49 protein-coding genes and 1 pseudogene (1 of these 50 running past the window's edge) are annotated in these 57,671 nt (G+C 42.9%); 26 read left to right on the forward strand and 24 right to left on the reverse strand.

Annotated elements, in window-relative coordinates:
- Positions 1-169: 169 nt before the first annotated feature.
- Positions 170-532 carry an Hpt domain-containing protein gene (locus F0261_RS12365; RefSeq protein WP_171338095.1) on the reverse strand — a complete coding sequence of 121 codons (363 nt, stop codon included), beginning with the start codon at positions 530-532 and terminating at the stop codon, positions 170-172.
- A gap of 170 nt (positions 533-702) precedes the next feature.
- Here F0261_RS12365 and F0261_RS12370 point away from each other — a divergent pair, with 170 nt between their 5' ends.
- From F0261_RS12370 to F0261_RS12380, 3 genes are all read left to right on the forward strand, one after another.
- Complete coding sequence (locus tag F0261_RS12370; protein ID WP_171338094.1) at positions 703-954, forward strand: hypothetical protein; 252 nt, start codon at positions 703-705, stop codon at positions 952-954.
- 238 nt (positions 955-1,192) lie between these two features.
- On the forward strand, positions 1,193-2,113 hold the full coding sequence (locus tag F0261_RS12375; RefSeq protein ID WP_171338096.1) for a diguanylate cyclase: 921 nt from the start codon (positions 1,193-1,195) through the stop codon (positions 2,111-2,113).
- Between the two features lie 161 nt (positions 2,114-2,274).
- Positions 2,275-4,278 carry an ATP-binding protein gene (locus F0261_RS12380; protein WP_171338097.1) on the forward strand — a complete coding sequence of 668 codons (2,004 nt, stop codon included), beginning with the start codon at positions 2,275-2,277 and terminating at the stop codon, positions 4,276-4,278.
- A gap of 14 nt (positions 4,279-4,292) precedes the next feature.
- Here F0261_RS12380 and F0261_RS12385 read toward each other — a convergent pair whose 3' ends face one another.
- From F0261_RS12385 to F0261_RS12440, 12 genes are all read right to left on the reverse strand, one after another.
- A complete protein-coding gene (locus F0261_RS12385; protein ID WP_171338098.1) occupies positions 4,293-5,429 on the reverse strand; it encodes a purine nucleoside permease in 1,137 nt (378 codons plus the stop codon).
- Between the two features lie 131 nt (positions 5,430-5,560).
- On the reverse strand, positions 5,561-7,996 hold the full coding sequence (locus F0261_RS12390) for a TonB-dependent siderophore receptor (protein WP_171338099.1): 2,436 nt from the start codon (positions 7,994-7,996) through the stop codon (positions 5,561-5,563).
- 241 nt (positions 7,997-8,237) lie between these two features.
- Complete coding sequence (locus F0261_RS12395; RefSeq protein WP_171338100.1) at positions 8,238-9,815, reverse strand: uracil-xanthine permease family protein; 1,578 nt, start codon at positions 9,813-9,815, stop codon at positions 8,238-8,240.
- 2 nt (positions 9,816-9,817) lie between these two features.
- Complete coding sequence (locus F0261_RS12400; protein WP_171338101.1) at positions 9,818-11,296, reverse strand: adenosine deaminase; 1,479 nt, start codon at positions 11,294-11,296, stop codon at positions 9,818-9,820.
- Between the two features lie 216 nt (positions 11,297-11,512).
- Complete coding sequence (locus F0261_RS12405; RefSeq protein WP_171338102.1) at positions 11,513-11,878, reverse strand: AraC family ligand binding domain-containing protein; 366 nt, start codon at positions 11,876-11,878, stop codon at positions 11,513-11,515.
- Positions 11,879-11,914: 36 nt separating this feature from the next.
- Positions 11,915-13,159 carry an allantoate amidohydrolase gene (locus F0261_RS12410; protein WP_014949087.1) on the reverse strand — a complete coding sequence of 415 codons (1,245 nt, stop codon included), beginning with the start codon at positions 13,157-13,159 and terminating at the stop codon, positions 11,915-11,917.
- Complete coding sequence (locus tag F0261_RS12415) at positions 13,152-14,420, reverse strand: alanine--glyoxylate aminotransferase family protein (protein ID WP_171338103.1); 1,269 nt, start codon at positions 14,418-14,420, stop codon at positions 13,152-13,154. The genes F0261_RS12410 and F0261_RS12415 overlap by 8 nt, the downstream gene beginning before the upstream one ends.
- 10 nt (positions 14,421-14,430) lie before the next feature.
- Positions 14,431-15,249, reverse strand: a complete 819-nt coding sequence (locus F0261_RS12420) for a sulfite exporter TauE/SafE family protein (RefSeq protein ID WP_171338104.1) — start codon at positions 15,247-15,249, stop codon at positions 14,431-14,433.
- Between the two features lie 72 nt (positions 15,250-15,321).
- The gene (locus F0261_RS12425) at positions 15,322-16,899 is read right to left on the reverse strand and encodes a gamma-glutamyltransferase family protein (RefSeq protein ID WP_171338105.1); all 1,578 of its coding nucleotides are present in this window, start codon (positions 16,897-16,899) and stop codon (positions 15,322-15,324) included.
- 169 nt (positions 16,900-17,068) lie between these two features.
- Positions 17,069-18,334 carry an amidase gene (locus tag F0261_RS12430; protein WP_171338106.1) on the reverse strand — a complete coding sequence of 422 codons (1,266 nt, stop codon included), beginning with the start codon at positions 18,332-18,334 and terminating at the stop codon, positions 17,069-17,071.
- 170 nt (positions 18,335-18,504) lie between these two features.
- A complete protein-coding gene (locus F0261_RS12435) occupies positions 18,505-19,068 on the reverse strand; it encodes a DUF924 family protein (protein ID WP_171338107.1) in 564 nt (187 codons plus the stop codon).
- 200 nt (positions 19,069-19,268) lie between these two features.
- On the reverse strand, positions 19,269-20,102 hold the full coding sequence (locus F0261_RS12440) for a MurR/RpiR family transcriptional regulator (RefSeq protein WP_171338108.1): 834 nt from the start codon (positions 20,100-20,102) through the stop codon (positions 19,269-19,271).
- A 426-nt stretch (positions 20,103-20,528) separates the two neighbouring features.
- Here F0261_RS12440 and F0261_RS12445 point away from each other — a divergent pair, with 426 nt between their 5' ends.
- Together F0261_RS12445 and F0261_RS12450 are read left to right on the forward strand one after the other, a co-directional pair.
- Entirely contained in the window at positions 20,529-21,155 is a 627-nt protein-coding gene (locus F0261_RS12445) for a CPBP family intramembrane glutamic endopeptidase (RefSeq protein ID WP_014976215.1), read from the forward strand.
- Between the two features lie 47 nt (positions 21,156-21,202).
- A complete protein-coding gene (locus F0261_RS12450) occupies positions 21,203-22,453 on the forward strand; it encodes a mechanosensitive ion channel family protein (protein WP_171338109.1) in 1,251 nt (416 codons plus the stop codon).
- Between the two features lie 153 nt (positions 22,454-22,606).
- Here the strand turns inward: F0261_RS12450 and F0261_RS12455 are convergent, their stop codons facing one another.
- The 3 genes from F0261_RS12455 to F0261_RS12465 all read right to left on the reverse strand — a co-directional run bounded on the left by F0261_RS12455 (position 22,607) and on the right by F0261_RS12465 (position 25,541).
- Positions 22,607-23,788 (reverse strand): DUF3080 family protein, encoded by a 1,182-nt coding sequence (locus tag F0261_RS12455; protein ID WP_171338110.1) that lies wholly within the window; start codon positions 23,786-23,788, stop codon positions 22,607-22,609.
- A complete protein-coding gene (locus F0261_RS12460) occupies positions 23,785-24,534 on the reverse strand; it encodes a pteridine reductase (RefSeq protein ID WP_171338111.1) in 750 nt (249 codons plus the stop codon). The genes F0261_RS12455 and F0261_RS12460 overlap by 4 nt, the downstream gene beginning before the upstream one ends.
- A gap of 122 nt (positions 24,535-24,656) precedes the next feature.
- Complete coding sequence (locus tag F0261_RS12465) at positions 24,657-25,541, reverse strand: fructosamine kinase family protein (RefSeq protein ID WP_171338112.1); 885 nt, start codon at positions 25,539-25,541, stop codon at positions 24,657-24,659.
- Positions 25,542-25,988: 447 nt separating this feature from the next.
- On the opposite strand from F0261_RS12465, the gene thrS reads away from it, so the two are divergent.
- From thrS to rplT, 4 genes are all read left to right on the forward strand, one after another.
- Positions 25,989-27,905 carry a threonine--tRNA ligase gene (thrS, locus tag F0261_RS12470; RefSeq protein WP_171338113.1) on the forward strand — a complete coding sequence of 639 codons (1,917 nt, stop codon included), beginning with the start codon at positions 25,989-25,991 and terminating at the stop codon, positions 27,903-27,905.
- A gap of 112 nt (positions 27,906-28,017) precedes the next feature.
- Positions 28,018-28,557 carry a translation initiation factor IF-3 gene (gene infC, locus F0261_RS12475; protein ID WP_171338159.1) on the forward strand — a complete coding sequence of 180 codons (540 nt, stop codon included), beginning with the start codon at positions 28,018-28,020 and terminating at the stop codon, positions 28,555-28,557.
- Positions 28,558-28,675: 118 nt separating this feature from the next.
- On the forward strand, positions 28,676-28,873 hold the full coding sequence (gene rpmI / locus F0261_RS12480) for a 50S ribosomal protein L35 (protein ID WP_012518091.1): 198 nt from the start codon (positions 28,676-28,678) through the stop codon (positions 28,871-28,873).
- An 18-nt stretch (positions 28,874-28,891) separates the two neighbouring features.
- Entirely contained in the window at positions 28,892-29,248 is a 357-nt protein-coding gene (gene rplT / locus F0261_RS12485; RefSeq protein ID WP_012518092.1) for a 50S ribosomal protein L20, read from the forward strand.
- Between the two features lie 290 nt (positions 29,249-29,538).
- Here rplT and F0261_RS12490 read toward each other — a convergent pair.
- Both F0261_RS12490 and F0261_RS12495 read right to left on the reverse strand, forming a co-directional pair.
- Positions 29,539-29,789: pseudogene (locus F0261_RS12490) on the reverse strand (cupin domain-containing protein); the annotation flags it as partial.
- 65 nt (positions 29,790-29,854) lie between these two features.
- Positions 29,855-31,309 (reverse strand): undecaprenyl-phosphate glucose phosphotransferase, encoded by a 1,455-nt coding sequence (locus tag F0261_RS12495; RefSeq protein ID WP_014949101.1) that lies wholly within the window; start codon positions 31,307-31,309, stop codon positions 29,855-29,857.
- Positions 31,310-31,992: 683 nt separating this feature from the next.
- On the opposite strand from F0261_RS12495, the gene F0261_RS12500 reads away from it, so the two are divergent.
- Genes F0261_RS12500 through F0261_RS12520 form a run of 5 tightly spaced genes read left to right on the forward strand, consistent with a single transcriptional unit; the run spans position 31,993 to position 37,489 of the window.
- Positions 31,993-33,198 (forward strand): outer membrane beta-barrel protein, encoded by a 1,206-nt coding sequence (locus F0261_RS12500; protein WP_171338114.1) that lies wholly within the window; start codon positions 31,993-31,995, stop codon positions 33,196-33,198.
- Positions 33,199-33,206: 8 nt separating this feature from the next.
- Complete coding sequence (locus F0261_RS12505) at positions 33,207-33,743, forward strand: polysaccharide biosynthesis/export family protein (RefSeq protein ID WP_253819412.1); 537 nt, start codon at positions 33,207-33,209, stop codon at positions 33,741-33,743.
- A 24-nt stretch (positions 33,744-33,767) separates the two neighbouring features.
- On the forward strand, positions 33,768-35,984 hold the full coding sequence (locus F0261_RS12510) for a polysaccharide biosynthesis tyrosine autokinase (protein ID WP_171338115.1): 2,217 nt from the start codon (positions 33,768-33,770) through the stop codon (positions 35,982-35,984).
- A gap of 9 nt (positions 35,985-35,993) precedes the next feature.
- On the forward strand, positions 35,994-36,725 hold the full coding sequence (locus F0261_RS12515; RefSeq protein WP_171338116.1) for a tyrosine-protein phosphatase: 732 nt from the start codon (positions 35,994-35,996) through the stop codon (positions 36,723-36,725).
- Complete coding sequence (locus F0261_RS12520; protein ID WP_171338117.1) at positions 36,725-37,489, forward strand: VpsP family polysaccharide biosynthesis protein; 765 nt, start codon at positions 36,725-36,727, stop codon at positions 37,487-37,489. Before F0261_RS12515 ends, F0261_RS12520 begins: the two co-directional genes overlap by 1 nt.
- A 12-nt stretch (positions 37,490-37,501) precedes the next feature.
- Here F0261_RS12520 and F0261_RS12525 read toward each other — a convergent pair whose 3' ends face one another.
- From F0261_RS12525 to F0261_RS12545, 5 genes are all read right to left on the reverse strand, one after another.
- Entirely contained in the window at positions 37,502-37,912 is a 411-nt protein-coding gene (locus tag F0261_RS12525) for a hypothetical protein (RefSeq protein ID WP_014976227.1), read from the reverse strand.
- 50 nt (positions 37,913-37,962) lie between these two features.
- Positions 37,963-39,372 (reverse strand): O-antigen ligase, encoded by a 1,410-nt coding sequence (locus F0261_RS12530; protein WP_171338118.1) that lies wholly within the window; start codon positions 39,370-39,372, stop codon positions 37,963-37,965.
- Positions 39,373-39,419: 47 nt separating this feature from the next.
- Entirely contained in the window at positions 39,420-39,989 is a 570-nt protein-coding gene (locus tag F0261_RS12535) for a hypothetical protein (RefSeq protein WP_171338119.1), read from the reverse strand.
- 119 nt (positions 39,990-40,108) lie between these two features.
- Positions 40,109-42,046, reverse strand: coding sequence for an EAL domain-containing protein (locus tag F0261_RS12540; RefSeq protein WP_171338120.1), 1,938 nt, complete (start codon positions 42,044-42,046; stop codon positions 40,109-40,111).
- Positions 42,046-42,774 (reverse strand): transglutaminase-like cysteine peptidase, encoded by a 729-nt coding sequence (locus F0261_RS12545; protein ID WP_171338121.1) that lies wholly within the window; start codon positions 42,772-42,774, stop codon positions 42,046-42,048. Before F0261_RS12545 ends, F0261_RS12540 begins: the two co-directional genes overlap by 1 nt.
- A gap of 333 nt (positions 42,775-43,107) precedes the next feature.
- Here F0261_RS12545 and F0261_RS12550 point away from each other — a divergent pair, with 333 nt between their 5' ends.
- The 11 genes from F0261_RS12550 to F0261_RS12600 all read left to right on the forward strand — a co-directional run bounded on the left by F0261_RS12550 (position 43,108) and on the right by F0261_RS12600 (position 54,630).
- The gene (locus F0261_RS12550) at positions 43,108-44,247 is read left to right on the forward strand and encodes a glycosyltransferase (protein ID WP_171338122.1); all 1,140 of its coding nucleotides are present in this window, start codon (positions 43,108-43,110) and stop codon (positions 44,245-44,247) included.
- Positions 44,248-44,249: 2 nt separating this feature from the next.
- Positions 44,250-45,569 (forward strand): O-antigen ligase, encoded by a 1,320-nt coding sequence (locus F0261_RS12555; RefSeq protein WP_171338123.1) that lies wholly within the window; start codon positions 44,250-44,252, stop codon positions 45,567-45,569.
- Positions 45,559-46,128 carry a serine O-acetyltransferase gene (locus F0261_RS12560; protein ID WP_039230052.1) on the forward strand — a complete coding sequence of 190 codons (570 nt, stop codon included), beginning with the start codon at positions 45,559-45,561 and terminating at the stop codon, positions 46,126-46,128. Before F0261_RS12555 ends, F0261_RS12560 begins: the two co-directional genes overlap by 11 nt.
- Positions 46,125-47,249 (forward strand): glycosyltransferase family 4 protein, encoded by a 1,125-nt coding sequence (locus tag F0261_RS12565; protein ID WP_171338124.1) that lies wholly within the window; start codon positions 46,125-46,127, stop codon positions 47,247-47,249. The genes F0261_RS12560 and F0261_RS12565 overlap by 4 nt, the downstream gene beginning before the upstream one ends.
- The gene (locus F0261_RS12570; RefSeq protein WP_171338125.1) at positions 47,246-48,133 is read left to right on the forward strand and encodes a sulfotransferase; all 888 of its coding nucleotides are present in this window, start codon (positions 47,246-47,248) and stop codon (positions 48,131-48,133) included. The genes F0261_RS12565 and F0261_RS12570 overlap by 4 nt, the downstream gene beginning before the upstream one ends.
- 2 nt (positions 48,134-48,135) lie before the next feature.
- Positions 48,136-48,996 (forward strand): glycosyltransferase family 2 protein, encoded by an 861-nt coding sequence (locus tag F0261_RS12575; RefSeq protein WP_171338126.1) that lies wholly within the window; start codon positions 48,136-48,138, stop codon positions 48,994-48,996.
- Positions 48,997-49,044: 48 nt separating this feature from the next.
- Entirely contained in the window at positions 49,045-49,926 is an 882-nt protein-coding gene (locus tag F0261_RS12580; RefSeq protein ID WP_171338127.1) for a glycosyltransferase family 2 protein, read from the forward strand.
- 13 nt (positions 49,927-49,939) lie between these two features.
- A complete protein-coding gene (locus F0261_RS12585; RefSeq protein ID WP_171338128.1) occupies positions 49,940-51,364 on the forward strand; it encodes an oligosaccharide flippase family protein in 1,425 nt (474 codons plus the stop codon).
- A complete protein-coding gene (locus tag F0261_RS12590) occupies positions 51,365-52,585 on the forward strand; it encodes a glycosyltransferase (protein ID WP_171338129.1) in 1,221 nt (406 codons plus the stop codon).
- Positions 52,586-52,601: 16 nt separating this feature from the next.
- Positions 52,602-53,837 (forward strand): colanic acid biosynthesis pyruvyl transferase WcaK, encoded by a 1,236-nt coding sequence (gene wcaK / locus F0261_RS12595; protein WP_171338130.1) that lies wholly within the window; start codon positions 52,602-52,604, stop codon positions 53,835-53,837.
- A 145-nt stretch (positions 53,838-53,982) separates the two neighbouring features.
- Positions 53,983-54,630, forward strand: coding sequence for a PEP-CTERM sorting domain-containing protein (locus F0261_RS12600; protein WP_171338131.1), 648 nt, complete (start codon positions 53,983-53,985; stop codon positions 54,628-54,630).
- A 66-nt stretch (positions 54,631-54,696) separates the two neighbouring features.
- Here F0261_RS12600 and F0261_RS12605 read toward each other — a convergent pair whose 3' ends face one another.
- Positions 54,697-57,180 carry a right-handed parallel beta-helix repeat-containing protein gene (locus F0261_RS12605; RefSeq protein WP_171338132.1) on the reverse strand — a complete coding sequence of 828 codons (2,484 nt, stop codon included), beginning with the start codon at positions 57,178-57,180 and terminating at the stop codon, positions 54,697-54,699.
- A 346-nt stretch (positions 57,181-57,526) separates the two neighbouring features.
- Here F0261_RS12605 and F0261_RS12610 point away from each other — a divergent pair, with 346 nt between their 5' ends.
- Positions 57,527-57,671, forward strand: partial view of a glycosyltransferase family 4 protein gene (locus F0261_RS12610; protein ID WP_171338133.1) — the 5' end (the start) only. It continues 968 nt past the right edge of the window; only the first 145 of its 1,113 coding nucleotides appear in the window; the start codon lies at positions 57,527-57,529; its stop codon lies off the right edge, out of view.

A 57,671-nucleotide genomic window follows, 5' to 3' on the forward strand; every position in this document is an offset into this window, starting at 1 on the left:
TTGAATGTTCTCGATTTAGAACCACTAAACCGTCAAACATTCGCCTTGTCTAGATGGCACACAGACCGCTGCAAAAATGTACAACAAAGGTCAACAGGCCCTAGCAAGGCGAGGAGTGGAAGATAGTCGCGTTAGCTTCTGGCGATTAATGCGAGAAGCTAATGTGATTTTACGATTTCATGACTGCAATAGTTTGCTTAATCAAACTGTCTAATTCTGTGATGTCTTGAACGATTTCGCTTAAATCGTCTTGCTTGGCTTTGTTTTCAATAGACGATGCCTTTTCCCGAATGGCATCGGCACCTACATCGCCCGACACACCTTTCATAGCATGAATGTTGAATCTAACGGCTTCAACATCTAATGCGGTCGCTGCACTTTGAAGTGCTTGTTGTTTTTGTTCTATTTGCGCGAGGAACATTTCAACAATACGGTTCAATAACCCCTCATTTCCACCCAACCTGCTTATTGCAGCATCGCGGTTCCATAATTGTTCTCGAGTGGGCGTATCGTTTGGGTTAGATGTGTCCATATGTGCCACCGTAATTGAAGCGTTAAGCCAGTGTACAATAAATGTTCTAAACAAAAAACAGCAAGTTCAGCCGCTTAGCATACAACGGTTCATAAACCGGCAAAACCTAGACGAAAGACTAATATTTTTTTACGTATCTCAGGCGATGAAACTTTTGTTAACCCGGTGCTATGTCTTATAGCGCTACGCTGGCCCGCGTGGGTGGCGATGAGTTTGCCTGCTTACTTACTGAAATTGGTTCGGGTTACAGTGCAGACAGTATTGCTATGGCGTTTTTAAAGGCGGGTAGAGAGCCCATTAATATAGACTATAAGGCCCATCAACTTAGCTGCGCTCAAAGCTCTTGGGTGTCACTTAGGGCAGGGTTATTTTATGTGTCGTCCCATGGCGATGGCGGATTTTTTCACAAAGTTCATCGATGATTGCCAAGTTGCGTAAGGTTCACTGGACGCTGAGTAGAGTGCTAATCGATAGTCTCTTCTTTATAACCTTGTCGTTCAAACCATACTTACTTAGAAGCAAACTAGCTGACTTTTCGATACAAATTTGGATGTAAGGTGGTAGACTTGCGTAAAACGTTGTTATTACTTTGATATTGTAAAAGCAGAAACAACGCAAGCGAGAATGGTCACCTTGATGTAGTAACAATAAATGTACCCGATGAATCAAAAAGAAATAAAACCCTACGCAGAGTGTAACGTACTTATTGTGGACGATGAGCCGATGAGTCGTATGCTGCTTGAATCCATTCTAGAGTCGGTGTTTACCTGTGCTACAGTCGAGTCGGGAGAAGAAGCCATATCTTACTGCGAGGCAAGCCTTCCTGACCTAGTCCTGCTTGACATGAACATGCCAGATATTGATGGTTTAGATGTTTGCACAGCCTTGAAGGCCTCGCCTGAAACGAATCATATCCCTGTGATTTTCGTTACATCTACAATGGATATTGAGAGTGAAAATGCGTGCTGGGAAGTAGGGGCGTCAGACTTTGTCATGAAACCGGTTAACGCTTCTACGTTAACGCATCGCATCAAAACACATCTGCAAAATAAGCTTCGCACCGAATTCCTTGAAATTATGACATTTCACGATCAGCTAACGGGCTTGTACAATCGAATGTATTTAACCAAGGAAATTCCGTTACTCATTAAGCAAGTTGCGAGAGACAAAGGTACAGTTGGAGCAATAATGATCGATATCGATTACTTTAAGCTTTTCAACGATACGTACGGGCATCTTGAAGGCGATATTTGCCTTCAAAAAGTGGCACAAATCATATCGGATACGGTAAAACGGCCGAAAGATGCCGTTATTCGCTTTGGCGGCGAAGAGTTTTTAGTCGTTCTCCCCTATATCGACCATCAGGGCACAAAGTTAGTTGCACATCAGCTTGTTGAGGCTGTTGCCGATGCAAGAATTCCACATGGTAAAGGGATAGAAAACCGCGTATCAATAAGTGCAGGCTTTGCAGTTTGGAAAGCTACGGATGTGGTTGAAGACGATGTAGCGGCGCTTATAGAAGACGCTGACGTTTCACTATTTGAAGCAAAAGAACTAGGGCGAAACCAAGCCAAAGGCTGAGGCCACCGTCCAATATCCCGTCATAAAAATAGAATTTCTAGCCTATTGTTTAATATCTCGTATTCAAATTCCAAGCTATCATTATAAATGCGGGGGGCCGCTGTGCATGAATTGAGCAAGGCGGCAAGAATTTTGTGGTCTTTACGCTTGGGTAGCGAACCATGGTTTATTTTGACGAACAATCGAGTTTGAATGTGAAACTGGAACACCAGTTGAAGGCATCGCTAACCAGTTTGGTGCAGCGAGGCTGCGATTCGTTTGGCGTGTTTCAAGGTTTACTTTTACAGCTGGACGAAGAGACAATTAATGTATTGGTTAAAGCTTCGTCGGCGTATGCACCCAACTTTAAGTCGGTCCCTTCTTTCTCTACCTGTGTACCTGTAGACAACTGTTTCCCTGTGAACAGCGCTAAGTGTTCTACTGCATTTAAACAATGGTTTTCTACTTATTTTAATGCCGAAAAATACATCCGAGGCCGTGTTCATACCCTAGATGGAAACCAAGTGTGCTTGGTCTTTATTAATGCGTGCCCGGAACAGCCGGTTAACCTCGACAAGCTGTCGCTGTTAGACGATTGCCTGAGCGTGATATTGGATAAGTTTCATCTCGAAAAAGCAGAGACCAATCAAAACACGTTGTACGAAAAGTTACAAAGTGTAGCGAACATAGGCACATGGGAAGTTGATTTGACCACTAATGCACTTAGCTGGTCTTCACAAACTCGGCGTATTCACGAAGTCTCAGAGGACTTTGAACCCACATTAGAAACAGCTATCAACTTCTATAAAGAGGGGTTTGATAGGGATGAGATTAACCGCATTGTCTCCCACGCGGTGGCTACGGGTGAACCGTGGAGTGCAACGCTTGAACTTGTCTCCGCCAAAGGTAATTCGGTTTGGATAGAAACCCACGGCATGGCTGAGATGAAGCACGGAAAGTGTGTTCGTTTGTTTGGAACTTGCCAAAACGTTAACAAGTCGGTGCAACTTAGACTCGAATTGGAAGAGAGAAGAAGAGAAGCCGAAGCTGCGTCTAAAGAACGTGGCATATTGTTATCTCGTATAAGCCACGAGTTAAAGACGCCGCTCAATGGCATAACCGGCATGTTGCAGGCGATTAAGTTCGAAAATAAAGAAAATGTACGAATGCGCAAAGCGGATGTGGCGCTTCATAGCGCAGACCGTTTATTGTCTCTTATAAACGATGTTTTGGATTACACCTCCATCATTAACGGCGAATTCTCACTAAAATATAGCGACTTTTGTGCACGTTCGTTAATTGAAGATATCCTGGATGTATTTAAAACAAAATGCGTAGAGAAAGGCGTAAGGCTTTACGCAGTGCTGTCTTTTGACGAAAACACTTATGTTCACGGAGATGCCGCCCGAATCAGTCAAGTCATTACAAATTTACTATCGAACGCGGTTAAATTTACGCCGAAAGGGTATATTTCGGTGCAAGTTACGTTAAAGCATCAAGGCGATGTGCCTATCTTACTTGCGTCAATTGAAGACACTGGGGTGGGCATGAGTGATGAAATATTGTCACGTATTTTTAGACCATTTCAAAACGATACCGCCAGTGCCTCTGAAGAGTTAAATGGAAACGGTTTAGGGTTGTCTATCGTCAATCAACTTGTTGGCAAAATGGATGGCGAGCTTGAAGTGCGGTCAAGCGCAGGGAAAGGCTCCTGTTTCGATATTGCTATACCTGTAGAAATGGCAGTTTTAAATAAAGAAAAGCAGAGTGACGTTGTCCTCTCTTCAGACCTGCTTAGCATTCCTCTTAACGTTTTGGTTGTTGATGACAACGATATAAACCGTTTCGTGCTCGCATCCATGCTAGAGAAGTTTAATTACCTTCCAGATGAAGCCGAAAATGGCGAAGTGGCCGTTCAAATGGCCCGAGCTAAAAAATACGACATTATATTTATGGATTGCGCTATGCCAGTGCTCGATGGGGTAAGTGCGACTAAGATTATTGTTCAAGAAAACTTATTGCCTAAGCACGGCCGCATTGTGGCTGTAACGGCAAATACTACACCTGAAGATAAGACTGATTGTAGCAATGCGGGCATGGCCGATTTTCTTGCCAAGCCCGTGGTACAAAATGACGTTACCCTTCAGGTGCGCCATGCACTAAAGGCCAAATCAGTGACAGCGTAGAGGTTAATGTGTGTTTATTCCGCTGAAGGGGGCGTATCTTTTACGGTTTCCCAATGCGTTACAATATAGTCTGTAACCTGCGAGCCGACATTATAGGCGGCTTCTATAGCGGCTCCCATTGCTGCATATCCATCGCCAGAACTCTCTAACTTTAAGTTCTCCGCAGCGCTCAACGATGGTGGCTGCATGGTAAAATTGCTCGCTGTTCTAAGAATAAGTAAGCGGTCTTTGTTGACTACCCCTGCATTGTCCAAGTAGCTCAAGCTTTGAAGTGTTGCTGAGTCTTCCATGCCCGAGGTAACAAAATTTCCTTTGCCCTGCGTCCAGTATGCTACCCAATCGTTTGCCCACGCATTTAGTTTTTCGCCATGCCAAAAGGTAGAAGCAGATAAATGCGCACCCATCGACACATTTGGAAGTGCTTTAGCACTAGCTGAGTTGGTGTACTTTGCTCTCAGTGCATCCATCGCTTCGTTGTTTAAAAGCTTGGTGTCTTTTGTCAACGAATAGGCCCACTTTGCTAACGGTAAGTTCAGCGCGTACACCTCGCCATTTGGGCTGTTGTTTACGTCTACAGCGTCAGCGTTTTCAAAGGGCGCATGAGTGAAGAGGGGGAAATAACCCGTACTCCACTGAGACGGAATTTCTCTAGCGTCAATTTGATGTGCTAGGTCGCCATCGACTACATAATCGGTCCAAATTGCACTTCCAATGGTGTTATCCGCTGGGTCGACTCCCGCGATCCCAGCGACCAACCAATAGGCTTGGGATAAATCAAAGCGAGGATCAAGACCTAGTGCCATTATTGCTGCTGAAGCGCGCGCAATGCCCATTCCCGTAACCATACCGATTACACCTGTATCAGGATTGGCGTAAATATCGTGAAAGCCATGAGGCAAAGGGTATTGGGTTGTGAGTTTCTGGCGAGCCTTCCACAATTGAAATTCACCAGGCGCGTCGCCTTCGTCGTTGCCAATTTCGAACATACTTACTACAACAACCTTCACTTTCATTGGCGGATTAGCGTCATTGGCTTTAACATTGGCAGAATAACTACTGCTACAGAAACCCAAAAAGATAGCCAAAATAAGCAAAGCGTTGAAAAAGGCAGACCGTTTTTGTTTAAGCAGTGGATAAAAAGAAAGATGCATTTAGTACTCCTAAAAAAGAGCCCAGCATAATCAAACTGGGCTTCTTATCGAAAAAACTTACAGGCCTGAGAGCGTGTGTCGAACGTTCAATCTACACATGAAGCACGACCACGCTCAAAGAGTATGCGAACTTAGAATGAGTAAGTAAATTTAGCATTCCAGTGACGCGGTAGTTCAGGTAGTACAATTTGACTACCAAATAGATCAGGGAAGTTAGAGCGGAAATAACGCTCGTCAGTTAAGTTTTTAACGGTTAAGTTCAACGACCAATCTTCTGCCTGATATGACAAGCCAGCATTGACTAACGTGTAGGCTGGAAGTGTCACTGCAGCTGAGTAGCCAGACGCGACCTCATCCACATCCACAATACTCACGTTGGCAGCATAACCATTTTGGAAGTCATAGGTTGCTGTCAGCGTGTAAATATTTTCAGGAATACCGGCCTTTCGACCGTCAGAGTTTGTTTCTCCTTCACCAACAAGGTTAAGACCTACTACGTTCCCGCCAAAAATTAACGAAGGATCATCAAGAGCAACTAAATCGTCAGCACCTAAGAATCCAAATTGGTTTCCATTGGCAAGTGCAGTTAAGTTAATAACTTCTATATTTGTATAGCCAGCAGAAACAACAAGGTTCTCATTGACTACCCAACGAAGTTCAAATTCGGTGCCTTCGTTATTGGTTGTGTTGTTGGTAACCGTATTCTGAGTATTGAAGTCGGTACGCTCTTGCTCAAAGAATGAAAGGGCAAAATAGAGTGTATCGTCAACGAGAGAACCTTTAATACCGTATTCCATCAGCTCAGACGTGTCGAATGCACCACCACCACCAGGTTGATTGAGTTGGCCAACACCAATCTCGGCGCCCTGGCCTGCAACAAGGGTAGCTTGCTCTGCTGCAGTGATATAAGGAATAAGGCCAAATTCAAATTCATATGAAATACTAGCGTTCCAAGACCATCCATCTACGGTTTCTTCAGCATAAACTGGTGTTTCATCTCCAGTAGCACCCAGAAGTAAATCCGTGCGCGATGTGCTTTCAATATCAATAGTGTCGTATCGTAAACCTAGTACTAAGTTTAAACCCCAGTCCCAAGTTAAATCGGTCATTGCAGCAATGCCTAAGTCTAAGTAATTACCTACGTCATAGTTGTCGTAGTTTTTACCCGAGCGGGTAGACAAAAGGCGGCGATCGAGCGCTGAAGACGGCATGGTTAGGTCGCGACGATTAAAGAACTCGTAAGTGAAGTCATCGCCGTGCTCAAAGTCGGTATAGCGCACAGATGGAGAAAATTGAAATTGCGCTAATAGTCCGTCGTTCTCATATTCTGTCGCAAAAATTAGTTTGTCTTCTATAACCCAGCTGTCATGGAATTGTGAGAAGCCATAAGCATTTTCGTTTATGTTGTCGTATGCATCATAGAAAAGCTGGTTGCGAATTTCCCAATTATCCGTGTAGTAAATGGTGTCGAAGTAGAGCGTTATGGCTTCGTTACCAAGTTGGTCATCAGGTGCTACCAAAGTTTGGCTACCACTTAAGGTCGTAGTACCTGGGTTTTGTAATGCCATTAGAGGATCGAAAAAGTCGCCTGTAACCGAATCTAATGGGACAGCTGGCGTGAAAATAAACGGTGAAATCAAGTCGGCGACTTCAGCATATTCTTCGTGACTGATTTGACCGTCGCCGTCCGTATCTAATGGTTGAGCCGTACCTGTAATATAGGTTCCGTCGTCAACTAACTCCTGAGTTAATCGGTTCCAGCCGGCCACTTGGTTACCATCGTAGTCGTGGTACATACCACCAAATTCGAAACGAAGGTTATCGGTAATATCGATATTAAATGATGCTTGAAGTACGGTTTGATCAGTCTGGGTATTGTCGTAGTAACTGTCAGAGTTTTCTAGCTCACCGTATATGTAATAGCCCATTTCTTTACCGGCAACACTAGTCGGTCCGCCAACTTCTGCGGTTAAAATGCTCTTGTTCCACGACCCCGTTGTGTAAGACAACGCGCCTGTTGGTGCATCTAAATACTGCCCCGATGACGCACGGGCAGACTTGGGACTAAAGTTCAGATAACCACCAATTTTTGATGGGCCGTAAATAGGTGATGCCGGACCACGAACGATGTCGATTCGGCTGGACGCGCCAATAGGCGTAGGGTAGTTACCTGGGTTGTCTAAGCGCTTAACACCGCGGAAGTAAGTTTCCCCGGGCGTGCCCCGCACATCCAGAGAGCCTGCAACACCGAAGAACGACTGTGTGAATGTACCTGGTGCGAACGCGACGAGTTCATCAATGTCTGAAACGTTGAAGCGCTCCATTTGCTCTTGAGAAATCGTGGACGCTGAGCGAGGCGTTTCGAGAATAGATTTGCCAAAGCCAAAAACTGACTCAACGTCTTGGCCAGGAAGGCTCCCAAGGGATCCTGTTACCTGAATTTTTTCAACATCTTTTTCTTTAACCTCTGTCTCTTCTTGAGCAAAAGCTTGCGACGATAGCGCGACCGCGGTAGTCATTGCAAAAGCTTTTGCTAGAGGAGATAAATTGAATGTAGTGTTTTTCATGGTTTCCTCGTTATTTTTAGTTGCCCCTTTTTAGGGCTCTTTTCACGCATTTTTATATGCGTTTTGTTATTGGCAAGAGAGTTAGCAGGATGAGTGCCAACTACTTGTCCAGTTGGTCAACTTTTAACCTTCTCTTAAGTTGCTGAATTATAGGGATAAAAATATATAATGTTGTTCTTATATTGTTATTTTTATGTAAATAAACTCAATCGCATAAATGCATGCACTTATAAGGTGATTTTTAGCGAGCTTTTGCACTAAAAAGAGCAGAGGTTACGCCCGGTTGCCCGTCTATACTTAAAATGGATGTCGAGTGAGCTGAGTGCTTAACAACCTCATGGTTTACAACGGCTTTTTCATTGAGTGCTTTCGGCGCCCTACGGTTACCTTCTGGCTTTGGGTTGTGAATAAGCTCGTAAGCAGGGGTGTCCTGAGCAACGCCAGTGCTGCTTTCAATTTTTTGTGCACTAGCGTGTGGGGAAGCAAGGGGCTTTTTTCCAGGTAAGGTTAAATCAAGGATGACGGCGGTAAGGCCGGCCGAGGTTACTGGGGAAAGTAAGATATTTTCAAGCCATGAAGGCAATTCAGAAAGGGCTTCTGGTACCATCATTACACCAATCGCCATACCTAGCGCACACGCTGTCACCAAACTACTGCGCCTATCAAGCGCGTAGCTGGCTAATAGCTTTAAACCGCCCACGGCCACCATGGCAAACATAACCAGAGTAGCACCGCCAAGAACTGGCTTGGGAATAGCCTGCAGCACACCACCTACAATGGGGAAGAACCCAATAGCAACGAATAGCGCTGCAACAAAAAAGCCGACCTTACGGCTGGCGATGCCGGTTAATTGGATAACCCCGTTATTCTGGCCAAATGTAGTATTTGGAAAGGTGTTGAACATGCCAGCAAGTAACGAATTAACGCCGTCGCCCAAAATCCCGCCTTTCACTCTTGCAAGATAAATCGGACCGCTCACAGGCTGCTTGCAGAAAAGACTATTTGCGGTTAAGTCGCCGGCCGTTTCTATTGCACTAAACAAATAGATGAGCGCGATAGGTAAAAAGAGAGTGATATCAAATGCAATGCCAAAGGCAAAAGGGGTGGGGATCGCTACGACGGAAAGCGAAGCAAGGCCGCTGAAATCTAATCCTTTTGTAATGCCAACATAAGTTGCGCCAATCGCCATACCAATAAAGATGGCGCTTAAACGCAGCCAATGATTTGTTGAGGCGTTCAAGAAAACAATGATGAGCAACACGCCTAGGCCGACGGCTAAGTTTTCTGTGCTGGCGAAGTCAGCGGCGTGAAAGCCTCCCGCAAGATCAGTCATGCCTACGTTTATCAAGCTTAGCCCAATAGCAGTTATTACAATTCCTGTAGTTAATGGTGTAATGATACGTTTGAGCTTATGTACAAATAGACTAAACACCACTTCGACCATGGCACCCGCCATAGTTAATCCAAACAACAAAGACAAGACATCTTCGGATGTTCCTCCATCCGCCTTGACCTGATTTCCTGCCAGTATCAATGCGCTAATAAACGCAAAACTGGTACCTTGGATGGCTACCAATCCACTGCCTACCGGGCCTATACGCTTTGTTTGAATTGCCGTGCCTAAGCCGCTTACAAACAAGGCCATACTGATAAGATAAGGCGTATATTCAGTAAGGCGCAGTGTTGATGTAACGATAAGAGTCGGGGTAATGACACCGACAAAGCTTGCAAGTAAATGTTGAAATGCCGCGGTAAGTGAAGGAAGAAATGCCGGACTATCATGTAAATCGTAAAGTAGTTCGCTGTGATTTGAAGACATGGTTATTTCCTTGTTATTTCCTTGTTATTTCCTTCATTGGCGCAGACCGAGGCGGCAAACTCGCAGATGAAATCACTGTAGCGTTCCACGTTGCTGTTAAGAGGATGTACTTTGCTGTTTGCAGAAGGTATTTGGTTAGCGCTTTCCGCTACTAAGGCTAAAAACTGTGTTAGATCTCGGTTTAGCTCAGTAAGTAGTTGCTCTTTTTTCTCGCCTTGTAAAAAGCTGTACTTGATACTGTTTTGACTTAATGTAACTAGCTCACTCCAGCTTAGATTGAACTGGGTAAATGCCAGGTAATATTCATCTGTGAGTGTGGCATCCCACATCCCTCGGTCGTCGGTTGAAAGTGCAGTGGGTACACCGGTTCTCAAAAGTTGAGGAAAGGGATGAGCGCTCAAATCATCAATGTATTCTAACTTTAGGTTTGAAATTAAATTGGTTTCAATCAAATAGCGGTTATGGCGCATGAGCAAATACGTTGAAGGATCTTTTAGCAGATTAATGCCATGGCCTATTCGCTCTGCGCCTAACAATAAGGTGTCGCGAATATTGGTATCTGCATGCTCAGACTCACCTGCATGGAAGGAGAGGCGAATAGCTGGATATTGAGCTCTAAGTCTCGTTATGGGCGCTAAAAAGCGCGTGGGTTGACCTCGGGGATCATCCTCCCTGCCAACCAAATTTATCCCTACATACCATTTTCTATTGGCGTCTACGAATTTGAAGATCCAGTCTAGTTGAGCTTCAATGTTGTCAGTAAAACGAACCAAGGCATATTGAAAACGAACGGTGACACCAGTAGCTTTTGCTGGTTCGCTATCGAGCATGTCTGTAATAACTTTAAGTGCTTCAGCAGGGGGAAAGCGGCTCCCATCTGCGCGATCCATAAACCTAACGTTCATTTGCGTTTCTAAATAGCGCACATTTTCTTGTTGATACAGCTGCATGTTTCTAAGCAGAACCTGCGCTGTAATATAGGGGTTTTGAGTAAGCTCGCTTAAACGCTGCCAGTGAAACTCAAAAAACTCCTCTCGACCTTCTTCTGGCTTATCAAGTTCAACACTATGGATAAACGCTTCTTGCTCTTTGTTACTTAGGGCATTCAGCGCTTTATATTGCTCTTGCTCACATTTCGTTAGTTTAGAGTGGGTAGTGTTAGAAATAGTATGAAACAACGGCGCCGAGTCACACTCGCTATGATTTATCTTAGTGAAGTACTGATAGCCGCCGTTTAGCGCTTGATTAGTTGCTAGCTCATACCACCATTTGCCGTACGCCGAGCCTGATAAGTGATGGTGCAAGTCACCGCCTTTTGGAAACTGTTTAAGTAGTTGATAGGTCTGTGAGTCGGTCAATGACTGTGTATATTGCTTAAACCAACTGTTTGCGTCTTCTTCAGTAGGAAAGGGGCTTGCGGCGGAATAAAGACCAACAAAGGATAAAGACAAAATGAACAGGGTTCGTACAACAAATGACATGAGCAATTTTTCTTAGCAATAGTTGCTCTATGGTTGCAAGATATTGACCAGTTGGTCTGCTTAGTAATGTGTTTTTAAGTTGTTGTTTTAAAGTGTTTTTTATGTGGATTTGGGTCAGGAGCAAATAATTAGGCAATTCGTAAGCCCCATTTTGGTGCCTAAACAAAAAAATGCGCTAAATTAGCGCATTTTTTCAGAGCAGTGCGAACGGTCGTTTTATAGGACTACGCTTTCATCTAACGTCACAAAAATTGAGTGGCGTACTTCATTGTACATTGCGCGGGAACAATGGCCTTCGCCTTCTGTGTCTTCTAGCAATAGTACGTCACCTGCTCCAAACACGTGGCGTTCACCGTTAGACACCGTAAATTCAGCACGCCCTTTAATAATGAAAAGGAGTTGTCGCGCCGGCGCTGGATGCCACTTAAAATCATAATCTGCAGGCGTTTCGCGAAAAATTATTTTATCGGCTCCAAATTTTTCTGAAAGCATGCCGATAGGACCGCCGTCTTTTAGCGCAATCTCCACTTCGCCAAAGTGACTTTTGCCTGCTTCATCGTTGTAAATCCTTGTTATTTTCATTATTAACCCTTCATTGAAACTTTACTGATTTGACCACTACGTATGCTTGAGCTTGCTAATGGTTTTATAAAGCACTGACAAACTGGCGGCCACGTCATCAATGGTAATAGATTCTGCAGGGTGGTGACTTATTCCGCCCTTACAACGTGTGAATAGCATGGCCACAGGGCAAATATCTGCAATGGCCATAGCGTCATGACCTGCACCCGAGGCAAGTACTCTTGGCTTAATTCCGCTTTCTTCTACGCCTCGAACTAGCGCTTCTTTCAGCTGGCTATCGCAATGCACCGCAGGTGCGCTGTGGGTTTGCTCCCGTGTTAGCGTTATTTGTCTTGCATGCGCAATGGCATCAAACTTTTGCAATATTTCTGCCAATACAGAATCTCGCAATTCATCATCTTCGCTTCTGATATCGAGAGAAAAACGTGTGCGACCAGAAATGACGTTAACGCCGTTTGGCGCATTTTCAATTTTACCTACCGTGGCTACAACGCCCGGACGCTGCAAGCTAATGCTCTCTACAGCCAATAGCATCTCTGCACTTGCGCACAGCGCATCTCGTCGCATAGACATTGGCACAGTGCCAGCGTGACCCGCCATGCCTTCTACTGAAAAATTAAAACGTTTTGCACCTGCAATAGCACTGACAACGCCAACAGGCAGATTTTCTTGCTCTAAAACAGGGCCTTGTTCAATGTGAAGCTCTATGTAGCCCAAAATGTCGGTACGGGAAATAGCGGCACTGTTTACTGCATCGAAATTAAGGCCGAAGTTTGCCATGGCTTGCTCTAAGTTCACGCCATTTTCATCTTTTAAATGACGCCATTGCTCTTGCCACTTACCGGTGAGCGCGCGGCTTCCTAAAAGGGTGGTGCCAAATCGCGTGCCTTCTTCATCACAAAAACCCACAATATCGATATGAAAAGGGAACTTGGTTTGCGTGCCGTCAAACATAGCGACCAGCGAAATAGCGGCGACCACGCCGAGCATGCCGTCGTACTTTCCGCCGTTAGGCACAGTGTCGAGGTGGCTACCCAGAATTAATCGCGGTGCGTTGGGCACGCTTGATGTATAGCGCCCCCATATATTGCCAACGGCGTCTTGCCAGGTGGTCATTCCGGCTTCAATCATCCACCCTGAGGCTAGTTGATTTGCAAGTTTGTGTTGTTCGGTCAAATAGCGCCTGTCTAAACAGGCTGGGTCCTGGCTTAAGGTGCCTAATGTTTCGCACCTTGCCATAACTTGCGTAGCTAATTCAGCAAATTCTGCGAATTCACCCATTCGCGACTCCCGCCGCTTTAGCCTTCGCATAAACGCTAAGCGCAGCATCTACCCCTTTACCGGCAGGTAGCACAAACCCTTGCATACGAAGCACAGTTTCAAGGGACTGGAGGGTATGTAACACGGCATCTTCTCTGGCGTTATAGCCCATAGTGCCAATGCGCCAAATTTTTCCTTTTAGCGGACCAAAACTAGTGCCTATTTCAATGTTAAAACGCAGAAGTAAGGTTTCGCGTACCTCTTCGCCATGAACACCTTCGGGAATATGAACACCTACAACGTTGTACATTTTGTGTTTCAGATCGCCAAAGGGCTCAAGTCCCATGGCCTGAATACCGGCTAGCATGGCGTCGCCCGCTACTTTGTGACGAGCAATCACGTTCTGCTGGCCTTCTTCTAAATGCAGGCGCGCGCATTCACGGGCGCAATAGAGCATACTGGCTGCTTCGGTGTGGTGATTTAGTCGTTCCTCGCCCCAATAATCCATGATCATGGGCAAGTCGAAGTAGTTTGAACGAATTTTAGGGCCACGCGCGGCTTCATGGTGAGCATCGCGAATGCCGGCTTCAACGTGGTGACGGTTACGCACGGTTTTAACAAACTTGTCGCTTAGTGTAATAGGAGCACTGCCTGATGGCCCTCCTAAGCACTTTTGCAGGCCAACTGACACCGCATCTAATTTCCAAGCGTCAACGTCTAGCGGATTCCCACCTATTGACGCTGTTGCATCGCAGTAAAACAACACATCGTTTGCTTCACAAATCGCGCCAATTTCTGCAAGCGGTTGCAGCATGGTAGTGGACGTATCCCCTTGAACAATGGCAAGCAGTTTTGGTTTTACGTCTTTTATCGCTTTTTCAATTTGTTCGGGCGTAAACACTTCGCCCCAAGGCACTTCAATGGTGTGAACTTCAGCGTCGGCGCGCTCTGCAATTTCAGCAAGCAAATGCCCAAAACGCCCGAAGATAGGCACGAGGACTTTATCGCCTGGCTCAATTGCCGATACCAATACAGCTTCAATTCCAGCGCGCGACGTACCGTCAACCAAGAAGGTTTGCTGGTTTTTCGTATTGAAAACATCGCGGTAAAGTTGCATTACCTCGTTCATGTAGCCAGTCATTACAGGGTCATATTGACCCACTAACTGGGTAGACATGGCGCTTAACACACGTGGGTAGCAGTTAATTGGGCCCGGGCCCATTAGCAAGCGAGGCGGCGGCGATAGTGGAGCAAACGTTCTGTTAGAGGCTTCTTTAGACATGTGGGCACTCCTAGATAAGGACTTGCGCTAGCATGCGCAAGCCAGTAATGATGAGAACAACGGCGAAGATTTTCTTAAGTAAGCCAGCGTCTAGCTTATTGGCTATGCTTGCACCGACAGGCGCAAATAACACTGTGAGCGGAACGATGCAGACAAACCCCAGCAAGTTTACATAGCCATACGTAGCGAAGGGCGCATCAACAGGAGTGGTACCAACAAATAGCAGCGTGAGTGCCGCTGGAAGCGAAATAATTAAACCGACTGCAGCAGCGGTGCCCACCGCTTTGTGTGCCGGGTAGTTACAAAATGTGAGAGTCGGCACGGTTAACGTACCGCCACCAATGCCTACCATAGAACTGAATAGCCCAATGCAGGTTGCCATAATCGACTGACCCGCGCGGCCCGGTAGTCCTTTAAATAGCGCGTCTTTCTTGCCAATGAGCATATTAATGGCAGACAAGGTTGCAATAATGCCAAACAGCAAGGTAAGGAACGTCGGGTTAACCGCCGTCACCGCATAGCTTCCGGCAAGCACGCCAATTAGAATGAATACTGCCCACGCTTTTAGCAATGCAAAGTCTACATTGCCTTTACTGTGATGAGCACGAATAGAGCTTACTGAAGTAGGAACGATGGTTGCCAGAGACGTTGCCGTGGCTATAACCATTGCGCTCTCGGGTGACACACCAAGGGCTTGGAACAAGAAGAACAGTACCGGCACGATGACAATACCGCCACCTACGCCAAGCATACCTGCTAATATGCCTGCGAACACGCCTGTTCCTGCTAGCGATAATATAACCGTTAGGTTATTCATTAAAAACTGCATGTGATTTCTTTCTCTTTAACGTTTGTTGGTTTAACTATTTGTCAGTGCTGCGTCTTAGCCACTGCGAATAAACTAGCGATGTCCAAGGTAGGCTTTGCCGTCACTTCTTGGGTCGCTTGCGCCACTCACCGTACCTTCTGTGTCGCGAATGATTGCACCAGCATGACCCATGAGTTCGTTGCAAGGATCAACCGTCACCATATCGTGGCCCCGTGCCAGTAAGCTTTCCCCCACATACTCAACTAAGTCACGCTCTGCTTTTAAGTTGTGACTCTGATCGCCCCATGTTCTACCAAGTAACCAACGGCCTAGGGAAATAGCTTTGGCGATAGGTTGGCCGTGGTAGACATGACGAGCAAACAGCGCCGCTTGGGTTTGAGGCTGACCTTCACCACCCATGGTGCCGTAACTCATGCGTCGACCGTCAACAAGCTCAGCGAAAGCGGGGTTAAGTGTGTGAAATGGTTTCAAGCCTGGGGCCAAATATTGGTTACTGTTTGGATCGAGTGAAAACGAAGTGCCACGGTTGTTCCAAACAATGCCTGTTTGCGGACTCACTACGCCCGAGCCGAACTCCCAGTAAAGTGACTGTATGTAGCTCACCATTCGGCCTTCAGAATCGCAGCAACCCATCCAAATAGTATCGCCGTGCTTGGCTTCGTGCGGCCAAGGAAGTGCTTTATCTAAAGAAATGTTCTTCACCATTTCATCAATCACATCATCACTTAAAAGGCTTTGAAGACTAACAGGCGTACGAGATGGGTCGGTTACGTTCGCGTTACGTGCAATGAAGGCTTGTTTCGTGCATTCAATAAGTAAATGCACCATGTCAGCATCGGTGCAGCCTAAATGCTGAACTTTGTCGTACAAGGCTAAAATAATGAGTGACGCCACACCTTGTGTGGGCGCGGGCAAGTTATAAAGCTTGCCTTTGCTGGTGGATACTGACAATGGCTCAACAATTGTCGCTTTGTAATTATTGAAATCTTCAAGACGAATAGGAGAGCCGGCGGCTTCTAAATCTTCAGCCAGCTGTGAAGCTAACTCACCGTGATAAAAATCATCTAACCCTTTTTCTGCTAAATGCTTCAAAGTTTCAGAGAGCTTTGTTAGCTTTAAAATTTTACCTTTTTTAAGGGCTTTCCCCTTAATCAAAAACTGAGCGAAATTTTCATCCGCACTTAGCTCGTCAAAGGTTTTGTTGCTGGCATCTACCAAGCTCTGGGTAACTTCAATCCCCCAGTTAGCTTGACTAATCGCCGTATCGAACAGTGTGCTCAACGGTAAACCGCTTTGCCATTTGTGACTTATTTCAAGCGCGGCTTGCCAACCAGCAACTGCGCCTGCCATGGTTAATGCTGACTTTCCGCCTCGACTAGGTATGGCATCGCTATCCTCGTAGAAAGAAGGTGTCGCGCCCTTTGCTGCTACGCCAGATGCATCAATGCCAATCGGCTTTTTACCAGGTTCACTGATTAGCCAAAATCCATCACCGCCCATGCCATTCATGTGAGGGTATTCAACCGCGATAGATGCTGCAGCAGCTACCATAGCTTCAATAGCGGTGCCGCCTTTTTCTAATATGTTTAAGCCCACTTGCGATGCCGCAAAGTGAGGGGCAGTAAACGCTATATTTGGTTTTTCACTCATTTTTAATTCCTTCAAAAACTCGGCAACCGCACAGTCAGGTTAAACCCAAATCAGGCAAAATGACGGGCGCTTAGGTCTTACTTCCGCTTTCTAGTTTCAACTTGAATGCGATAGGGCGCTAATGCTTTATTTAAGTGCAACTTAAAAAAAACAGGCGCGCTTTACACGTTTAGCGAGTGGTTAGCTTTTTTGCTAACGCGAGAAGTGCAAGATCGTTGCCTTTTTTGCCCACTAGCGACAATCCGCATGGGGCGTTGTGTAGGGTAAACAACGGCAAATGAAGTTGGGGTAATCCCGCAAGCCCAGCTATCGCCGTGAGTGCGAGCAGAGCATTTCTATCATTTGCCAGCGTTGTTTCATCGGCATCACATCGAGGTGCTACACCAGGTGTCGTGGGAATAATCAATACATCTATTTCTTCAAACAGCGTGTTTAAATGATTGATTACCACAGATTGTTGCGCTTTAGCTTGCTCTACTTCTTGCGTTGGTATGGTTTTACACCAATTCAAGCGCAACATTATATCTTTGGCGATATCGGGTTGAGTGTATTCAATCCATTCGCCATGTTGCTGCCATATTTCATTGCCCTGTAAGGTACGAAAGGTAGCGGCAGTTTGTAAGGTTTTTAAATCTAGCTGTGTCTCTGACAATACAATACAGTCGTTGTTATCAGCCAGCGCTGCAAGCCATGTTTTGCACAGCGATTTGTGAGCGGCCTGCTCAAATAAATGCGCTGCTATGCCAAATCGAGGCGAACCTGATATTTCACTTTGTGTTGCGCTATCTATGCAGACATTGGCAACCTTAGTCAGCGTGTTTAAGTCGCGTGTCATCCAGCCCACGGTATCAAACGACGGGGCAAGTGCCACCATATTGTCGCAGGCCACAACGCCGTGCGTGGTGCGAAGCCCCCATAACCCTTGATAGCTAGACGGTACGCGAATAGACCCGCCGGTGTCGGTGCCTAGCCCTATGTCGGCAAGGTGCGCGCTAACGGCCACCGCTGAACCTGACGAAGAACCACCAGGTATATGAGCTGGTGCCACTGGATTTACCAGTGTTTCGTAGTGCTTATTCTGCCCGTGTAAGCTGTAGGCAAGTTCATCAGTGATGGTTTTGCCTTTGAACGCGGCACCCGCTTGAAGCATCTTTGCTACGCAGCGATTTGTGTTTTTCGGAATCGAGTGTGTGGCTAACCAATCAGGATTTCCTGCTGCGGTTGGCAACCCTTCAATGTGAAACAAATCTTTTACTGCCAGACCTAGTCCGCTAAGCGGCAATTTACTTTGACTTTTTGCCTGATTCAGCGCTTTTCCTGACGCCGAAAATGCGTAATCTTTAACACTACCGTCAAGACTGAATGCGATTTCTAGGTTTTTAATTGCCTGTGTGAACTTGGCATCACAGGGCTTCAGTACAAAAGGAGAGCTCACAGCGCGTTACTTATTCGTTATTGTTTCTTTATTCGTCTTTAGATTAATGAAACAACTGTTTCATTAAAAAGTCAAGAGAAACGAACGTTACTTCATTGGACACTTTAGTAAGTACGTTATGCATAATTGGAAAAGCGCTGAGTAAATCGATAAAAAAACTAAGTAAGTTGCTAGAAACCTTGGGGATTTTTCTTCAGGAATGCAACTTCTTCTGGTGTCGACTCGCGCCCTAAAATTCGGTTGCGGTGAGGGTAGCGGCCAAACATTTCAATTATCTGTTGATGGCGCTTTTCAAAGGTGAATTCTCTTTCAAGGCCTTCTTGTGAAAATAGTTCCAATGCGACGTCGTGGATTGCGAGTGATTCACTATGCATAAACGGCATATACAGAAACGCGCGCTGCTGCGGTGTTAGTACCTTATCGGCTTCAACACTTACCGCTTCTTGCGCAAGAACCAAAGCCATGCTGTCTGCACTGTATGCATCTTTGTCATTGCGATGAATATTTCGCGAGAATTGATCGAGAAGAATTATTTCGGCAAGACGACCGGTAGCCGTCGCTCGCCAAGGCCACAACTCGCCCTTTATGGCTGCTGCACGCAACTTTGAAAATCGCGAAGTGATCGTTTTATCTAGTGCTGCATCTTCCTTAAACCATTGCTCTGGGGAGAGTTCTCCAAACCAAAAGTCGAGCACACCGTTAGCTTCTTCCATGACTACTTGCGTTTTATCCATATCAACTCCAACTACACGCTTTTAGCAGTGAAATTAAATTAACAGGTACGTTTTTATGCATTAAAACCCAAATTAAGCGTTGTGAATTAATACTTATACCCATTTTTAAGCGCTTTAGTTCCCTTTACGCTTGCAAAATAACAATTATCTGCTATCCGCTCTCTTTATAGTATTGCTTAAAAAGTGTTCTGTGGGAAGGGTTAACGCTTTGGACTTTCTAGCTCATCCATTTGAATGTAGATGTCAGTAATCGCGTCGACGCGGTCTGCGGCCTGGCTTCCTAATAATTCGTAGGTAAGGTTACACAGTGATGCAACTAGGCTCATTGGAGCCGCGTAACTATCAAAAGGCGAGTCACTGCCAATGTGGGTTACCAGCAGGTGGTCGACATCGTGACGATATCCTTGGCCCGTTGGATCGGTAATTAATACGGTTTTACAGTGTTTAATGCTATTTAAAACAAACTTGAATTGTCGGGTTCTACGACGAAAACCAAAAAGTACGACAAGATCATTTTCGGTTAAATCGATAATATCTTCACTAAGTGTTTGACCGGGCTGAGGAAGCACACGGACCGACGCACGAATTTGTTTGAGTTGCTGCCTAAAATGAAGTGCAATGGGGTAGGCGTTTCTAAAACCAATCAAGGTGACCTGGCCAGCTGATGCCAGCAATTTAGCAATATCTGTTAACGCCTCTGAGGAAGTGCTTTCAAATGTATTGGCCAAATTCTTACTATCATTCTCATGCTGAAGTACACCACTTGAAGGGCTTACAACAGGCACGCCTTGCTCACGTAGCTGAACAAGCGCCTCTTTAGCTTGCTGGTGCGAGTCAAAACCCAGCTGGCGAAAGAAGCGACTGACTGTGGCCTTTGACGTCCCCGTTTTTTCTGCAATTAAAGATGTAGATTGACTTAATACTGCGATAGGATTCTGCTGAATATAATGCGCAATAGCCTTGCCCGAAGGGGACAAAGAGGCATAGTGGTTTTCAATTTGCTGTAAAACGTCGCTAGGGCTATTTTTTGTCATTGGTATCGCCTTATACATCTTATGCAATTATTTCACGACTTTTGTGCGATATACAAACACTACCTGAATTCAACGCGTTCACGTACTTCAAAATAGGTTTTTCGAAGCCGACTATTGAAGTAGAACACTATAATAAGCGTTGTTGCTTATTACTAAAAAACGCTCACAAGTTTCCACTGCTCTTAAAAAATCTTATCTATATAGAGAGTTACGAATGCGCAGCAAAGCATAGGGCTAAAGTAGCACTTAATTAATCACTCATGCTTTGCAAATTGGCACTACACTTTCATAGACATAAACTGTAAAAATTCACAAAAGTGTCATCGGTTGGTAATTATCTTGTTGGTTTAGCATCGATTCTAGTTAGTAAAGACATTTGGGGAATCGATCAGCGAACCTAGCATGATTGAGAGAAAGAGGTGAGTTGTGGCAAAGCTGTGGTCTGAATTGATCTTGCTCTTTGTGGTGATTCCCTTTGCCGTTCTCTACTGGATAAAGCATTTTGCAAATTATCTCATGCCTATTTTAGGTGTTATGGGACTTTGTTGTTTAGCTATCTTGTTAGCAGATAAGCAATTTAAACGCATTAAATTGTGGCATTGGGAAGACTATCGCACGCATTTAAAAAGTACGCTAAGGTTATTTTTGCCTTGGGCGAGTTTACTGGCGCTGGTAGTTTACTTTTTTAAACCGGAATTGTTCCTACATTGGCCTATGAACCAGCCATGGATGTGGGTAGCTACATTATTGATTTATCCGTTAGTGTCGGTCATCCCGCAAGAGATCATTTTTCGAACGTACTTTTTTCACCGTTACAAGCGAATACTGCCTTCGAAATATGCAAGGTGGGCCTTAAGTACTTTTTTATTTGGTTTAGCCCACTTAGTGTACGGTAACTGGATTGCTGTAGTCATTTCTTGGATTGGTGGTGGCATTTTCGGTTATCGGTATATGCAAACTAATTCGACGCCCGTGGTGGTTATAGAACACGCTATATGGGGCAGTTTTTTATTTACCATCGGGCTGGGATCTTATTTAGTTATCGCGTCGTAGTTATTTGTATTAAAAATCGAAACACATGAACGCCAAGGAGTGAGGTGATGTTCAGTGCGCAACAAATATTACAACCCTCTATTTTAAATAAGCGAGCGGGGCTTTCTTTCCCGCAAACCGACAGCGAACTTTTTATACAAACTTTGCTTCAACAAAGTGACGAAGGTGGCGCAATAAGCAGTTTATCAAGTGCACAGTCGCTACTCTCTCAGCTTTGGGAGAACTTTGTTTATCGATTACCGGGGTTGGCGCTAGGTTTAGTTATCATGGCGGCGTTTATCCTTTTAGCGCCGCATATTGCAAAGGTTTTAGTTAAACCGTTAACCCGTACGACCACATCTCCACTGCTGCGCTCAGTCATTCAAAGAAGTGTCAGCTTAGTCTTAATTTTACTCGGTATTTATCTATTTTTGTTCTTAGCTGGCCTCACCGGATTTGCAATCGCGGTGGTGAGTGGTACAGGTGTGGTAGGGCTTATTCTTGGTTTCGCCTTTCGCGACATCGCCGAGAACTTTATTTCAAGCCTACTGCTTACTATTCAACGCCCCTTTAGAATAGGCGATATCGTACAAATCAACGATTTCACCGGCATCATTCAGAAAGTTACGGCACGTGCGACTACACTGGTGGATTTTGACGGCAACCATATTCAAATACCTAACGCGACTATTTACAAAGGGGTAATCAAAAACCTTACGGCCAACCCGCTAATGCGTGGTCAGTTTGTTATTGGCGTTGGCTACGATGCTGACATACAACAGGCGCAGCAAATTGCACAGGAAATTACGTCAGCACAAGACAACGTGTTAACCGACCCTGAACCGCAAATTCTCATCGACGAATTAGGCCCCTCGACCTACAACATCAAGGTTTATTTTTGGGTGGATGTAGAGAAAACGAGTGTACTAAAAATGGCATCGGTGCTGATGCGTAAAATCACCCAAGCCTTCTTAGAGGCGAATATCAGTATGCCTGATGATGCGAGAGAGCGCATTTTCCCTGAGGGTATGCATATTTACCACGCTTCCGAGAAAGACGCTTCAAGCGCTAGTCCTTCTGAAAATGAAGCAAATGAGTTAAGTGAAATAACTACAGGCCAAAAGAAAGTAAAAAGCTTGGATAGCGAAAAGAATAGTGGAGCCACAGAAAATCGAAACGAAAGGTCAAGTGCTAAAGGGGCTGGAAATTCGCGCCCACAAGAATCGAAAATCAATGATGATGTGTCTTCCGAAGCCCATGAGATACGAGAGCAGGCCCGGAATTCGAGAGATCCGGAAGCAGGAGAAAATATTCTTTAACATTTGTTATGTGAAGGATTACTGGAATCTGTAATTTGCCCTCTTTTCAAATCTAGAAGGGAACCGAACATATTGAACGTGCTGCAGCACAGCTAGCCAGAGGTGAGGAGATGTTAAGTAAAAGCTGGGCTGGTGGATTTGCTCGTCGCGCTATTAAACCGGCGCGACGGGCGATAGATTACATCTACCAAGGAACCCTTGCCATAAGTTGACATGCGCTTTCATGGCGCTGCTGTATTGATTGAATCCGTCTTGTGACTGTTGCCTGATGTAGCGTTTGAACTCCTCGTGCAGCGACGGCTGCGCAAGCCAGTCTTCCCATAATGGCGCTAGTTTGTAATGGTATTGATTTACCAAACTTCCTACAGGTTGTATTTCCTCAATAAAAAAAAGATAGAATACATTACGCAATATTTTTGCTTTGTCACTGGCGCGGCCTTCTGGGCAGCTTACAGCATCAAGCTCGGTTTCAAGCATATTCGTAAGCAATGACAGGTTTTGCGTTAAGGTTTGTTGTGTATGCCAAAGTGTAGCGGGTAACCTGGCTGAGCGTATAATTTTTAACTGTTGTTCAAGCTCGCTGCTCTCAACAATACTCTCACTATTATTTTCATTCGTAGCCTCTGTTTCTGTATCGCTCGATGCTGTATTGGAAGAATACATATCGCTCAAGAGCAATTCTTTGTTACTTAAGCTGTTGATGTAATAAAGCGCGTTTACGCTAGAAAGTGCGTCTTTATTATTCTCAACTGAGAAAAGACGTTCAGGTGTGTTAAGCGCCAGACGCAACTCTTGGCTCCCTTGGACTAGGTTTGCCCACGTTTTACTGTAGTCTTGTGTCTTTTGTTCACGCCACGATGCGATGGTTGCTGCCAGTGCCGCGTTTCTCTGGTTAGACTCGTTTTCTTTCGTGAGCGCTGCTTCACAGCTTTTGAGTACATTAAGCAGCTTGCTCTCATAAACAAGCCGCTGTGATGGCAGCTGACTTTTTCCTAGCGACGTATTGCGTTCGGCAACCACTGTGCCTAACTCACAATCTTGCAACGCATAAAACTCACGCAAGTTTATACTCACGCCCTCAATAGTGTGTTTAAGCGTGGCGGAGTCAGCAAGTTTGGGAAGCGGGGTGGTAATCTTATCGTTAAACGAATCGGGGAGGGGCGTATCGAGTACACGCGAGAGTCGTGCGGCGTAATCGTCAATGCTTTGCTTTACGGTGCTTCCGCCAAAACAGCCTAGCAAAGCAAACATGGCAACGCTGATGACACCAGCGCGGCAAGCGTTTCTTAGTTGCGAAACTTTTGGGAGCCATGGTTTCACTTCAGAAACATTCACGCGGAGGCACCAGTATGAAGTCCGCGCCCGCCATCGACATAAATGATTTGTCCAGTGATGTAAGGGGCCGATGCCAAGAACGACAATGTTTTAGCAATATCATTTGGTGTACCTAGTTCACCCAGTGGAATACTCGATATCAGTTTGTCTTTTTCGTTCTCGTCCATTTCCCGTTCTGGCCACAAAATTGCCCCTGGCGCAATACCATTTACGCGAACGTTGGGGGCTAAGTCTATAGCTAACGATTGGGTTAGTGAGGCAAGACCGGATTTAGCAATGAGGTAAACACTGTGTTTGGGGAGTGGACGGTCGATATGCATGTCGACCATATTGATAATGCAGCCTTTACTTACCGCTAATGCTGGTGCCAATGCTTGTGACAAAAACAATGGGCCCTTCACGTTACTGCCTATCAGAGATACCCAGTCGTCTTCTGAAATTTCGCCCACCGGAGTGGGGTAAAAACTAGAAGCATTATTTACTAAAAGGTTTATCTGACCCCAAATGCCTAATGCTCGCTGCCCAAGTGCACTTACTTCGCCTGAATTACAAAGGTTGGCTTGGAGACAGGTAGCAGAGTCCTCCCGCAGACTATTTAGCTTTTCAGCCAGTGCAAGTGCCTCGTCTTTAGAATGCCCATAATGGATAATAACGCGATAGCCTTCGCTATGAAGCTGACACGCCATGGCGGCGCCAATTCGCTTTGCTGCCCCGGTAATGAGTGCTACAGGGCCTGAGTTTGTCATAATAAAAGCTACTCTCTATTTTAAATCGACTTATATATATTTACAGTTTGCGGTGCTTTCTTTCTGAATCCGCAGGTAAAACGGCTGATGGGCAACAAATGCAAGCGAATTTGTTTGTCACATCAATGCTTGTAAATGTCATCTATTATTTGTTTGGCTTGCGTAATGTAATGCGCGCCGAATAATAACCCGTGATTTAAAATATGGTAAAGCTGGTAAATTGGTTTTCTTAATCGGTAATTTTTTTCAATTGGGGTGTGTTGATGGTAACCCTCAAAGAATGATTGGGGAAAGCCACCAAACAATTCGGCCATGGCAAGGTCAGTTTCCGCATCACCAACATACACAGCGGGGTCAAATAACACCGGTCCTTTTTTATTAAAGCCTGCATTGCCCGCCCACAAATCGCCATGAAGTAGTGAAGGGTGGGGTTGATGTAAGCTCAAGAGATGTCTTACTCTAGTAACAATATCGTCTATATTGCCATCTCCGCTTTTCCATGTACCAATTGATGCCAAGCGTTCTAACATGCTACCAATCCGTTTTTCTGCAAAAAAGTCAGCCCAAGACGCCATTCTTCCATTGGTTTGTACACTCGCACCAATGTAATTGTCATGCGGCCATCCATAGCTGGTGTAGGCGTTAACCGCATGAAGTGCAGCGAGTTGCTGCCCTAAAATGAAATAGTCATTATCAGTAGGTTCAATAAATCGAACGTGAGAAAGTACCAAATATTCCATATTAGGCGTTTCATTGGCTGTAATTCCATGGCAAATGACTCGCGGGGTAACAATGGTTTGCGTGTTAGCGATGGCCGCAAGTCCTTCGGCTTCATGAGATAATTGCTGAGTATCATCATATTTGCGGGTTTTAACAAAGTAGCGATGGGTCGTATCTTTTATGATGTAACTTTCGTGTGTATCTCCGCCACTTACTTGTTCGGCTTTTTGGCAGCTAAAAAACTGCTGGGTTTCATCTGAAATATGCTCGCTGATAAAATGCCACATATTGAACGCTCTGCTTGTTTTAATGCTTTTTTCAAGGCGATTGGAGTGTTGAGTGACTTCTTTCCTATGGCACACTAGAACACCAGCGAAGAGCCAGTCCAGCAACCTTTATCGCCTTACACTAAAGTATGGGATAAAAACGGTGAAATGCATAAATTCCTACTCAAAATCTCCCTAAACGAAATCAAACCTTCACAAATTAGCCAATAAAGGCTTTTCGATATTGAAGTTGCCCCTACACTGGTTATAATCCACAACTTGCTTTAATACTGAGAAAACTCAGTAAGTTCGACACGTATACAGTTTTGCAGTATCAATGCGCTGTATTTTTATGCTGTACTTTAGTCGCTTCAAATAAAGCAAGTTTCGAGTGCTATAAAGCACGATTAAATTTTCAAAAATATGCATGTGGCGCAGAGTAGGCGTCACCACTGTAAAGGAATTAAAATGCCTGTAATTACCCTTCCTGATGGAAGCCAACGCGCTTTCGATAACGCTGTTTCTGTACTAGATGTTGCAAATGATATTGGCCCTGGTTTAGCCAAAGCAACCATTGCAGGAAAAGTAAACGGTGAGTTAGTTGACGCCGTTGATACGATTGACGCGGACGCACAACTTCAAATTATTACTGCAAAAGACGATGAAGGATTAGAAATTCTTCGTCACAGTTGCGCGCACTTGTTAGGTCACGCTATCAAACAACTTTGGCCTAACACTAAAATGGCTATCGGCCCAGTTATCGACAACGGTTTCTACTACGATGTTGATATGGAAGAAAGCCTAACCCAGGAAGATTTAGCCAAACTAGAAAAGCGTATGCTTGAACTGGCTAAAACCAATTACAACGTGGTTAAAAACAAAGTGAGCTGGCAAGAAGCGCGCGATGCATTTGAAGCACGCGGCGAAAGCTACAAAATGGAAATTCTTGATGAGAACATCAGCAAGGACGACCGCCCAGCACTTTATCACCACGAAGAATACACAGACATGTGTCGTGGACCTCATGTGCCAAACATGAAGTTCTGCCATCACTTCAAACTGATGAAAGTGGCAGGTGCTTACTGGCGTGGCGATAGCGACAACAAAATGCTTCAGCGTATTTACGGTACTGCGTGGGCAGATAAGAAGCAGCTTAAATCTTACCTACAGCGCTTAGAAGAAGCTGAAAAGCGCGACCACCGTAAAATTGGTAAGGCACTTAACCTTTTCCATTGGCAAGAAGAAGCGCCGGGTATGGTGTTTTGGCACAACGACGGTTGGTCAATTTACACCGAGCTAGAAAGCTACGTGCGTAAGAAGCTTCGTGAATACGATTATGACGAAGTTAAAGGCCCATTAATGATGGACCGCTCGCTTTGGGAAAAATCAGGTCACTGGGACAAGTACGCTGAAAACATGTTCACTACAGAATCTGAAAAGCGTGAATATGCTGTTAAGCCGATGAACTGCCCAGGTCACGTACAGATTTTCAACCAAGGTTTGAAGTCGTACCGCGACCTGCCTCTTCGTATGGCTGAGTTTGGCTGCTGTCACCGTAACGAACCATCGGGCGCACTACACGGTTTAATGCGTGTTCGTGGCTTTACGCAAGACGATGCTCACATTTTCTGTACTGAAGAACAGATCCTAGAAGAGGTGAGTGGCTGTATTAAGATGGTGTACGAGACATACGCTGCGTTTGGTTTCGAAAACATCAAAGTTAAGTTGTCTACTCGCCCAGAAAAGCGCGTAGGTGCTGACGAGATTTGGGACAAATCAGAAGCTGCACTTGCAGATGCACTTAAAGCTAATGACATCGAGTTCGATTATCAGCCTGGAGAAGGTGCGTTCTACGGACCGAAAATTGAGTTTACACTGCACGATTGCTTAGACCGTGCATGGCAGTGCGGAACCGTACAGCTAGATTTCTCAATGCCAGGTCGCTTGGGCTCTACTTATGTAGCGGAAGATGGCGAACGCAAAGTGCCGGTTATGATTCACCGCGCTATTTTGGGTTCACTAGAACGCTTTATTGGAATTTTGACCGAAGAATTTGCAGGTTTCTTCCCACTCTGGTTGGCACCTCAGCAGGTTGTGGTAATGAATATTACCGACAAACAAGCTGAATATGCCTCAGATTGTGTAAAAAAACTGCAAGAATTAGGTTTTAGAGCAAAGTCTGACTTGCGAAATGAGAAGATCGGCTTTAAAATCCGCGAGCACACTTTGAAGCGTATTCCGTATATGCTAGTTGTGGGCGATAAAGAAATGGAAGCGGGCGAAGTAGCAGTACGCTCTCGTCGCGGTGACGACCTAGGCAAAATGCGCCTGGAAGACTTTATTGCCATGGCTCAACAAGAAGTTGTTGAAAAGACGATTAAGTAGTTGAGCAAATTGTGTATAATACACAATTAAGGTGTCTGCTTTTGGTTTTACTTTAGGTCAATCGACCATCCCAGAAGCAGACAAAAGAATTAAATGTTTGGAGGAATAGCACATTAAAGGCGCTAACAACAAGGCTCAGGGCGACAAAGCCCGCATTAACGATGAGATTAAAGCCAGAGAAGTAAGATTAATTGGCAAAGACGGTGAACAGGTTGGTGTGGTTTCGCTAGCAGATGCTACGCGTGCCGCTGAAGAAGCGAGCCTAGATCTAGTAGAAATCAGTCCGAATGCCGAGCCGCCAGTCTGTAAAGTTATGGACTATGGCAAATTCCTCTTCGAAAAAAGTAAAGCTCAAAAAGAGCAGAAGAAAAAACAGAAGCAAATTCAGGTCAAGGAGATTAAATTTCGCCCTGGCACTGATGAAGGCGATTACCAGGTCAAACTGCGCAACCTGCGTCGCTTTCTTGAAGGTGGTGATAAAGCCAAAGTTACGATCCGCTTCCGCGGTCGTGAAATGGCGCACCAAGACATCGGTATCGATCTACTAAACCGCGTTAAAACCGATTTAGAAGATATCGCTACATGCGAGTCTTTCCCACGTCGTGTGGAAGGCCGTCAGATGATCATGGTGCTAGCCCCAAATAAGAAGTAGTAACGGTCTAAAGTTTTAAGGAATCTGCACCCTTAAACACCTTGCTGCTAAACATTAACCGGTATGAAGTGACTGCAACACGAAAAATACCGATATTAAACAATGCGGAGTTTTAGCAATGCCTAAAATGAAAACTGTAAGCGGTGCCGCCAAACGTTTTAAGAAAACGGGTTCTGGCCGCTTTAAAAGCAAACAGTCTCACTTACGTCACATTCTGACTAAGAAGAGCTCTAAGCGTAAACGTCACCTTCGTGGCAAAAAACTGGTTCATGACTCTGATACCAAATTGGTTCAGCGCATGTTGCCTTACGTATAAGACTTAGGAGACTGATTAATGGCTAGAGTAAAACGCGGCACTATCGCACGTGCTCGTCACAAAAAAGTCCTCAAGCAGGCAAAAGGTTATTACGGTGCACGTTCACGTGTATATCGCGTAGCGGTACAAGCTGTAACTAAAGCTGGTCAATATGCTTACCGTGACCGTCGTCAGCGCAAGCGTCAATTCCGTCAACTATGGATTGCACGTATCAATGCTGCTGCTCGTCAAAATGGTATGTCATACAGCCGTTTCATTAACGGTTTGAAGAAAGCGTCTGTTGAAATCGATCGTAAGATCCTTGCCGACATCGCAGTACATGACAAAGCAGCTTTCAGCGCATTAGTCGAAGCGGCTAAAGGCGCATTAGCTTAATTATTAACTAATTAAGTTTAAGTTCTTTCGGAAAAAGGCGAGCAGGATGCTCGCCTTTTTTCGTTTTTGGGGTTCAGACTTTATTTTAACCTTATTTAGTCCATTGTTTAACACGCCCTTCTTACATCCATTTATCAAATATCTGTAGAAAAGCGCGCCTTCTCTAGCTTTACTCTAGGTTTTCATGCGCAAATAACAAAAGAGTAGGGGGGCTTCTACATGTGGAATTTTAAACACAAAAAAGCAGAGCCGAAGCTCTGCTTATATTCGCAACTTAGCACTTAGTGCTATTATTTTTTCTCTACACGCCCATAGCGGTCTGAAAACCTAACTATATCATCTTCCCAAGGTATGCGCCCGATTGCACCTCTATAAGCTCTAGCGGGATTTTTCCGGGGTTTTCTAATGCGTGTACTGCACCGATTGGGATATAGACAGATTCGTTTTCTGTTACTAATTGAGTATTGTCATCAATAGTCACATTGGCACTGCCCGATACCACAATCCAATGCTCAGCGCGGTGGTGGTGCATTTTGATGGTGTATTTCAGACACAAAAAAAGCGACACTGTGAGAGTCGCCTTTTCAAATCGTTGCACACTAGTCTCTAATATGCGTTTTTGTTAATAAATCCATTAAATACAGTCATGAATACAATTTTAATATCGAACCAAATAGACCAGCGGTGTATATAGTCTAAATCGTACTCTACACGCTGTACCATCTTGTTCGTGGTTTCCGTTTCACCGCGCAAACCATTCACTTGTGCCCAACCTGTAATACCAGGCTTAACTTTATGTCGCAGCATGTAACCTGTGATGATCTTACGATATTCCTCATTGTGAGCAACCGCGTGCGGGCGAGGGCCTACAATTGACATGCGACCCTGCAGAACATTGATAAACTGAGGTAGTTCATCTAACGATGTGCGCCTTAAGAAACCCCCTATTTTGGTTAAACGCGCGTCGTTTTTCGTTGCTTGCTTAACAACTGCTCCGTTGTCTTGCGTAGTCATAGACCGGAATTTGTAAACCGTAATTTGTTTACCATCTAATCCGTAACGCTTTTGTTTGAAAATGACTGGCCCTTTAGATGTGAGCTTAACTGCTGCCGCAATTGCTAACATGGGAACGGATATCAACATTAATATCAGACTGCTTAATACAACATCTTCAAACCGCTTCAATACGTCACTGGCGCCTTGGAATGGGGTGTCATATACACTTAGTGCCTGTACATTGCCCACGGTTTGCCAGCGAGCGTTTAGCAAGTTGTACATAAAGAAGTTCGGAATTACATAAACGTTAGCAGTGGTATCGCTGCACTGTTCAAGAATTGCACGAATGCGATTTTCTGCACTCATTGGCAATGCTATGTAGATGTAATCAACTTCGTTGCGCTTGGCCATTTCAATGGCTTCTTCAATGTTGCCCAGCACAGCGCCCTGCATCTCATGAGGGAGACGTTCTGCTTCACGGTCATCATAAATACCGTTAAAGCGAATACCTAAATGTTCGTTCTGTTGTATCTGAAGAGCAACATTCGCGCCTAAATGAGTAGCACCAATGATAATAGAACGGCGTGTGTTCAAGCCGCTTTTGCGAATGCGGAAGAGAAACTTGCGCATAATAAAGCGCCACAGAATCAAAACGACAAATGAAGATGCAAACCAAAGCAATATTGCAGGTGGTGGCGTTTTTATTTCTTGAACGAAAAAGTACCCCATTGACATGGTACCGAGAACGCTCAATGTCCATGTGATTGCAGCCGCTCTTAGCATTTCAGGCGTTCTGTGCCCACGCCACGACCGATATAACTCAACGCCTTCGGCAGAAATTTGAAAGCAAATAACGTTTACAAAAAGAAGAATTAAGCTGGTGGTATCTATCTGGGTACCGTAATACGCTGCTGCCGAATAATACAAAATCGTTACCAGCGAAAGATCAATGAGTCTGTAAATGGTTGAAAAACCACTTTGGTTCCTGACTACCAAACCACCATTAGTATTAGACTCAACCGGGTGAGCTTTAAGTGCTTTGTTAGATTCTACTCTATTGTCCATTTAAGTAATCTCTAAGTGAAAAAGTGAAGCCTGTAGCCAAAGCTAACGACAACAAAAACAAGCTAAGCCATGAATTAAGAAGAATAGCGAAGACAACTTATGGAAGTTAGGCAAATACTGTGCCCACTTTTAAGCGCGGAAGATGATTAATCACAACGTGCTGATTATATTCGCGTTGAAATTTTTCACGTCTAACGCTTAAGTGCTCTAGCAACAGCGTATTATATGGATATTGTAATTTTATTACAAAAACAAAGTTCATTCCGTACTAATTTGGTGCAAAATGAGTAGAATACGGCGCTAGCGCTTTTCATGAACAATATAAATAAGATAGCATATACCGCATTTGCAGCCTTGGACATATAGATGCAACAATACCTAGGTATAAGTTGCAGTACTTTGTTAACTGACTGTTGAGTCAAACAATACAATGCAAAGTGGCTTTCGCTCCAATGTGTTCGCTAGTAATGTTCAGAGCCTAATACAGCAAAAGCGGCACGCCTATTGCTCGACATTGATTATCCATGAACTATTAAGGCATTCACCTTGTTTAGTTTGTAAGAATTACACATATTCCGGCTGTTTCGCGGTTTATAGCGTTTATGTAAGGATGTATTTGAAAGCGCTATATCGAAATAATGCACCGTTTTAATACACCCAAGCCATCGTAGGAAGGAAATAACATGTTAAAAAGGACCAAAAGCATAATAGCTATGTCGGTAATTTGCGCCACACCGACTCTATTTGCCCAAGAGGCTGGTCGAATTCAAGCTGGGCAATTTGATTTGATCCCTTCATTTACGTCTTCAATGGCGTATGTTGACAACGTGGCTTATGCGCGAGATGACGATCCTGAAATTTATAGTTGGCGAGCGACTATTTCTCCAGAGTTAATTGCTGCTACACAGATTGACGGCAATCCGTTCCAAGTAGGCTATCGTTTAGAAAGAGGTGTATTTTTTTCAAGCAGCGCTGATGACTATACAGACCACTTTATTGAAGCATCAGGAGAATATGAACTAAATAGTAGGCATAGAGTTAATGCAATTGCCCAATACGAAGATGGACATGAAGAGCGCGGTACTGGCTTTTCTTTAGGACTAGGTACAGCCATCACAACACCTGACCGTTACAAAAGCACTTCTTTTGGCGGTGAGTATTCCTACGGTGCTGTTACATCAGACGGAGTAGTAACGCTAAAAGCAAACCGTGAGACGTTAAATTATGATCGAAGTGAACAAGCCTATTTGATTAGAGATCGGGTAAAAAACAAAGTCGGCGCTGAATTGGGTTATCGTATTGGCTCTGCGACAACAGCACTGCTCGATGTAACGCAAACGTTTGTGAGGTATGACAACCAGACGGGTATTACAACTAGAGATAGTGACGAAACTCGAGTTTTACTTGGTGTTAGATGGGAATCTACGGCAGCGACTACTGGCTTTGCAAAAGTGGGTTATAAAGAAAAAGATTTCGAGGCCGCTACAAGAAGTACTTTCTATGGAACTGATTGGGAAGTCGGTATAGAGTGGCAGCCTATTTCATATTCTACGTTTCGATTTTCTACTAATGCAGACACTAGGGAAACCAACGGAGAAGGTAATTTCATAAGAGGTAGAGATTATACTGCGGCGTGGAATCACGAGTGGCTAAGCCGGTTAAGATCTTCAATTAGTATAACGCGTGAAACAAACGAGTACATTCTTGATGAAGATGGCATTGAAAATAGGGATGACGAATTGATGCGTTACATGGCGTCATTAAATTACCAGGCTCGTAGGTACTTGTCTTTTTCCCTATTCTATCAGTTGGCAGATCGTGATAGTAACCGCGATTCAATTGGCTATGACCGAAATGTTGTAGGAATTTCCGCAGAGGTTACGTTGTGAAGCAACATTTGATGATTAAAACAGTATTTTTATTTTTAATTTTCGTTACGAGCTCTGCCTTCGCTCAGGAAGGAAACTTGAGCATGAGTCAGTATCAACTTGGCTCTGGGGACAGAGTCAAAATCAGTGTTTTTGGCCAAGATGATCTTTCGATGGAAGTACGTCTACCTGACGTCGGTACAATTAATTATCCATTCCTAGGAGAAATTAAATTGGTTGGCTTAACAGCCGATGAAGTCGAAAAGAAAATTTATGATGGCTTGCTTGGGGACTATTTGGTTAACCCTTCTGTTTCAGTAGCTATCGTTGAATACAGGCCATTCTTCATAGATGGTGAAGTGAAAAGGCCTGGCGGCTATCCATATCAACCTGGTCTTTCTGTTAATAAAGCGGCTGCATTAGCCGGCGGTTACACAGAGCGAGCGGCCCGCGACAAAATTACCATTATTCGTGAAAAGGACGGCAGAACAAACGAATTCACCGTAACCGTGAGTGATATGATTCAGCCTGGTGATATTATCACCATCAATCAGCGTTTCTTCTAAATTACGTAGCGTGCAGGAAATAAAATGGCAGTAAATGGCAGGGAAGAGTTCAATGCTGGTGTGTTTGAAAATGAGACCATCGACATTGCTCATTATTTGGGAATTATTAAGCGTTACGCATTTCGAATTGTATCATTAGCAATTGCATTTACGATCTTAGTTGCATTGTTAGTCATGCGTATGACGCCCATGTTCACTTCTACTACAACTATTTTAGTAGAGGCAGAAAAGGCGAATGTTGTTTCAATAGAAGAAGTATATGGTCTTGATACAAAGCGTAAGGACTATATGCAAACGCAATTTGAAATACTGCAGTCCCGTCAAATTGCAGAACGCACTGTTGAAAGCTTATCGCTTTATAACAACGAAGAGTTTATGCCAGTTGATGAAGGCCCTAGTCTATTCGATGAACTAAAAGCTAGGGTAGTCGAAGCTTTACCGTTTCTTCCCCAGGAAGAGCCTAAAGATTTAACTGAAGAGCAAATTTTAGCGGCTAAAAAGCGCAAAGCTACTTCACTCTTAATGAGCGCACTTACCGTTGAAATGGTCGATAATACGCAAGTAATGAGAATAACCATTACTACTGAATCACCTACACTTTCAGCGGAACTGGCTAATGCAGTTGCAGACGTTTACATTGAAAACTATCTGCAGGCTAAGCTTGATATGACTGCGAAAGCAACGTCTTTTCTTACAGATAGCTTAGAAGGCCTCAAGCAAAAGCTTACTGTGGCTGAACGCAATCTTGCTAAGTTTTACGAAGAAAATCAGGTCGTTAACATAGATGGTGTGGTGGGCTTAGCGGCCGATGAGCTAGAGCAGCTGAGCAAGCAATTACTCGATGCGCAAACCGCACTTAAGCTCAATGCTGTTATTTATAGACAAACGCGCAACGATGTTTCGTTAGAAGACATAGCGCGTCTTCCTGAAGTACTGAATCACCCTACCATCAGAGATGTTCGACGTGACGAAGCAAAGGCGATGACGCGCGTGAGCGAACTGAGTAAAGTTTATGGCCCAAAGCACCCTAGAATGATTGCTGCGAATGCAGAGCTCTCTTCTATTCGGGAAACACTGAGTAGTCAGATTAGAGATTTGATAACGAGTATTACAACGCAATACGAAGTGTCGGAAGACCGCGTTGTACAGCTAGAGCAAGAAGTCGCGCAAGCGAAAGCTGAGTTCCGTTCACTGTCAGCGTTAGACAACCAGCGGCGAGCTCTGCAGCGTGAAGTTGATATTAATCAGCAGCTTTACAACTCTTTCTTTACTCGTTTGAAGGAAACCGATGAGCTGGGCGGCTTTGAGTCAGCAAATGCCCGAGTACTCGACGCGGCGTTACCCAAATATACGCCTTCCGAGCCTAACAAAAAGCTGTTAATAGGTGCTGCTTTTGTCTTTAGTATGGGCTTTGGCGTTTTCTTGGCCATTGCCATGGAAACCCTCAACAGCGGTATTCGTTCGGTTGAAGATGTTGAGCGTAAACTTGGACAGCGTATGTTGGGTCTTATCCCATGGCTTCCACACAAGAAGAAGACTGACTTACCAATTCGTTCGTTCTTTGATGGTAAAAAGCATCAATTTGCAGAGTCGGTTCGTACCCTGCGAACTAGCCTATCATTATTGAATTTAGATAAAGAGCAGCAGGCCATAATGATTACATCGAGCGTGCCTAAAGAAGGTAAAACTACCGTTTCGATTAATTTAGCGTTTGCCTTGGGGCAGCTGGATAAGACCATACTGATTGATGCCGACTTACGTCGTCCTAGCGTTGGCAAGCAATTTGGCATTCCAAATTACCAGCCCGGTGTTGCGAACTTAATCTTAAAATCACATACTTTTGATGAATGCTTAGTGCAGGATGGAGAATCTAAGATAGATATATTATCCGCAGGAACTATCCCATCAAATCCACAAGAATTGCTAGCTGACAAAGGCTTCGGCGAACTTATCGCCCAGCTCAAGACCCAGTACAAATACGTTGTTGTTGATACTGCACCAACTCAAGCTGTTAGTGACTCTATGGTTATTGCAAACTCATGTGATTCTGTAATTTACGTAGTTCGTGCAGACAGTACCAGTGAGAAGTTAATAAATAATGGTTTGTCTCGATTCCTTCAAGTTGGTCATCGTCTTGATGGGGTAGTGCTAAATCAAGTAGACTTACGTAAATCTGGTGCAGCACAAAGGTATGCTGGATTCTACGACCAATACGGTTATACGAGTCATAAAGACAGCTAACAGTAATTATTGATAGATATACATAGTCATATATTGCCTGGCATCGACGACGGTGCCAGGTCTTTAGATATTGCCTTAGAAATGGCACAGCAAGCTGTTGACTGTGGCGTAAGTCACATGGTTTGCACGCCTCATATCCATAAAGGCTACTTCGACAATTCTCCCAGCACAATAAAGCCTGTATTTGATGAGTTTGTGAAAGCTGTCAAAGCAGCGGCGATTCCCTTAACACTTTCTTATGCAGCTGAAGTGAGAGTGAATGAGCTTATTCCCGTTTGGTTCAAACAAGGGGAGCTACCATTCATCGGTGAACTAAGCGATAAAAAAATACTTCTGCTTGAAATGCCCCATAGCCATGTTCCCCAGGGGCTTGAGACCCTAGTTAAATGGTTATTAAGAAATAACGTTCAACCTCTTATAGCGCATCCAGAACGGAATCGGGAGTTGTTAGCAGAGCCAACTAAATTTAGCTGGCTTCAACGACAAGGGTGTTTATTTCAAGTTACCGCTGGCGCTTTGACAGGGCGATTTGGAGACAACGTTGCACAATTTGCATTAAGTTTAATGCAGCGAAAAGCATTTCATGTCGTTGCCTCTGATACCCATGATTTAGTACGACGGCCTAATGACATGAGAGATGCGTTTGACGTTGTCGCCGCCTTCGATAAGGTCTTCGCTCAAGACGTTTTCATTAACAAGCCTAGTGAAATAATAGGTAAAGCACTTAGGCAAGGTGTTTAATGAAGGCGTTTAATCTCGCTAGCTTTCGCAACCAACAAATTTTTTGTACAGCGCTTAAATGGATCGTAGCGCTTATGGCGTTATGGAGTTTAGTGTGGAGTGTGCAGCTTTTTATTGCGGGTAATGCGCACTATAGCGTAAAGAATAACATTGATATGTGGCAGCAAAGGCCTGAGCGTGCGACTACAGAGAAGATAGAGCGAGCTCTAAATAAAATAGAAACAGCGCTTAGTTATTTCCCGAAAAACGCACTCTACTATCAAGTACAAGGGCAATTATATGAATGGAAAGCATATAGTGTGGGTGAAGCCGGCGTGTCGAGCGACACTCAAACATCAGTTTTTGATTCGAAGAGAAATTTATACCAAGCCTTTATCGCCTACGAAAAGAGTCTAGAGCTAAGACCGAATTGGAGCGGCAGTTGGATAGGACTAGCGTCAGTTAAGTGGAAACAGAGAGAATTAGATAGTGCATTCTATGATTATGTAACGCGTGCCGTTGATGTGGGAGCACAAGATGCCATAGTGCACAAATTTATCGTAGAATATGGCTTAGACATGTTTGCCGCACGCTCAGTGCATTACGTAAAAGTGAAAGATCAATTAAAGCGCCATTTAGATTTAGGAATTCAAAATCCACTTAGCAGAAACTTTGTTTTAGAAGCTATCCAAAAGCATAGCGCAGAGGAAGTAGTGTGTCGTTGGTTGAATACTTCAAGTTACCCTGTCAAAAAGCGTATACCTAATTGCGTGACATACGACTAAAAACGACCGAAATTAACTTTTTCCTTTCAACCAGTCCCAAAGCCCCAGTGAAAATCCTTCGAAAAGGTTTATTCCTAACCAACTTTTGAGGATATAAAGAAGTACCAAACCAAGTATTAACGATACGCAGAAAAAAAGCGCAACAGTTGCTGCCATAGCAATTCTGCCAATTCTACTTTCAGTTCTGGATAAATCTCGTTTATCTGTTCCAGCTAACAGTACGAAATAATAGCGGCTGCGTAGGAGGCTAATGGTGCCCCGGACATCCACTTTATGATTACCCCAACGTCTTCCCGCAAGCGCAGTATTTAAATGAGATAATTGTTCATCAGAGAATGAGTCAGCTACTTTTTTCGGCATACGCTCAAGCATGTGTTGAACGTTGGGCTCTTCTCTAACGGGGCGTTTAATTTTTAAAACCACACTGCGTCCTTTTACGATAAAACGATCGAGAAAAAATTGAGTTAAGCAGTTTATCTATGTGATTGCCTTCCCATAGAAATATCTCTGCTTAGCGCTCCTAATGCTAGAAGAACAATAAATATAGCCGTATTTGCTGGTGCTTGTAGAGGGAAATCCACACTGCTGTGCAAAGCCATGCCGATAGTTGCCATAATACTTGCAAAAGCGGTGCCCCTGGGTAAAGGGTGGCGTCTATTTCGAACGGCGCTAAGTGCATTTATAGTACACAGCAGCACTAGCAGAGCAAGAACAAAGGCACCTACGACACCAAACTCAATGCTAAATTGAAGATATTCGTTGTGTGCGTGATCGTAAAAGTGCTGAATACTTTCACTCTGAAATTGAGGGTAAACGGTGTAAAAAGTTCCACCTCCGGTACCTATTAGTCCGTATTCACCTAATAGGGGGAGTGCGTCTGTTATTACTTCATCTCTACTTTCTTGTGCGAAGTTTGTTTGTTCTAAGCGCTGTTGCACTTGCTTGAGGCCAAAAAGACTACTGACTAACAAAATATCGATAATCAACATGCTGATAAACAAAGTGATATAGCTTTTTTGACGGGGCCTAAAGTAAATCAAGCCGAGCGTGGCTGTAATTGTCATGGCTATAAAAAAAGCGCTATTACCCATTCGAGAACGGGACATGACTAACGCAATCACCATTATAATTATGCCTATTCTAAATAGTACTTTGTTACTTAGCCAAAACTTCACCAGCCTTCGCAGCCTTTCTCGTTTACTGGTGGTGTTGTCTTGATGCAAACTCGTTATCAAATACCCGATTGCTGCACTCAAACAGAGCATTAGAAAATTTGCGTAATGATTCTTGTAAATATAGCTGCCAGTGGCGATGTGCGAAACCGGCTGTTTGAACACCAGGCTGTACTTAATACCTGAAAGTACTTCTAGTGCGCCGTAGATAGCTTGAAATATGCCAGCTGCGCTAATGACTATAAGGGTGTAGCGTAAACGCTTAGCTGAATTGATAAGGGTTAATGCGATGAAAAATAGAAAACAATAGGCAAGAGATTTGAAGAAAGTTACGTCGCTCTGGCCTACATCAAAACTCAAAGATAGCCACTTTGAAGTGACGTTCTCTTGGTTACCCCATTGCTCGCTTAAGAGGTAGCTTACACGCTCAGGTCGTATTGCCTCGATCAGCGCAAAGGGTAGAGGAACAATATTGATAAGCTGCCAAGCAAGAAAAATAACCCAAAGAATAATGAATGTTCGATATTTTGTGTAGAGTTGATGAAGTAGAGAAGTGTTTAGCAGAACCAAGGTGCCGCCAATTGAAAACAGCGACATTTGCATCAGCGCCCAAGCCCACGGGCGGTTTGCGCCCAAGGACAGAGGAAGCCAGAACAAAGTGAATAAAAGAAAACCGAAAAGAAACTTTTCGGTTTTCAGAACATTAACCATAAACAACTACAACAAAAATAGTTAAAGTTTAAGCAGTTACGTTTTGGTTAGTTGGCAGAAATTGTTGTATCACCACCACCTGCACCCGCTGCCCCAGTACCGACACCAAGCGGAGAAAACGTATTGCCCGTTCCACCTGCTGCAGTAGCTGTTAATGTGCTTGGATCCACACCAGCATTAATAACTGCTAGCAGTGCATCGTCTTCACTAATTACCTGCATTTGAAGAGCGATATTGTAGATCTCGCTGGCACTCTCAGGAAACATTAAAACAGTAATCGTTATGATTTGAGATGCTTTATCTGGAAACTGTGTAAATCCAGCGATGGCTAATTCGAACCCTGTGGCATTTTCGTTAAGTAAACCTACTACAGATTCAAATGAATCTTGGTTGTCAGATAAATACGCAGTGCCTGCAGCATCGAAGTAAAGACCTTCATTGATTACAGTCTGACTAACTTGATTTGCGGCGTCTTGTATATTCGCTCCGTTATCAAGTTCATTAACAAGTAACGTTCTTACTTGAGTGCCCGGTGCGCTATTTTCTTGCGCTGAAGAAACAGGCGTTAGCACAATCAATGCAATCAAAAGTAGAGATAAAATAACGTTGCTACGCATAGCTTATCCTTTTAAATAAAACGTCGGGTCAGCGTCTTGCTAACACCATTAGTAATCATTGTATAACAAATAAGCGTGCTAGGTCTTCACTTTGTTATACGACTTTTCGGCTAAGTAACTTAATTTTGCCAAAGCGTAGGCTTTGCGAAATAAAAACCTTGCTGATAAGCAACGTCGAGTTGAGTTAATGTCACTGACTCTGCTTCATTCTCAACAAGCTCAGCAATTACGTTGATATTTAATCCTCGAGCTATGCTCAACAAGCTACTTACAAACAACTGATTATCTTTATCTGTGTGAATATCTTTCGTAAGCTTGCCGGAAATTTTTACAAAATGAGGCTGAATAGCCCTCAACCCTGCAAGTGATGCAAGATTTTCTCCAAAGTGCTCAATTGTTACGCGGCAGCCTAATGTCATTAGAGTCTTGCAAAAAGATATGGTGTCATCTTTATGGTGAATGAGTGCTGAGTCTTCGAATTCGAACACCAACTTAGTGCAAAGTGCCGTGTTTTGGTTCAATTGTGCAACTAGCCAGGTTCTGAAATGGGAATTAGCTAGAGATGCATTTGCAATATTAATGGCCACATCACATTTTGCTTGAGAAAGCTTTTTAAAAACGAGGGTTGCTACCAACTTATCGACCTCTGGAATAAGGTTCAATCGCTCTGAAGCGGGGATTAACTGCGACATTGGTATAACACTGCCGCTTTCTTTGTCTTTGAAGCGTGCGAAAGCCTCAAAATATGAGGGAGTGTTTTCTGCAATACTCATGACAGGTTGTATCAGCATGTCAGCGTACTGTTGCTCCAATATCACATTGAGCCTCTCTCTCCATGCAGTATTACTGTGTATATGAGAGAGTTCTGAAGCAAATTGCCATCCATTAGCTTGTTTAGTTGCAGCCATAAGTGCGCTGTCAGCATTTTCCATAATTTCGGAAAAAGACTGCTTATCGCTAAATTGCGCCACGCCCATCCACACCGAACGATTTCCGTCTTTGAGAGGATTGCAATGTACGAGAGTTTCACTTAGATCTTCGATTTTATTTGAACATTCTCTCTTTGATATTGCTTCAGTGACTAGTGCAAAGTCGGCGCCTGATAGCCTGAATAAGTGTGTAGTCTCAGCCGACTCTTTGGAGAACTGCTTAAGAATGTTGGCAACTGAAGTAACGTAATTGTCGCCCTCTTGGGCACCGAGAGAAGTATTGATAGCGTTGAGGTGCGCTAATCGTATTATAACTAAATAACCTTCATCTGAATGGGCTGTCGAACTTAATAAAGCGTTCATGTGACGAGTGAAGGCACTTCTGTTTTGAACGCCCGTAAGGCTGTCTTCGTACGCTTGCGCCTTGAAGTGTTCTGCTTTTTGGGAAAGTTCTTTAAACATCCCTTCTACAGATGAAGACAGCTTATTCACCGCTTGGGTAATAAATGTAAGCTCTTGGGTAAATGGCTTATAGTTTATTTGAGAAAACTTTTGGTTTTGAATGTCATTAATCTTGTGAACCACAATTCTAAGCGGTTTTGTAATAGCGGTAATTATGAAAAGCAACGCGATGTAGGCTACAACGAACGCGGCAAAAAACATAAAGGCACTTTGTTTGACACTTTCATAAAGCGTTTCATTTGCAAGTCCTGGGTGGCTTTGGACTGTTAGCTCTCCGGCCAAGGTCCAGCCATCGTTTAATTCAGTTCGTTGAACGGGTGGTGTGACTTCTACTAAATTAGTGAACCACGCAGGCACTGAATCTTGAGTATTTGGGTTTTTACGCTCAATCAGTAAATTACCTTCCATGTCAGAGACCGTAATATACTGATAGAAACCCCTGTCAAAAATGGCATTTACCATAGTCTCCGCAACAATTATTCCGTTGGGTTCGCCAATGTAAGGCGTGATGGAAAGGCCTAAAGACGTTGCTGTATCTTGAGCGTGAGTCGCTAGTTGTTCGTTTACATACTCTCGAGTTAGCTTTACATTTATAATGAAAGAGCCAGCAAATACTAAAACCAAAAAAATGGCTAAGCTCGTACTTAATTGGGTAGATAGTCTCATTATTTTTCTTTATCTCCGTACATTACGCGGTCTAGTCGCTCTACCATGTCGTCCCACATTTTCATTGGGCCACTACCTCTCAACTTGCGGCCTGTTCCCATCGCTTTCGCAGCCCACAATCCATTACCATTAAAACTGTAAATAGGGGATAAGTCTCTGCGCTTATTCGCCGGTAAAATTCGCCGATTAATATTGTCTAAAACTAAAGGTACTGAGGTAGGCGTTTCATAATAAGCTAGCACCATGTGAGGTTGACGTAATTCTAATGCCGTTACATACATAAGCCTTAATTGACTCTCTGGTACACCTAGCTCAATGAGTGAGAAATATTTCGCAATGGTGTAGTCTTCGCAGTCGCCTGCGCCAGTGGCAATAAACTCTATAGGGGTGGCCCAGTAGTCCTTTTCGTTCCAGTGAACAAGATCGTCAACAAAATCGAACCGGTTAAAGAAGCGGTTGATAGAATAGAGTTTTTCATCAATCGCCTCTTGTTGTAATTCATCGATCAGTTGTCGCCAATCAGCAACATCTTCGGCAGCGTTACTGCCATATACGTCATTAATGCGCTTATAAACCTGCTCGGTAAAGACCGTTTTTTGTTGAGCAATACCAGACGCGACGACAAATACGCAAGTCATCATAATAACGCCAGCGCGAAAAGCAGTAATTAAACTGCGGAGTTTGACTGGGTTCTTTGTTCGCGTGACGTAGCGTTCTTTTTGGTGCAAGACGTGGATACTTTATGCAATAGATTAAGGCGAATGTAAAAAATGTTTCACTACAACGTTGTACGCTGTCTCACCTGTGATTGCGTTATGATGGCAAACTTGGTGATAACTTGAAAGGTTTTTGCTTAACTGAATTATCTTTTACTCAAAAGTGATCATAATTGGCATAATTCGTGTTTCTTATAAGCTAGGTAAATCATGTACCGCCCTCGAAAGCTTCGATAAGCACTTGCCATTAATTAGCATTGAAGGGCGGAAACCATGTACGAATATCAATTACACCTGATATCATTAGAACTGCTTGTAGTTTTATTACAACGAAAAGGAACTTTCATGAAGTACTCAGCGCGTCCAGCGGTGTTTATAATAAATTCACTTGAAGGCGGCGGCGCTGAACGAGTTATGGTTAAACTATTAACCATAATGGAATCTTATTTCGAGGAAAAAACGATTCCCGTCCATCTTATTCTTTTGGATGATCTCCCTGAATCTCATCAATGCCCGGCGTTCGTCGATAAAACTGTACTGGACTCTCAGGGGAGCCTAGTCGAGGGTTATCGACAGCTAAAGCCTGTTTTGGAAAAGATTGCTCCTGAGTATGTATTCAGTTTCTTAACGCGAAGTAATTTTCTAAACGTCGCGCTTTCTAAGCGTTTAGGGTTCAAATCAATTATTAGTGAAAGGGTTAATACTACCAGCCATCTGTCAGGTGGCTTAAAGGATAGGGTAAGCCGATTACTTGTTAGGTTGCTATATAATAAAGCCGATAGTGTAGTGGCTGTTTCTGAAGGTGTAAAAGCCGATTTAATCCAAAATTATGCAGTGCCGAAAGACAAAGTAGCTGTGTTATATAACCCCTACGATATTGAACAATTGAAGGAACAGGCCGCGGAGAGTGTATTAGACCTCCCTGCTAAACCTTACATTATTGGTGTAGGGCGATTAGTAAAGAACAAGAATTTTTCACTTTTAATCAACGCTTACGCTAAAGCAAATATCTCAGAAAACCTTGTTATTCTGGGAGTAGGTGATGAAGAACTTAAACTGAAAAACCTCGCAGTAGAGCAGGGGGTAGGTGACAAAGTTCATTTCTTGGGGTTTAAATCTAACCCATACCCTTATGTAAGCAGCGCCGAATTTTTTGTTAGCACATCAAATGCAGAGGGTTTTCCCAATGCCATTGTTGAAGCAATGTGCTTAGGGAAAGCCGTAGTCGCTACTAACTGTGAATCAGGTCCCGCTGAAATTCTTGCTGAGAAATATCCTTATCACGTGTCTGGTGCTAGCGAAGAGAAAAACGGTATTCTATGTGAACTCAATAACGTTCAGGGTGTTTGCGGCGCTTTAAAACTGCTCGAAAACGACAGCGTTCGCACTTCCTATGCAGCCAAGAGTAGAAGCTGTGCACAGCAATTCTCTTACCAAGCCTTCCAGGAGAAGGTGGTTGCAATAATAGATAAGGTTTGTAAATAAGCATGTTCGAAGGGTTAAAAGTTGTCGTTGGCCTGATCAGTTTCATTCTGGTGTATCGTACTGTCACTGGCAATTGTAATAAATACCTAGCGTTTGCGATTTGCGCAATATGGCTAAGGTTTTTCTTGGCAGCATTTCATACGATTACTTATCCACCTTTGATCGTGGGCTTTTCCATCAATGCGCTTGGGAGTATTAGTGTCGCTTGCCTAGGCTTGTTAGTGATTCCGACTCCAGTTTTTACACTTAAGAAATTCTTTCCTTTCTTTTTGTTTTTCGTGTGCATCGCTATAAGTGGATTCGTGAATATGAAAATCCCAGGCACTATTAATGTACTTGTGAAATGGTGTTATTTTTTAGTGCTCGCAAGTGCTTTAATTCTATCCGTAAGGGTGCAGGGGCAAAATGCAACCTTCAAGAAGCTTCTCGTCGCCTTTACTATGCCTGTGGCCTTACAGATTCTCTCTGTTGTGTTAGGTCAAGCGAAAGCTACGGAAGCAGATGGTTCGGCGAGTTACATCGGTGGATACAACCATGAGGCCGCTTTCTCAATGATTATCGTCAGCTTCATATTTGTGGTGGGCCTGATAGAAAGAGGTACACTGTCGTTTAGAACGTCTTTGTTTACCCTTTCTGTTTTCTTGCTTGTATTAGTTAACTACAGAACTTCGATTCTCACTATTCTTCCGATTGCAGCTGTGTTTTACTTTACGCTAGCAGAGCAACGGTTAAAGCCTTCGCAGAAAGCTCCTGTGATGATGATAGTTGCGATGGTATTGCTTTCTTCCTTTCTCGCTTTGTCTTTTACCATGAAAGAAAGGTTTGCTGACATCGGCCTCTTACTCAGCAATTTAGACCTCATGCTGAAAGCTCCCATTTATTTTTCAGACGCTGAGCGCGATATCATGTCTGCAAGGGTTTACATTTGGAGCCAATATATAGACGCCTTTAGGAATGCTGATTTACTTAACCAGTTGTTAGGTTTTGGTCCAGATTCTTGGAAAGGTCGATTTAATTTATATGCTCACAATACATTTGTTTCATACATTTATGAATATGGTGTCTTAGGAGTAGGGAGTTTCGTATTTGTATGTATAAGCGTATTACTCAACGCTTTAACACTCAAAGACAGAAAGTTGTCTAAAATTCTTGCGCTTTCTTTTGTCGGTTTCTTAGCAATGAACATGGCTACAATGCCATTGTGGAATATCGAGGGACTGATTTTCTTTGCCATATTAAATGCCGTACTAATTGGCCATAAAAAGAGTAGTAAGAGCAGGCAAGTTTCTACGGACAATCGGGAATTACTCAATGCGAATTGAAAGCAAATCTGATTACAAAATGTATCTCAGTGCAGACTTAGATGCATTGAATATCAAGCCTTCACTTAAAAACAAGTTGACTCACGATATATGGTCTTTTCAAAAGTCCTTGAGAAAGCTGGAATATTATTTGAACTGTAAACATGGTCTGTTAAGTCGAGTGTATACAGTTCTGCTGAGGCTTCGTGTTCGGAAAAAAGGAAGAAAGTTGGGTTTCTCTATACCTCCGAATGCATTTGGTCCTGGTCTCTCAATTGCACATGCGGGAACAATAGTTGTCAATGCAAATGCGCGAATCGGGCGAAACTGTCGTATCCATGTTTGTGTGAATATTGGTGCAGACATTAGAGATGGAAATAAGGCTCCGAATATAGGTGATGATTGCTACATTGGCCCAGGTGCAAAAATTTATGGCGATATTGTTTTGGGCGACAATATAGGTATTGGCGCTAATGCCGTTGTAAACAAAAGCTTCTCGGGTAATGTAACTATTGCAGGTATGCCTGCAAAGGTTATTAGTGAAAATGGACCCAAAAGCTATAGGGATCACAAGAAATGAAAATTGCAGTAGTTGGATTGAGGGGCATCCCTAACATCATGGGCGGGATAGAGTCTCATTGTCAGCAAATCTATCCTAGGATCGCGAAAGAGGATGTTCAAATAACCGTGATTGGCAGAAGCCCATATTTGGAAAGCCGACGCAGTGAATATGAGGGTATATCTGTCATCGGATTGTGGGCTATTCAAAATAAGTTTTTAGAAACGTTTCTGCATACCTTTGTTGCTATTATTTATGCAGCGATTTTTATACGTCCAAATGTTCTTCATATTCATGCTGTTGGACCCGCACTATTTACACCCCTTGCGCGTCTTTTAGGCTTGAAGGTAGTGGTAACTCACCACGGTGCAGACTACGACCGTCAGAAATGGAACGCGATTGCCAAATTCATCCTAAAGTCGGGTGAGAAAATGGCTTGCTTGTTTGCAAATAAGGTCATTGTTGTGGGGCGCTCATTAACCAGTACGCTTAAGATGAAATACCCCAAACAAAAAGACCGTATTACGTTTATTCCCAATGGAACACTTGCGGCTTTCGGGCAAGGATGTACTGAAAAAGACTTGCCTAAAGACTTAGCGATTACTTCTGGAAACTATATTTTAGCCGTCGCAAGGCTAGTACCTGAAAAAGGGCTACACGATTTAGTTGATGCCTACAATAAGTCTGAAACTACCCACAAACTCGTTATTGTGGGTGATGCAGATCACAATGACGACTATTCGAGAAAGATAAAGTCCAAAGCCAGTGAGAAAGTGATTATAGCGGGTAGACGCGGTGGCAGTGAGCTACAGAGTTTGTACAAATTTGCAAGAGTATTTGTTCTTCCCAGCTATCATGAAGGGCATCCGATTGTCGCATTGGAAGCGATAAGCGCGGGTACACAGGTGCTTTTATCTGATATTCAACCCAATTTGGACATTGCACTTCAGGTTGATTGCTATTTTAGAGTAGGTGATGTCAATTCGCTAACCAACAAGTTGAATGAGTTAGACAATTTAAATCTCGAAATCGATCAATCAGCGTTTTTGGCGAGGTACGATTGGGATGCAATTGCAGTCAATACGTTACGACAATATATGAAAGCGACAGGCCGTCTGCAGGCAGCAGGTGGCACCCAATGAGGGCAAAGGAAAAACTGAATATTGTTTATATATTGTCTGAAAAATCTTCTGGTTCTAGTTTTCTGTTTCGTAGTTTAGCTGATGCTTTAAATATAAAGGACTACCCTGAGACTCAGCATTTTGAATCGGAGACACTTTACTGGACGAAAGCTGCGTCAATTTTAGAAATGCCACAGCTAAAAATGTTGGCTAGTTCGGTACCTTACAGCAAGGAAAGAGCACATTCTGATCTAATTAAGTTTCTAGAAAGAAACTTGGGGTCTCTACCACCCTACACCAATGACAAAGAGCTAATTTTTAAAGGATGGTATGAAATCATTCAAAAATTTGGCCCAGTATTTATAGAAAAGTCACCGCATCACCTAATGCAGCAAAGTGTGCTGCAATTGATGAAAGAATTTGAGCACGAGTATGCTGATTTACTCAACTGTCACTATGTTTGTATCGTTCGAAATCCAAAAGATGTTTTCCTATCTCAATTCAGACGCTGGAACGTGGCACTAGACACACTTGAGAATCAGTGGTTGGTTAACTACATGAATTGGTTTAACTTTTCTAAAGATCAGGTTGAACGTTGTAGACTAATAAAATATGAAGACCTTGTTTCTGATCAAGCTGAGATCGTTAGAGCAATTTGTGAAGATTTGGGAGTCGAATCCAAATTTGTGCAAAAAGAAAAATCGAGAAAAAGTAAAGCATCAAAACAATCTTCATTTTTCGGGCACACATTCTCTGATTCCATTTTCCAATTAGCGAGCATGCTGGGCTATTCAAAACATGAGATAGAAGGGCAAGCAAATCTCAAATGGGCGGCATACCATCTTTATACTCGCTACATTTATTCGCCAGCGAAGCGAATATACAACAATATAAGAGGGATCTAATAATGGACTTCAGTGTTGTTATAACCACATACAACAGACCTGATTACTTAGAGCAGTCGCTAAAAAGCGTGTTAGCCCAACATGTACAACCCAAAGAGATCATTGTTGTAGATGACAATTCGGCGACTAGCTATGACGATGTATTGTCTAAATTTGATGACACTAGAATACATTACCTGAAACAGCCGGTGTCCGGGGGGGCAAATGTAGCTAGAAATCGAGGTGTAAAAGAATCAAGTGGGGATATTGTCGCTTTTCTTGATGATGATGACATATGGTTACCGATTTACTTAGATCACCATCAAGAGAAGTATCTTGATGGTGCAGATGCTGTGGTGTCAGGTTTTAGACATCTAGGGCATGAATCAAAAATTAGAATAAATTCTGACACAGTGGTGTCTAAAACCTCACTTATTCGAGGTAATCACTATTGTGGTATGAGCGGCTTTAGCGCAAAACGTGATTTGCTGATTGATATGCCATTTGATGAGTCACTCAATAATGGACAAGACTGGGACATGTACGTTCGTTTATTTGAGCGTGGTGTGTCTTTCATCAATATCAACATTCCCATATTCCTATATCGCTTTCAAAACGAAGATGGCATTGGGGCGAAAGTCCGCAAAATGAAACCAAGTGATATCGAGAAGCGTCTAGGCTCAGCAAGAAAGCATAGGCAGTTTCTAGGTGAATATTGGTTCAAAAAACGAATTTGTGAGCAGGTACTATTTTCTCTTAAACACAAAAAGACAAAATTGGCGTGGATTAAAAAGGCTATCGAAATTGCAGGAGTAAGAGCGACATTCATGTTCTTCCTCAATGCAGTAAAAAGAAAGTTATCAAGTAAGTCCTCAGTGATTTAAAGAAGCCTTCTTATAAAGGTAATTTAGTTCAAGGAAATATGAATTATTATGTGTGCAGCCTTAACAGTCTCAGTAATCATTCCGGTTTGGAATGACAGTCGACGAATATTGAAATGCATTGATGCATTAAAAAAACAAACGATTCCTGCTGACCAATTTGAGGTAATAGTCGTGGACAACGGGTCATTTGACAATACGTTTGAGGTTATTTCGGGTATTGAGGGTATCACTGCAGTTCAAGAAACTCGCACGGGTTCTTATGCAGCTAGAAACAAAGGTTTGAGTATTGCAAAAGGGGAGTTTGTCGCATTTACTGATTCTGATTGTGTTCCTGAGCCTTCTTGGTTAGAGAAACTAATCGAGAGCGCGCGCTCCAATCCAGGTTTTGGTGTTATTGCTGGAGATATGAGCTTTTTCATTGATGAAGAACAAAATGCAGAGCGCTATGCTTTGGATTACGAGTCTTTCTTTTCGATGAAACAAGAACAATATGCAAAAGAAGGGGCGTGTATCACTGCCAATTGGTTATCCGCAAAGCAGGTTTTGGAACAACATGGTTGTTTCGATGCAAATTTAAAGTCGGGCGGTGATCATGAAATGTCTAAACGCTTATCTCGAAATGGTTTTCCTGTTGTATTTTGCAAAGAGGCAATAGTAAATCATCCGGCTAGAAGTTTTGATGAAATATTGAAGAAGCGCCGACGAGTCATTGGCGGTGCCTGGGATAAAAATTCGTCAAAATTAAAACCTATTTTAATGTATTGGCGAGCGTCTAAGCTCTTCATCAGACGTATTTTGACTACATTATTTGGAACTAAAGCCACTATTCAGAAAAAATTCTCTGTTATGAAAGTTGTCATTGCAATTTTTGTTGTCTCACTTGCAGAAATTACCCGTTTGATGGTGGGTAATACAAGCTCAAGAAGTTAATTAGGAATATTCAGTGAGTAGATTGGTAAAGGCTACTTCATGGACGACACTTGCAACTGTCGTCAACCTTGGGCTGACAATGCTTCAACTAGCAATTCTAGTACGCGTTTTGTCACCAAGTATTTTTGGGCAGTTTGCAGTTGTAAACCTCATTTTAGAAATTTTTGTCGCGTTTGCGTTAGGTGGCATCTCAAACTTTCTAATATATAAAAAAAATGCAGACCAAGAAACTTCCAACGCAATCTACTATTTAGCGTTGATCATTGGTGTCGTTTGCAGCACATTACTTTTTTTTCTCGCCCCGATTCTAGCTAATCTTCTCGGTTACGATGCCATAGTGCAGGAACTTAAATTAGCAACGTTGTTACTAGTCGTTTCATCTCTATCTTCGCAATATCAAGCATTAGGAATGAAAAACTTTAAGCATCAACAGGTAGCACAAATCGATATAGTAGCGAAAATAGGCTCGTTTGCATTTGCAATAAGCTTTACGCATCTAGAGCTGCTTTGCCTTGTAGGTGCAGTGGTGATTTACCAGCTTCTTAGGTTAATTGGTTTTATGCTGTGCTTAGGAAAATATGTAAATCTTTCCACCAGAGTAAATACATCGATATACAAAGAAGCATTTAATTATGGCATTTTTGATTTTGGTTCTCAGGCACTCAACATCCTGAGAAGACAACTCGATGTTATAATTCTTGCAGTTACATTGCCAAGCAACGAAATGGGTATTTACCATGTTATAAAGCAGCTAGCCAGTCGACCTGCTCAAGCGTTTCAGCCCATAATCGGAAAAGTAGCACTACCTGCTTTTGCAGAAGTCAAAGACGATCAGTCGCGCTTTGAACGAGTTTACAAAGATTTTTTTATTTTGCAGCTGTTTGTTTTGGCATGCATCTACATGCCCGTCATAATAACTTCTGATTTGGTCACAACGTTATTTTTTGGTGAATCTTATGCCAAGCATAGTTGGATACTATCTCTTCTTGCAACATTCTGGTTTGTTCGTGTAGCCAGCTCGAACTTAGTTGGCCCTTTAGTACAAGCGACTGGTCATACTAAACGAAACTTCTTTTGGAATGTGGCCGTTTTACTGCCCAATGCCCTAGTAATTTACTTGTCTTCTCAATTTGGTGTACTTGCACTTGTGTCGGCTATGGCTTTGTTTCAGTTAACTTTGTTTCCTATAGTTAATTACTATTTCATCCAATATATCACCAAAGTGGATTTCAGTTTTTCTCTTAAGAATGTGTTTATTGTCGTGTTGTTTTTTGTATTGCCTCTTTGTGCATTGAAATATTTAGTGTTCCCTTTCTTGCCCAACATCTTTTTGTTGAAAGAGGTTGCTGTAGCTTTGTTCACACTCGCTTTGGCTACACTATTGTTGTTTTTCTTTAAAGAGTTAAAAGGCTCTCTCAAAAGAGTAAAAGGATTTTAAATGTCAGCTTCTAAAAAGGTTTACTTTTTCGTACGAACATTCCCTGTATTATCACAAACGTTCGTACTAAATCAGGTAAAAGACCTCAAAAGTAGAGGTATGGATGTACATGTGTTAGCTGTTAACCCAATCAATGATGATTCGTCTGTTTTGACTTCAATCTTTGGTTCAGAGGCTAAAAACAAAGTCACGTCGATTTTACCAAAGCCGCATTCGAGAAAGTCATGGCTTTTAATGATATTAGGCGTTTTTTACTGTGTGATGGCTAAACCAAGAAGGGAAGTGCTTGGATTAGCAATAAGGTTGGTTAAAAAGAAAAATTTCTTTCTTGCGAAAGATTTGTTGTGTTTAGCGTGGTTCTTGAGAAAAAGAAAAATTGAGATGGATAATTGCATAGCACACTTTGGTAGCAATGGAGTGGTGCTTGATTATCTTCGTAACGCTAATCTTATTGACTGTGAAAACTTATTCACAGTTTTTCACGGATATGAAATAAGTCGATATGACCAACTAAATATTTGGGGTGAAGAATACGGTAAGCTTGGAGGTACACTGTTACCTATAAGCAGACACTGGGAAGAGTCATTGATTGCTTTTGGTGCTCAAAAAGAAAATATTAAGGTCATTCATATGGGCGTGGATGTTGATAAGTTTTCTTTTATAGACAAAAGCATAAAACCTCCATTGCAAGTTCTCTCTGTTGCCAGGGCTACAGAAAAAAAAGGGTTGAAATATGCTATACAAGCTGTTCTTGAAGCGGATATACAGTGTCAATTTACTTTAATCGGAGACGGGAAGCTTTTACCAAATTTGCGAAAAATAGTAGATGAGCATGAAAATAAAGACCGAATTACGTTTCTCGGGGCTTGTTCTCCTGAACGTGTGGCTCAGGAGTTGAAACAAACCGATTTATTCTTACTTCCATCTGTTCGAGATGCCTCAGGTGATAAAGAGGGGATACCTGTTTCGCTTATGGAAGCAATGGCCAGTGGAGTTATTGTATTGTCTACGTTTCACAGTGGTATACCTGAGCTCATTGAAGACGGTAAAACTGGCTTTTTGGTACCAGAACGTGATGCAAATGCGATTAAAAGTAGAATGCAAGATATCGTAGTTCACAACTCACTCTCTTCCATTCGAGTTGCAGCTCGCGCAAAAGTCGAAACTGAATTTAATGCATCGACGTTGAGCAATCAACTACTCTCGATATTAACAAATTAAAACGGATTTCAAACGAATGAAAATATTGATTATTGGTAACCATTCTTGTGGAAACAGAGGTGATGGCGCAATCATAAGAGGATTAATTGAGGAGCTAGAGCAGCAGTTACCGAGTATCGGACTTGATTTGGTGTCGAGGTTTCCCGTAAGTTCTGAAATATTACTTTCGAGGCCTTTCAAGAATGACTGGTTGTATAAATATCAGCCATACAAAGGTGGCTTAAAATCAAAAATTAAGAACAAAATTCAAAAGCCTATTCTGTTGGAGAGATTATTATCATCTGCAAAAACCGGCGATATACATAAAAGTCTCCCCATTGAGTTCAAAAGCTACATAAACGAACTCAAAGGCTACGACTATGTTATTCAGGTAGGGGGCTCGTTCTTTGTTGATTTATATGGGGTTGGACAATTTCATCACGCTTTATGTGCGCTTGCTGCGCAGGTACCCCTACTGATCTTAGGTCACTCAGTTGGGCCTTTTGAAGATAAAAAGTTTTGTGAAATTTCCGAGCTCGTCTTTCATCGCGCAAAAATATTTGGGCTCAGAGAATCAGTAAGTAAAGGGCTATTAGAAGAGAGGTTTGCTTTACCGAAAAGTTATGTCAAAGGTGCGGATACTGCATGGTTAGTAAATAACAACAATGTAGATATCGAGAATAAAGCGCTACTAGATTTTATCGCCGGCGGAAAAACTGTAGCGATTACATTAAGAGAGCTAAAACCTTTTGATAAACGGCTAGGCGTGAGCCAGGAAGATTATGAGCGGAGCTTTGCAGAGCTTTGCAACGAACTGATTGAAGACGGATACCAAGTGCTTGCGTGTTCAACCTGTACCGGAATAGAAGGATATCAGAAAGATGATCGAATGGTCGCTTATAAACTAAGTAAGCACATTCGTGATGTTTCAAAATACAAGGTTGTTATGGATGAGCTAAACGATGTTGAGTTGGGTACTCTGCTTAGTCACTGTGAGCTAACCATTGGTACACGCTTGCATAGCGCTATAATTTCAATGAATTTTGGAACACCAGCATTTGCGTTAAACTACGAACACAAGTCCGAAGGCATTATGAATCAACTAGGCTTACCTTCTTTTGGTGCACCATTGTCTGAACTTTTAAACGGGCAACTCGTTTGTAAAGTGAAGGAATGTATTTCGAATATTGACGAAGCGCGAGAAAAGGTACGTGTTGCAGTCGTAGCCGAAAAAGGTAGAGCTAAAGACATGATAAAAGTAGTCACTCAATAAGAGAGTGTCTGCTTTTTTTACATTAATTTTTCTGGGATAAGGCAAAGCTTTGTAATATATGGTCTTTTTGGTTGTGGCGTAATTTTTGCTTTAACGTGTTGTATACGCTGTATTTGACCTCATGCATTAGTCAAAAGGAAAAAACATGAAATTTATTAAAAGTGCGCTAATAACGACATTGCTACTTATCGGTGGTTCTGCTAACGCAGCATTTATCAATTTTAGTGACTACACTGCCACTGCCTATGGTAACCAATCCAAAACAGGTTCGGAAGTAGTGTCTAATTCCGGAAACACATTTACATTAAATGGTAATCGCTGGGTTGATATTCTTTACGGTGTAACGCTTACAAGTACATCAATATTAAATTTTTCCGTTGAAGCTACAGGCTTGAACGCAGAATTGTACGGTATTGCTTTTGAAACGAACGATACATATAAATATGGTCAAATGGACAATTTCGTTTTCTTTGGCGGAACACAACTAACACAAGTAACAAGTGAGAATTCGCTACCATCGTTTGGAAGCTACTCAAGCGGTGATGGTGTAGTGAACTTCTCCATTAATGTAGGCGATTATTTTACAGGTGTTTTTGACCGTATGGTTTTCATTTTAGACAATGATGCAAACCAGTCTGGCTCAGTAGTTTCTTTCTCTAATGTAGAGGTTTGTGACAACGCGCTCGTGTGTCAACAATCATCTGTTATAGCGGTTCCTGAACCTGCACATATTGGCCTTGCAAGTCTCGCTCTAATCGTTATGGGCGTTACTCGTCGCAGGAAAAAAATATAAGATTTAATAACTTACAGAAAAGGAAGCGATGGCTTCCTTTTTTTTGTAAGTGTAATCAGTGAAGCTTTAATTAGATATCGTCAATTTTATGTCTGAGAATGTCACGCTGGCATTATTTTGAGACTTTTTCACATCATCGTAATCTAATACAAAGACAATATACTTAACATGACCTTGGATATATTTCCCAATGGGAAATGTTATCTCTGTAGCTGGAGCATTGAAAAAGCCTTGCGCGTCCACACCCCACGCTTGAGTTCCAAAAAATTGGATAATCCGGTTGGCGGTTTGTTTATTATCAGTTTCAAAGCCGATTCCCACTATTTCAGGGACACCCACAATTTCCAACGTGAGTTTCAATTCAGTCTTCTCGGTTATCTCGTAATGAATTGGCGCTTTTATCCAATTGTTTCCTGTTAATGTTAAAGTGTGTCGAGTTTCTTTAAATGTCTGACCATATTCATATTGTTGAGAAAATGAAGTGAACTTCAGTTCTTTTGTATCCAATAGCCATGTTTTGTTCTCTAACTCTTTAGGTGACATAGAAAATTGAATAGGCTCTGTGGATGTTTGGATTGAGAAGTTGGGAATCAATGATGTAGGAGATGATTCCAACAAAGTAGGTCTATTGTCTTTGAGCATTTCAATATATGTTTCGTCATCTGAAAGTTCATTTTCGACAATATCATCCAAATTGAATTCATATCTAGCACCCACAATGCTTTCGTTGAAGCAAAGATCATTTATGCTCCTACTTTTGTAATATTTTTGTTTGTCATAAATACAAAAGCCAGATGCATTCCCAATATTTTTTGTGATGGTGATATTGTTTTGCATGTGAACCCAAAATGTATTGTCGCCATTGAAGTTTGAAGCGGCAAGGCCATTTCGGTTTGTATAAATGTAGTTTTCAAGAATTAAGTTCTGGCCAGCAGGTTGAGATATTAGCCCTCCTGCTTTTATCGCGGTCCATTCAGAGCCTCGCTCGTCACCTAAATCATGAATATAGTTATGAAAAATATAGTTTGGACCAAGTCGATTGGGTGCTACGCTTATACCAGTGTAGCCTTGGGTTAATTCATTATTGTAGAAGAGTACATTGCGCTGCCCACCGTCTAACTCTACAAGATCATCATTAGCAAAGGCTAAATAGTTCCCATAAATAGCGGAATCTCTAACAAAACCACCATTACGCCATGAATTTTGTCGGCCTTCTATAACGTCATTAAACCTGTTTGTATCAGAGCCATATAAGCGATTGTTTCTCACAATCATTTGGCCTCGCAACGCCTCATCTGGGTGGTATGCCCAAACCAGTATGGCACTAGGACCATTGGGGTGGCCGTTTCCCCAGTGATTTGCGCTCAGGTTTTGGTTGTGTATTTCGCAATTCTCGATTACAGAAACGCCTGTCTTTTGTAAGTAAATACCAGAATCATAGTTTATTGGCGAGCTACTGTTTTCGCTCTCGTACGCCTTTCCATTTTTATAAACCCCCGCTTTTCGACCATACTCCGAAACGTCACATCCCTTTATCCAAATATTATGAGTTCTGTCTGCAAAAATTCCGTAGCGCTTACCACCTTTTATTATGAAATTTTCTAACATCACGTATGACTGGCGGCCAATATGTACAGCAGAAAGAAACTCATCACCTGCGTCAATGATGGTTCCGTCGCCAATTATTTTGGCATAACCGTCTTCACTACCATAAATATCTAGCTCTTCTAAGTTAAGTTGACCGCCATTGTAGATTTCTGAGAGGTGGTACACCTTATTTGGATCGATTGGAGGGCTGTTTGCACGAGTCTTAAATGTAAATGAATAACGCTGTTCATCGGATTCATTCTTGACCATTATTTCAACTTCATATTCAGTATCCTCATCCAAATATACTAAGCTGCCCGAAAGCGCACCGTAAACAGGCTCCCAAACTAAGCTCAATCCATCGCGCCATTGAAGTTCATTTAACTTTTTAAATCTGACGGTGTTGGTGCTGTCTTCGTTTTGATTGTATAAAACGATCCCGGCTGAGTTGATCAGAGGTGTGACAGAATTTTCTAGACCACTAGCGCTTTCATCAAAAACGAGGGTAGGGTCAAGATTCATTGACACGATGGCAGTCAGTATTAAATCCTGATCTAGGTTTTCCACGCTTTGCACCTTGCGCAGCAATGCATAACTGTCGATTGGGAAAAGTTGAATCAATAATTCCAACAAATCAGGTTTTGATTTAAATACTTTATCAGCATTGACATAGTCGTTGGTTTTGTAATTTTCTAAAAGCCCTGCTTCGTAAAGCTCAACAATGGAATTTGCATGCTTCGCTACCAAATTACTTGTTTTGACTCTGCCAAACGAGTGATTTTTTAATGCAGCAACTTTAGCCTCAGTGGCTTGATTGTCTAATGGAACTAATATTCGATGGAATAACGTACCTGGTTGATTGTAGAGTTGTTTAGAAGGTGAGGTTTTATTCGATATGCTACATGATACAAGCGCAGACGAAATGAATATAATAAGAAGAGGAACGACACAGTAGTTTTTCATGAGATAACCCTGGCAGCTAAAAAAGAAAATGCGCTAAGATTTGTTCGCAAACTCTATAATTGCAAAGTTCCACGCGCAAGTTAATACTGCAACGATTTTTGTACGGTTAAGTCGCAAAAATCGTTTAGCTGATTTTTCATAAAAACAATAACTTCTATCTTTTTGATTTGTAGAAATTTAAATCGATTCGATCAACATGTAGCATGGCAGTTATGTCGACTAGGCTTACCAGCAATATTCATTCTTTATGAGCTTCTATGTTTAGCGAGACAGATAAGAAGAAACAAGAGCTTTAAGTGTTGCCTTAAATACTAAGGCGTAATTTGGTTTGTGAAAAGGAATCAACATGGCTCATGTATGCGTGATTGGAACAAGAGGCGTGCCTTCTTTCGTTGGTGGAATTGAGACTATCTGTGAAAACCTCTACCCAACAATTGTAGGTCAACATCAAGATCATAGAGTGACAATTCTCGGCAGGCTTCCCTTTGAAG

The organism is Alteromonas sp. 07-89-2 (assembly GCF_013113925.1).
In the GTDB taxonomy this organism is placed as follows: domain Bacteria; phylum Pseudomonadota; class Gammaproteobacteria; order Enterobacterales; family Alteromonadaceae; genus Alteromonas; species Alteromonas macleodii.

What these genes read in the sequence shown, in the direction of transcription:
- F0261_RS12540 (WP_171338120.1), bottom strand. Translation starts at nt 42,046, where the DNA reads ATGAGACTATCTACCCAATTAAGTACGAGCTTAGCCATTTTTTTGGTT.
- F0261_RS12415 (WP_171338103.1), bottom strand. Translation starts at nt 14,420, where the DNA reads ATGTCTAAAGAAGCCTCTAACAGAACGTTTGCTCCACTATCGCCGCCG.
- wcaK (WP_171338130.1), top strand. Translation starts at nt 52,602, where the DNA reads ATGAAAATATTGATTATTGGTAACCATTCTTGTGGAAACAGAGGTGAT.
- F0261_RS12390 (WP_171338099.1), bottom strand. Translation starts at nt 7,996, where the DNA reads ATGAAAAACACTACATTCAATTTATCTCCTCTAGCAAAAGCTTTTGCA.
- F0261_RS12600 (WP_171338131.1), top strand. Translation starts at nt 53,983, where the DNA reads ATGAAATTTATTAAAAGTGCGCTAATAACGACATTGCTACTTATCGGT.
- F0261_RS12575 (WP_171338126.1), top strand. Translation starts at nt 48,136, where the DNA reads ATGGACTTCAGTGTTGTTATAACCACATACAACAGACCTGATTACTTA.
- F0261_RS12535 (WP_171338119.1), bottom strand. Translation starts at nt 39,989, where the DNA reads ATGCGTAGCAACGTTATTTTATCTCTACTTTTGATTGCATTGATTGTG.
- F0261_RS12590 (WP_171338129.1), top strand. Translation starts at nt 51,365, where the DNA reads ATGTCAGCTTCTAAAAAGGTTTACTTTTTCGTACGAACATTCCCTGTA.
- F0261_RS12555 (WP_171338123.1), top strand. Translation starts at nt 44,250, where the DNA reads ATGTTCGAAGGGTTAAAAGTTGTCGTTGGCCTGATCAGTTTCATTCTG.
- F0261_RS12410 (WP_014949087.1), bottom strand. Translation starts at nt 13,159, where the DNA reads ATGGGTGAATTCGCAGAATTTGCTGAATTAGCTACGCAAGTTATGGCA.
- F0261_RS12500 (WP_171338114.1), top strand. Translation starts at nt 31,993, where the DNA reads ATGTTAAAAAGGACCAAAAGCATAATAGCTATGTCGGTAATTTGCGCC.
- F0261_RS12420 (WP_171338104.1), bottom strand. Translation starts at nt 15,249, where the DNA reads ATGCAGTTTTTAATGAATAACCTAACGGTTATATTATCGCTAGCAGGA.
- thrS (WP_171338113.1), top strand. Translation starts at nt 25,989, where the DNA reads ATGCCTGTAATTACCCTTCCTGATGGAAGCCAACGCGCTTTCGATAAC.
- F0261_RS12395 (WP_171338100.1), bottom strand. Translation starts at nt 9,815, where the DNA reads ATGTCTTCAAATCACAGCGAACTACTTTACGATTTACATGATAGTCCG.
- F0261_RS12385 (WP_171338098.1), bottom strand. Translation starts at nt 5,429, where the DNA reads ATGCATCTTTCTTTTTATCCACTGCTTAAACAAAAACGGTCTGCCTTT.
- F0261_RS12580 (WP_171338127.1), top strand. Translation starts at nt 49,045, where the DNA reads ATGTGTGCAGCCTTAACAGTCTCAGTAATCATTCCGGTTTGGAATGAC.
- rplT (WP_012518092.1), top strand. Translation starts at nt 28,892, where the DNA reads ATGGCTAGAGTAAAACGCGGCACTATCGCACGTGCTCGTCACAAAAAA.
- F0261_RS12365 (WP_171338095.1), bottom strand. Translation starts at nt 532, where the DNA reads ATGGACACATCTAACCCAAACGATACGCCCACTCGAGAACAATTATGG.
- F0261_RS12570 (WP_171338125.1), top strand. Translation starts at nt 47,246, where the DNA reads ATGAGGGCAAAGGAAAAACTGAATATTGTTTATATATTGTCTGAAAAA.
- F0261_RS12435 (WP_171338107.1), bottom strand. Translation starts at nt 19,068, where the DNA reads ATGGATAAAACGCAAGTAGTCATGGAAGAAGCTAACGGTGTGCTCGAC.
- F0261_RS12460 (WP_171338111.1), bottom strand. Translation starts at nt 24,534, where the DNA reads ATGACAAACTCAGGCCCTGTAGCACTCATTACCGGGGCAGCAAAGCGA.
- F0261_RS12510 (WP_171338115.1), top strand. Translation starts at nt 33,768, where the DNA reads ATGGCAGTAAATGGCAGGGAAGAGTTCAATGCTGGTGTGTTTGAAAAT.
- F0261_RS12375 (WP_171338096.1), top strand. Translation starts at nt 1,193, where the DNA reads ATGAATCAAAAAGAAATAAAACCCTACGCAGAGTGTAACGTACTTATT.
- F0261_RS12425 (WP_171338105.1), bottom strand. Translation starts at nt 16,899, where the DNA reads ATGAGTGAAAAACCAAATATAGCGTTTACTGCCCCTCACTTTGCGGCA.
- rpmI (WP_012518091.1), top strand. Translation starts at nt 28,676, where the DNA reads ATGCCTAAAATGAAAACTGTAAGCGGTGCCGCCAAACGTTTTAAGAAA.
- F0261_RS12405 (WP_171338102.1), bottom strand. Translation starts at nt 11,878, where the DNA reads ATGAAAATAACAAGGATTTACAACGATGAAGCAGGCAAAAGTCACTTT.
- F0261_RS12465 (WP_171338112.1), bottom strand. Translation starts at nt 25,541, where the DNA reads ATGTGGCATTTTATCAGCGAGCATATTTCAGATGAAACCCAGCAGTTT.
- F0261_RS12560 (WP_039230052.1), top strand. Translation starts at nt 45,559, where the DNA reads ATGCGAATTGAAAGCAAATCTGATTACAAAATGTATCTCAGTGCAGAC.
- F0261_RS12605 (WP_171338132.1), bottom strand. Translation starts at nt 57,180, where the DNA reads ATGAAAAACTACTGTGTCGTTCCTCTTCTTATTATATTCATTTCGTCT.
- F0261_RS12550 (WP_171338122.1), top strand. Translation starts at nt 43,108, where the DNA reads ATGAAGTACTCAGCGCGTCCAGCGGTGTTTATAATAAATTCACTTGAA.
- F0261_RS12565 (WP_171338124.1), top strand. Translation starts at nt 46,125, where the DNA reads ATGAAAATTGCAGTAGTTGGATTGAGGGGCATCCCTAACATCATGGGC.
- F0261_RS12495 (WP_014949101.1), bottom strand. Translation starts at nt 31,309, where the DNA reads ATGGACAATAGAGTAGAATCTAACAAAGCACTTAAAGCTCACCCGGTT.
- F0261_RS12520 (WP_171338117.1), top strand. Translation starts at nt 36,725, where the DNA reads ATGAAGGCGTTTAATCTCGCTAGCTTTCGCAACCAACAAATTTTTTGT.
- F0261_RS12400 (WP_171338101.1), bottom strand. Translation starts at nt 11,296, where the DNA reads ATGTCATTTGTTGTACGAACCCTGTTCATTTTGTCTTTATCCTTTGTT.
- F0261_RS12370 (WP_171338094.1), top strand. Translation starts at nt 703, where the DNA reads ATGTCTTATAGCGCTACGCTGGCCCGCGTGGGTGGCGATGAGTTTGCC.
- F0261_RS12380 (WP_171338097.1), top strand. Translation starts at nt 2,275, where the DNA reads ATGGTTTATTTTGACGAACAATCGAGTTTGAATGTGAAACTGGAACAC.
- F0261_RS12440 (WP_171338108.1), bottom strand. Translation starts at nt 20,102, where the DNA reads ATGACAAAAAATAGCCCTAGCGACGTTTTACAGCAAATTGAAAACCAC.
- F0261_RS12450 (WP_171338109.1), top strand. Translation starts at nt 21,203, where the DNA reads ATGTTCAGTGCGCAACAAATATTACAACCCTCTATTTTAAATAAGCGA.
- F0261_RS12530 (WP_171338118.1), bottom strand. Translation starts at nt 39,372, where the DNA reads ATGGTTAATGTTCTGAAAACCGAAAAGTTTCTTTTCGGTTTTCTTTTA.